Origin of the sequence: Lactobacillus gigeriorum DSM 23908 = CRBIP 24.85 (genome assembly GCF_000296855.1) — a bacterium.
Taxonomy (GTDB): Bacteria; Bacillota; Bacilli; order Lactobacillales; family Lactobacillaceae; genus Lactobacillus; species Lactobacillus gigeriorum.
The window spans coordinates 1-57,671 of sequence record NZ_CAKC01000001.1 but is presented as its reverse complement, the minus strand read 5'-3'; the positions used below and the strand labels follow the sequence as shown (position 1 = coordinate 57,671).

Annotated in this window: 61 protein-coding genes, 1 tRNA gene, 1 pseudogene and 3 other annotated features (1 of these 66 running past the window's edge); of the genes and pseudogenes, 7 read left to right on the top strand and 56 right to left on the bottom strand. The window is 36.6% G+C overall.

Translation table 11 applies throughout. The annotated features are described in order from the left end of the window. The 22 genes from pknB to BN52_RS00210 all read right to left on the bottom strand — a co-directional run. Positions 1 to 513: the 5' portion of a Stk1 family PASTA domain-containing Ser/Thr kinase gene (pknB, locus tag BN52_RS00315; RefSeq protein WP_008472015.1), read on the bottom strand. The gene continues 1,467 nt to the left of window position 1, outside the view; 513 of the gene's 1,980 nt are visible here — the first part of the coding sequence; the start codon lies at positions 511 to 513; the stop codon falls past the left edge of the window. Then, entirely contained in the window at positions 514 to 1,257 is a 744-nt protein-coding gene (locus BN52_RS00310; RefSeq protein ID WP_040473261.1) for a Stp1/IreP family PP2C-type Ser/Thr phosphatase, read from the bottom strand. Positions 1,258 to 1,260: 3 nt separating this feature from the next. Then, a complete protein-coding gene (gene rsmB, locus BN52_RS00305) occupies positions 1,261 to 2,592 on the bottom strand; it encodes a 16S rRNA (cytosine(967)-C(5))-methyltransferase RsmB (RefSeq protein WP_008472013.1) in 1,332 nt (443 codons plus the stop codon). Further along, positions 2,582 to 3,523 (bottom strand): methionyl-tRNA formyltransferase, encoded by a 942-nt coding sequence (fmt, locus tag BN52_RS00300; RefSeq protein ID WP_040473258.1) that lies wholly within the window; start codon positions 3,521 to 3,523, stop codon positions 2,582 to 2,584. Before fmt ends, rsmB begins: the two co-directional genes overlap by 11 nt. Positions 3,524 to 3,533: 10 nt before the next feature. Further along, positions 3,534 to 5,924 (bottom strand): primosomal protein N', encoded by a 2,391-nt coding sequence (gene priA / locus BN52_RS00295; RefSeq protein WP_008472009.1) that lies wholly within the window; start codon positions 5,922 to 5,924, stop codon positions 3,534 to 3,536. Positions 5,925 to 6,007: 83 nt separating this feature from the next. Then, entirely contained in the window at positions 6,008 to 6,208 is a 201-nt protein-coding gene (rpoZ, locus tag BN52_RS00290; protein ID WP_008472008.1) for a DNA-directed RNA polymerase subunit omega, read from the bottom strand. 3 nt (positions 6,209 to 6,211) lie between these two features. Beyond that, a complete protein-coding gene (gene gmk / locus BN52_RS00285; protein WP_008472007.1) occupies positions 6,212 to 6,826 on the bottom strand; it encodes a guanylate kinase in 615 nt (204 codons plus the stop codon). A 90-nt stretch (positions 6,827 to 6,916) separates the two neighbouring features. Continuing rightward, positions 6,917 to 8,593 (bottom strand): DNA repair protein RecN, encoded by a 1,677-nt coding sequence (recN, locus tag BN52_RS00280; protein ID WP_008472006.1) that lies wholly within the window; start codon positions 8,591 to 8,593, stop codon positions 6,917 to 6,919. Between the two features lie 8 nt (positions 8,594 to 8,601). Continuing rightward, entirely contained in the window at positions 8,602 to 9,414 is an 813-nt protein-coding gene (locus BN52_RS00275; RefSeq protein WP_008472005.1) for a TlyA family RNA methyltransferase, read from the bottom strand. Continuing rightward, positions 9,414 to 10,283, bottom strand: a complete 870-nt coding sequence (locus tag BN52_RS00270; protein ID WP_008472004.1) for a polyprenyl synthetase family protein — start codon at positions 10,281 to 10,283, stop codon at positions 9,414 to 9,416. The genes BN52_RS00275 and BN52_RS00270 overlap by 1 nt, the downstream gene beginning before the upstream one ends. A gap of 1 nt (position 10,284) precedes the next feature. Continuing rightward, complete coding sequence (locus tag BN52_RS00265; RefSeq protein WP_008472003.1) at positions 10,285 to 10,527, bottom strand: exodeoxyribonuclease VII small subunit; 243 nt, start codon at positions 10,525 to 10,527, stop codon at positions 10,285 to 10,287. A gap of 1 nt (position 10,528) precedes the next feature. Beyond that, positions 10,529 to 11,875 (bottom strand): exodeoxyribonuclease VII large subunit, encoded by a 1,347-nt coding sequence (gene xseA, locus BN52_RS00260; RefSeq protein ID WP_008472001.1) that lies wholly within the window; start codon positions 11,873 to 11,875, stop codon positions 10,529 to 10,531. Next, positions 11,862 to 12,716: a bifunctional 5,10-methylenetetrahydrofolate dehydrogenase/5,10-methenyltetrahydrofolate cyclohydrolase gene (locus BN52_RS00255; RefSeq protein ID WP_040473257.1), complete on the bottom strand. Its 855-nt coding sequence runs from the start codon at positions 12,714 to 12,716 to the stop codon at positions 11,862 to 11,864. Before BN52_RS00255 ends, xseA begins: the two co-directional genes overlap by 14 nt. Positions 12,717 to 12,771: 55 nt before the next feature. Then, a complete protein-coding gene (gene nusB / locus BN52_RS00250) occupies positions 12,772 to 13,170 on the bottom strand; it encodes a transcription antitermination factor NusB (RefSeq protein WP_040473260.1) in 399 nt (132 codons plus the stop codon). A gap of 2 nt (positions 13,171 to 13,172) precedes the next feature. Continuing rightward, positions 13,173 to 13,604 (bottom strand): Asp23/Gls24 family envelope stress response protein, encoded by a 432-nt coding sequence (locus BN52_RS00245; RefSeq protein WP_008471998.1) that lies wholly within the window; start codon positions 13,602 to 13,604, stop codon positions 13,173 to 13,175. A 20-nt stretch (positions 13,605 to 13,624) separates the two neighbouring features. Then, the gene (efp, locus tag BN52_RS00240) at positions 13,625 to 14,194 is read right to left on the bottom strand and encodes an elongation factor P (RefSeq protein WP_008471997.1); all 570 of its coding nucleotides are present in this window, start codon (positions 14,192 to 14,194) and stop codon (positions 13,625 to 13,627) included. A gap of 53 nt (positions 14,195 to 14,247) precedes the next feature. After that, positions 14,248 to 15,357: a M24 family metallopeptidase gene (locus tag BN52_RS00235; protein WP_008471996.1), complete on the bottom strand. Its 1,110-nt coding sequence runs from the start codon at positions 15,355 to 15,357 to the stop codon at positions 14,248 to 14,250. A gap of 116 nt (positions 15,358 to 15,473) precedes the next feature. Continuing rightward, positions 15,474 to 15,764 (bottom strand): 50S ribosomal protein L27, encoded by a 291-nt coding sequence (gene rpmA / locus BN52_RS00230; RefSeq protein ID WP_008471994.1) that lies wholly within the window; start codon positions 15,762 to 15,764, stop codon positions 15,474 to 15,476. An 18-nt stretch (positions 15,765 to 15,782) separates the two neighbouring features. Continuing rightward, a complete protein-coding gene (gene rplU / locus BN52_RS00225; RefSeq protein WP_008471992.1) occupies positions 15,783 to 16,094 on the bottom strand; it encodes a 50S ribosomal protein L21 in 312 nt (103 codons plus the stop codon). A 15-nt stretch (positions 16,095 to 16,109) separates the two neighbouring features. Further along, positions 16,110 to 16,189, bottom strand: a sequence feature (ribosomal protein L21 leader region). Positions 16,190 to 16,263: 74 nt separating this feature from the next. Then, positions 16,264 to 17,583 (bottom strand): DUF2325 domain-containing protein, encoded by a 1,320-nt coding sequence (locus BN52_RS00220; RefSeq protein ID WP_008471991.1) that lies wholly within the window; start codon positions 17,581 to 17,583, stop codon positions 16,264 to 16,266. Positions 17,584 to 17,610: 27 nt separating this feature from the next. Next, the gene (locus BN52_RS00215; RefSeq protein ID WP_008471990.1) at positions 17,611 to 18,201 is read right to left on the bottom strand and encodes an ECF transporter S component; all 591 of its coding nucleotides are present in this window, start codon (positions 18,199 to 18,201) and stop codon (positions 17,611 to 17,613) included. A gap of 127 nt (positions 18,202 to 18,328) precedes the next feature. Further along, a tRNA-Arg gene (locus BN52_RS00210) sits at positions 18,329 to 18,402 on the bottom strand. A 199-nt stretch (positions 18,403 to 18,601) separates the two neighbouring features. Between BN52_RS00210 and BN52_RS00205 the strand changes: the two genes are divergently transcribed. Further along, positions 18,602 to 18,958, top strand: a complete 357-nt coding sequence (locus BN52_RS00205; RefSeq protein ID WP_008471989.1) for an arsenate reductase family protein — start codon at positions 18,602 to 18,604, stop codon at positions 18,956 to 18,958. Positions 18,959 to 18,970: 12 nt separating this feature from the next. After that, entirely contained in the window at positions 18,971 to 21,352 is a 2,382-nt protein-coding gene (locus BN52_RS00200; RefSeq protein WP_008471988.1) for a Xaa-Pro dipeptidyl-peptidase, read from the top strand. Between the two features lie 45 nt (positions 21,353 to 21,397). Here BN52_RS00200 and BN52_RS00195 read toward each other — a convergent pair whose 3' ends face one another. The 15 genes from BN52_RS00195 to BN52_RS00125 all read right to left on the bottom strand — a co-directional run bounded on the left by BN52_RS00195 (position 21,398) and on the right by BN52_RS00125 (position 34,335). Beyond that, complete coding sequence (locus BN52_RS00195; protein ID WP_008471987.1) at positions 21,398 to 21,796, bottom strand: OsmC family protein; 399 nt, start codon at positions 21,794 to 21,796, stop codon at positions 21,398 to 21,400. Positions 21,797 to 21,805: 9 nt separating this feature from the next. Then, a complete protein-coding gene (locus BN52_RS00190) occupies positions 21,806 to 23,074 on the bottom strand; it encodes a sensor histidine kinase (RefSeq protein ID WP_008471986.1) in 1,269 nt (422 codons plus the stop codon). Between the two features lie 14 nt (positions 23,075 to 23,088). Then, positions 23,089 to 23,754 carry a response regulator transcription factor gene (locus BN52_RS00185; protein ID WP_008471984.1) on the bottom strand — a complete coding sequence of 222 codons (666 nt, stop codon included), beginning with the start codon at positions 23,752 to 23,754 and terminating at the stop codon, positions 23,089 to 23,091. Between the two features lies 1 nt (position 23,755). After that, positions 23,756 to 24,367 carry a GTP pyrophosphokinase gene (locus BN52_RS00180; protein ID WP_008471983.1) on the bottom strand — a complete coding sequence of 204 codons (612 nt, stop codon included), beginning with the start codon at positions 24,365 to 24,367 and terminating at the stop codon, positions 23,756 to 23,758. An 89-nt stretch (positions 24,368 to 24,456) separates the two neighbouring features. Then, complete coding sequence (locus BN52_RS00175) at positions 24,457 to 25,632, bottom strand: MFS transporter (protein WP_040473256.1); 1,176 nt, start codon at positions 25,630 to 25,632, stop codon at positions 24,457 to 24,459. Positions 25,633 to 25,740: 108 nt separating this feature from the next. Beyond that, the gene (locus BN52_RS00170) at positions 25,741 to 26,202 is read right to left on the bottom strand and encodes a hypothetical protein (protein ID WP_008471981.1); all 462 of its coding nucleotides are present in this window, start codon (positions 26,200 to 26,202) and stop codon (positions 25,741 to 25,743) included. Positions 26,203 to 26,323: 121 nt separating this feature from the next. After that, positions 26,324 to 27,661: a type I glutamate--ammonia ligase gene (gene glnA, locus BN52_RS00165; RefSeq protein ID WP_008471980.1), complete on the bottom strand. Its 1,338-nt coding sequence runs from the start codon at positions 27,659 to 27,661 to the stop codon at positions 26,324 to 26,326. A gap of 156 nt (positions 27,662 to 27,817) precedes the next feature. Then, on the bottom strand, positions 27,818 to 29,065 hold the full coding sequence (locus BN52_RS00160) for a methionine gamma-lyase family protein (RefSeq protein ID WP_008471979.1): 1,248 nt from the start codon (positions 29,063 to 29,065) through the stop codon (positions 27,818 to 27,820). Then, positions 29,058 to 29,978, bottom strand: a complete 921-nt coding sequence (gene miaA, locus BN52_RS00155; RefSeq protein ID WP_008471978.1) for a tRNA (adenosine(37)-N6)-dimethylallyltransferase MiaA — start codon at positions 29,976 to 29,978, stop codon at positions 29,058 to 29,060. The genes BN52_RS00160 and miaA overlap by 8 nt, the downstream gene beginning before the upstream one ends. A 69-nt stretch (positions 29,979 to 30,047) precedes the next feature. Then, positions 30,048 to 30,449: a rhodanese-like domain-containing protein gene (locus BN52_RS00150; RefSeq protein WP_008471977.1), complete on the bottom strand. Its 402-nt coding sequence runs from the start codon at positions 30,447 to 30,449 to the stop codon at positions 30,048 to 30,050. Positions 30,450 to 30,505: 56 nt separating this feature from the next. Next, positions 30,506 to 30,721, bottom strand: a complete 216-nt coding sequence (locus tag BN52_RS00145; protein WP_008471976.1) for a YqgQ family protein — start codon at positions 30,719 to 30,721, stop codon at positions 30,506 to 30,508. Further along, complete coding sequence (locus BN52_RS00140; protein ID WP_008471975.1) at positions 30,721 to 31,413, bottom strand: rhomboid family intramembrane serine protease; 693 nt, start codon at positions 31,411 to 31,413, stop codon at positions 30,721 to 30,723. The genes BN52_RS00145 and BN52_RS00140 overlap by 1 nt, the downstream gene beginning before the upstream one ends. Positions 31,414 to 31,427: 14 nt before the next feature. Next, positions 31,428 to 31,991 (bottom strand): 5-formyltetrahydrofolate cyclo-ligase, encoded by a 564-nt coding sequence (locus BN52_RS00135; RefSeq protein WP_008471974.1) that lies wholly within the window; start codon positions 31,989 to 31,991, stop codon positions 31,428 to 31,430. Positions 31,992 to 32,044: 53 nt separating this feature from the next. Then, positions 32,045 to 32,194 (bottom strand): 50S ribosomal protein L33, encoded by a 150-nt coding sequence (gene rpmG, locus BN52_RS00130; protein WP_008471973.1) that lies wholly within the window; start codon positions 32,192 to 32,194, stop codon positions 32,045 to 32,047. Positions 32,195 to 32,265: 71 nt separating this feature from the next. Beyond that, entirely contained in the window at positions 32,266 to 34,335 is a 2,070-nt protein-coding gene (locus BN52_RS00125; RefSeq protein WP_008471971.1) for a peptidoglycan D,D-transpeptidase FtsI family protein, read from the bottom strand. Positions 34,336 to 34,404: 69 nt separating this feature from the next. On the opposite strand from BN52_RS00125, the gene BN52_RS00120 reads away from it, so the two are divergent. Beyond that, the gene (locus BN52_RS00120) at positions 34,405 to 36,999 is read left to right on the top strand and encodes a YfhO family protein (RefSeq protein WP_338385745.1); all 2,595 of its coding nucleotides are present in this window, start codon (positions 34,405 to 34,407) and stop codon (positions 36,997 to 36,999) included. 64 nt (positions 37,000 to 37,063) lie between these two features. After that, positions 37,064 to 37,987: an N-acetylglucosamine kinase gene (locus BN52_RS00115; RefSeq protein WP_008471968.1), complete on the top strand. Its 924-nt coding sequence runs from the start codon at positions 37,064 to 37,066 to the stop codon at positions 37,985 to 37,987. A 73-nt stretch (positions 37,988 to 38,060) separates the two neighbouring features. Here the strand turns inward: BN52_RS00115 and greA are convergent, their stop codons facing one another. From greA to BN52_RS00090, 5 genes are all read right to left on the bottom strand, one after another. Further along, the gene (greA, locus tag BN52_RS00110; protein WP_008471966.1) at positions 38,061 to 38,537 is read right to left on the bottom strand and encodes a transcription elongation factor GreA; all 477 of its coding nucleotides are present in this window, start codon (positions 38,535 to 38,537) and stop codon (positions 38,061 to 38,063) included. A 75-nt stretch (positions 38,538 to 38,612) separates the two neighbouring features. Then, a complete protein-coding gene (gene pheT / locus BN52_RS00105) occupies positions 38,613 to 41,027 on the bottom strand; it encodes a phenylalanine--tRNA ligase subunit beta (protein ID WP_008471965.1) in 2,415 nt (804 codons plus the stop codon). Beyond that, positions 41,027 to 42,076 carry a phenylalanine--tRNA ligase subunit alpha gene (gene pheS / locus BN52_RS00100; RefSeq protein WP_008471964.1) on the bottom strand — a complete coding sequence of 350 codons (1,050 nt, stop codon included), beginning with the start codon at positions 42,074 to 42,076 and terminating at the stop codon, positions 41,027 to 41,029. The genes pheT and pheS overlap by 1 nt, the downstream gene beginning before the upstream one ends. A 36-nt stretch (positions 42,077 to 42,112) precedes the next feature. Then, positions 42,113 to 42,318, bottom strand: a binding site (T-box leader). Positions 42,319 to 42,360: 42 nt separating this feature from the next. Continuing rightward, entirely contained in the window at positions 42,361 to 42,711 is a 351-nt protein-coding gene (locus BN52_RS00095) for a winged helix-turn-helix transcriptional regulator (protein ID WP_008471963.1), read from the bottom strand. Between the two features lie 76 nt (positions 42,712 to 42,787). Next, a complete protein-coding gene (locus BN52_RS00090) occupies positions 42,788 to 43,555 on the bottom strand; it encodes a TrmH family RNA methyltransferase (protein ID WP_008471962.1) in 768 nt (255 codons plus the stop codon). A gap of 92 nt (positions 43,556 to 43,647) precedes the next feature. Between BN52_RS00090 and BN52_RS00085 the strand changes: the two genes are divergently transcribed. Further along, a complete protein-coding gene (locus tag BN52_RS00085) occupies positions 43,648 to 43,974 on the top strand; it encodes an acylphosphatase (protein WP_008471960.1) in 327 nt (108 codons plus the stop codon). Positions 43,975 to 44,004: 30 nt separating this feature from the next. Next, positions 44,005 to 44,970 (top strand): membrane protein insertase YidC, encoded by a 966-nt coding sequence (yidC, locus tag BN52_RS00080; RefSeq protein ID WP_008471959.1) that lies wholly within the window; start codon positions 44,005 to 44,007, stop codon positions 44,968 to 44,970. Between the two features lie 47 nt (positions 44,971 to 45,017). Here yidC and BN52_RS00075 read toward each other — a convergent pair whose 3' ends face one another. From BN52_RS00075 to BN52_RS00035, 9 genes are all read right to left on the bottom strand, one after another. Further along, positions 45,018 to 46,592, bottom strand: a complete 1,575-nt coding sequence (locus BN52_RS00075) for a HAMP domain-containing sensor histidine kinase (protein ID WP_008471958.1) — start codon at positions 46,590 to 46,592, stop codon at positions 45,018 to 45,020. Continuing rightward, the gene (locus BN52_RS00070) at positions 46,570 to 47,286 is read right to left on the bottom strand and encodes a response regulator transcription factor (protein WP_008471957.1); all 717 of its coding nucleotides are present in this window, start codon (positions 47,284 to 47,286) and stop codon (positions 46,570 to 46,572) included. The genes BN52_RS00075 and BN52_RS00070 overlap by 23 nt, the downstream gene beginning before the upstream one ends. Before the next feature lie 128 nt (positions 47,287 to 47,414). Next, a complete protein-coding gene (locus BN52_RS00065; protein ID WP_008471956.1) occupies positions 47,415 to 47,978 on the bottom strand; it encodes a YceD family protein in 564 nt (187 codons plus the stop codon). 2 nt (positions 47,979 to 47,980) lie between these two features. After that, a complete protein-coding gene (locus BN52_RS00060) occupies positions 47,981 to 49,132 on the bottom strand; it encodes a nucleotidyltransferase (RefSeq protein WP_008471955.1) in 1,152 nt (383 codons plus the stop codon). Positions 49,133 to 49,137: 5 nt separating this feature from the next. Beyond that, positions 49,138 to 49,485 carry a ribosome silencing factor gene (rsfS, locus tag BN52_RS00055; RefSeq protein WP_008471954.1) on the bottom strand — a complete coding sequence of 116 codons (348 nt, stop codon included), beginning with the start codon at positions 49,483 to 49,485 and terminating at the stop codon, positions 49,138 to 49,140. Between the two features lie 12 nt (positions 49,486 to 49,497). Beyond that, positions 49,498 to 50,091, bottom strand: coding sequence for a bis(5'-nucleosyl)-tetraphosphatase (symmetrical) YqeK (gene yqeK / locus BN52_RS00050; protein WP_008471953.1), 594 nt, complete (start codon positions 50,089 to 50,091; stop codon positions 49,498 to 49,500). Further along, the gene (locus BN52_RS00045) at positions 50,084 to 50,722 is read right to left on the bottom strand and encodes a nicotinate-nucleotide adenylyltransferase (protein ID WP_008471952.1); all 639 of its coding nucleotides are present in this window, start codon (positions 50,720 to 50,722) and stop codon (positions 50,084 to 50,086) included. Before BN52_RS00045 ends, yqeK begins: the two co-directional genes overlap by 8 nt. A 13-nt stretch (positions 50,723 to 50,735) precedes the next feature. Next, positions 50,736 to 51,845, bottom strand: coding sequence for a ribosome biogenesis GTPase YqeH (yqeH, locus tag BN52_RS00040; protein WP_008471951.1), 1,110 nt, complete (start codon positions 51,843 to 51,845; stop codon positions 50,736 to 50,738). Then, complete coding sequence (locus BN52_RS00035) at positions 51,838 to 52,362, bottom strand: YqeG family HAD IIIA-type phosphatase (protein WP_008471950.1); 525 nt, start codon at positions 52,360 to 52,362, stop codon at positions 51,838 to 51,840. Before BN52_RS00035 ends, yqeH begins: the two co-directional genes overlap by 8 nt. Positions 52,363 to 52,670: 308 nt before the next feature. Between BN52_RS00035 and add the strand changes: the two are divergent. Beyond that, positions 52,671 to 53,512, top strand: a pseudogene (add, locus tag BN52_RS00030) (adenosine deaminase). Between the two features lie 48 nt (positions 53,513 to 53,560). Here the strand turns inward: add and rplT are convergent. From rplT to thrS, 5 genes are all read right to left on the bottom strand, one after another. Further along, the gene (gene rplT / locus BN52_RS00025) at positions 53,561 to 53,917 is read right to left on the bottom strand and encodes a 50S ribosomal protein L20 (RefSeq protein ID WP_008471946.1); all 357 of its coding nucleotides are present in this window, start codon (positions 53,915 to 53,917) and stop codon (positions 53,561 to 53,563) included. Positions 53,918 to 53,952: 35 nt separating this feature from the next. Continuing rightward, positions 53,953 to 54,153 carry a 50S ribosomal protein L35 gene (gene rpmI / locus BN52_RS00020; protein WP_008471945.1) on the bottom strand — a complete coding sequence of 67 codons (201 nt, stop codon included), beginning with the start codon at positions 54,151 to 54,153 and terminating at the stop codon, positions 53,953 to 53,955. A gap of 19 nt (positions 54,154 to 54,172) precedes the next feature. Continuing rightward, positions 54,173 to 54,694, bottom strand: coding sequence for a translation initiation factor IF-3 (gene infC / locus BN52_RS00015; RefSeq protein WP_008471944.1), 522 nt, complete (start codon positions 54,692 to 54,694; stop codon positions 54,173 to 54,175). A 37-nt stretch (positions 54,695 to 54,731) separates the two neighbouring features. Then, positions 54,732 to 54,845: a sequence feature (ribosomal protein L20 leader region), on the bottom strand. Between the two features lie 58 nt (positions 54,846 to 54,903). Beyond that, complete coding sequence (locus BN52_RS00010; RefSeq protein WP_008471943.1) at positions 54,904 to 55,215, bottom strand: heavy metal-binding domain-containing protein; 312 nt, start codon at positions 55,213 to 55,215, stop codon at positions 54,904 to 54,906. Positions 55,216 to 55,368: 153 nt separating this feature from the next. Further along, the gene (gene thrS / locus BN52_RS00005) at positions 55,369 to 57,300 is read right to left on the bottom strand and encodes a threonine--tRNA ligase (RefSeq protein ID WP_008471942.1); all 1,932 of its coding nucleotides are present in this window, start codon (positions 57,298 to 57,300) and stop codon (positions 55,369 to 55,371) included. Positions 57,301 to 57,671 lie beyond the last annotated feature (371 nt).

The following is a 57,671-nucleotide window of genomic DNA, read 5'->3' as shown; positions in this document are numbered from 1 at the left end:
AATGGAATTGGTTTGCGTAATTGAACTTTGATTGAGCGCAACAGCAATTCCAAAATCAGCTATCTTAACATTGCCACGCTTATCCATCAAAATATTTTGTGGCTTCAAGTCACGGTGAATCACATTATGTTTGTGTGCTAAAGCAATCGCACTTAAAATCTGATCCATAATTCGTACCACTTCATCTAAGCTGAGTGGCGAATTATCTTTGATGTAATCTTTTAAATCAGGTCCATCAACATATTCCATCACCATGTACGGTAACCCCTGATCAGTGCCAACGTCTAAAACAGAAACGATATTAGGATGACTTAACTCACTGGTTGCTAGGGCTTCGCGTTGAAATCTTGATTCCGTTTGAGGTTCTTTTCTTAAGTCAAGACGTAAAACTTTAACGGCAACTTTGCGTTGCAAAATAATATCTTCAGCTAAATAGACATTAGCCATTCCGCCTTCGCCTAAGACATCAATGATTCGATAACGCTCTCCAAGCAAATAACCTTTATCGATCATTTACTTTTCCTCCCTAATCCAGATTAGACAGACAGTAATATTATCGCCGCCACCTAGTCTATTAGCTTCATTAATTAGCTTATTGCAACGATCCTTAAGAGAAAGGTCCTTAGTTGCCAAAATCTGTTGAATCTGAGGATCACTCAATGAATTAGTTAAGCCATCAGTACATAAGAGAATGATCGTCTCTTCCGATAGAGATAAGTCAGCAAATTCTGGATCAATCGTACTTGAGACCCCTAAAGCCTGAGTAATTATGTTCTTTTGTGGATGATGCTTAGCTTGTTCTTTAGTAATCTGACCCATTTTTACTAGCTCGTTAACTAAGGAATGATCTTGCGTTAATTGCAAGAATTTTCCATCAGCATAGCTATAAGCTCTTGAATCACCCAAGTGTGCAATCAAAGCTTCATTTTCAAAAGCAAAGGCTAAAACAACAGTCGTTCCCATGCCATTTAGATCGGGAAAACGATCTGCAGTTTTTAAGATCGTTTCGTTTTCCGCATTTAATTGGACTTCCAGCCACTTACGGGCAATTTTTGCTTCTGTAAAATCTGTTGAAATAAAATTATGCCCTAAATGGCTTACTGCCATTGTTGAAGCGACATCGCCACCTTGATGACCTCCCATGCCATCACAGACGATTGCTAAAGTAACATCACTTTTATTTTTAAATACTCGTACAAAATCTTGATTGCTCTTCCGTATTCTACCAATACTGGAAGCATATGCAGTTTCTATCAACATTTAACCTCGTAATTTTAACTTTGCAATAAAGAAGCCATCACTACCAAAACTATCAGGTAAAATTTTTAACATTCCTGTTTCCGTAGAAATATTCGGTAGTTCAAAAGGAAGCAATTCAAATTGAGGATGATCAGCCAAAAATTGTTCAATCACGTCTTCATCTTCCTCATGTGTTATCGTGCAAGTTGAATATACTAGCTCCCCTTTTTTAGCAAGAACTTTACTTACACTATCAAGGATGGCTAATTGTATCTGCTGTAAATTTTCTAAATCTTTCTGGCTCTTACCATACCTTATTTCAGGTTTTCGACGCAAAAGTCCCAAGCCGGAACATGGTGCATCTACTAGTATTCTATCAAATTGTTGATCAGAAAAGAATGTATTCGTTTTCTTAGCATCTAAAGCTATCGTCTTAATGCGACTAGCGACACCCATACGTTCAGCATTCTGTTTAACCAAATTTAACTTCTTAGGATGAATATCTAATGCTGTTACTGATCCAGTGGATAACCGTTCCGCTATTTGGATAGTTTTACCACCTGGTGCGCTACAGGCATCCAAAACCTGCTCATCACCTGAGAGATCAAAAACATCAGCGACTAGACTAGCTGCTTCATCCTGAATCGTAACTTTTCCATCAGCAAACAATGAATTTTCAGCAATTCCACCGTGTGCCACAATAACACTATTTGTGGCCAAATTGGAGTCTACAGGCTCGTAGCCTTGCTCATTTAGTTCGGCAAGGACCTTGTCACGATCTGCTAAATTTGAGATTCGCAAACTATTTTTAGCATTTTCGTTAAAGCTCGCTAAAATTGTCTCAGCACGCTGTTCTCCCCAATTCTCAATAAAATATTGTACTAGCCATTCAGGCATACTATCTTTAATACTCAAATAGCTTACTAGACCCACTTGCTTTACCTCTGGGAGAACAAGGCCTTTTCTAGTAAAATTACGCAATATTCCATTGACTAATTTATAACCATTCGAATGCGACTTACCATAAGCCTTAGCAAGTTTATTAGCTTCATCAAGTACGGCATTGGCTGGAATTTTATCTAAAAATATCAACTGATATAAAGACATCAATAACAGCGGTTCAAGATATTTTTCTGTCAATTTGCTTTTTAATAGCTGCTTAAGTTGATATTCCAATAATATTTTATATTGAATTGTCCCATAAACAATCTTGGTGGCTAAATTCGTATCCGTCTGATTTAACTTTACCCTATTCAATCGACTGTTTAGAGTAATATTAGAGTAAGAGTTATTCTTAAAAACACTAATTAATGTTTCTAGAGCAACAGCTCTCGCACTTTCCTTAATCGACAATTTTTTCACCTGGCACTAGTTTGCCACCCTGACCATTCAAAAAGTTTTTAATATCCATCCGTTTTTTGCCTGCAGGTTGAACTTCAAGTAAATTCAAAACCGTATTTTGTGCAAAACTAATTGCTAAACGATGATCATTAGCTACTAATGAACCTGGTTCTAAACTGGTTGAATCTTCTGCTACTTCCGCTTTCCAAACTTTAAATCGTTTCCCTGCTAACTCAAGGTAGGCACCAGGATCTGGATTTAGCGCGCGAATAAGATTGTTAGCTTCATTAGCAGTCATATCAATTGTAATTCGTTCTTGTTCTTTACTAATATTTGGTGAGAAAACGACTTTGCTCTCATCCTGTGCTTGCTTTTTAATTGTTTTATTAATGATTCCAGGCAAGGTTTCAAGCAACAAATCACGGCCCAATAAAGACAGTTTTTCAAATAAAGTGCCACTTGTATCTTCTGGAAGAATATCAATTGCTTTTTGAGCATAAATATCTCCCGCATCCATTTCTTTAACCATTTCCATAATGGTAATGCCTGTTCGTGCATCCCCGTTAAGCAAAGAATATTGAATTGGAGCACCACCACGATATTTGGGTAGTAATGAGCCATGAACATTTACTGCAGCAATTTTTACAGAATTCAAGAACTTAGTTGGTAAAAATTGACCATAAGCTGCCGTTACAATTAAGTCCGCATGTAAATTAATCAGCTCATCTAGCTCTTCTGAACGAGATAATCTAACTGGTTGATAAACTGGCAATTTGTGGGCTAAAGCCACTTTCTTTACTGGCGTTTCTTGTAAAACTTGCTTTCGGCCAACCTTTTTATCTGGTTGCGTTACAACTGCTTTAATCTTATAATTTTGCTTAATCAATTCTTCTAAAATTGGAACTGCAAAATTAGGAGTTCCCATAAAAATTATTGATGTCATTTTATACCTCTCACATTATTCTTTCTGGTTCATTATCAATATAGACATTTAAGCCATATTTTTTGATTTCCTGAGCAGCGTCTTGAATTTCATGCAACAATGCAATTAACCCAGTTTCTTTTTTATATTTTACCAGGATTTGATAATAATATTGATTTTTTAGCCGAGAAATCGCGCTTGGCGTCGGACCTAAAATAATTGTAGTTGAACTCAAACTAGACTGCAATTTTCTTCTAATTCGAAAAGCTTCTTTAGCTGCATTTTGTTCTTTAGCTGAAGCCACCGAAATTAGAATGGTGTAATAATAAGGTGGATAATTACCAGCATGGCGAACATTCATTTCGTAACGATAGAATTGCTCATAATCCTGTTTTTCAGCAAGGCGAATTGCATAATGCTCAGGATTATAGGTTTGAATGTATACTTCGCCCAATTTTTCTGCTCGACCTGCTCGACCTGCTACTTGAGTTAATAGTTCAAAAGTTCTTTCAGAAGCATTATAATCTGGTACCCACAGTCCGGTATCTGCATTAATGACTCCTACTAGCGTAACATTAGGAAAATCTAACCCTTTGGCAATCATTTGCGTACCTAGCAAGATATCTGCATCATGTGCTGCAAACTTGTCCAAAATTCGCTTATAGCTTCCTTTTTTACGAGTCGTATCAACGTCCATACGTAAGATTTTAGCATCAGGTATCAATTCTGTAAGTTCTTCTTGAACTTTCTGAGTACCACTTCCTAAAAAACGGATCTGGCGACTTTGACAATTTGGACAAGCTTGTGGAATTTTGGTAGTAAAGCCACAATAATGACATTGCATTGATGCTGTATCTTTGTGCATTGTCAGTGAAAGATCGCAATTAGGACACTTCATAACATAGCCGCACTCGCGACATAGCATAAAATTAGCAAAGCCACGCCGATTAAGCATCAAAATTACTTGTTCCCTTTTTTGTATGCGTTCCTTAATTGCTTCAATCAATTCTACGGAAAAATCAAACTGGGAACCTGCAAACTGTATTTGTTTCAGATCAATCAGCTTAACCGCAGGCAATTGCTTTTTGTTTGCTCTTTTGGTCAAACGCAATAATTTATAAACGTTTTTTTGGGCTCGAGCTCGACTCGATAAAGATGGAGTTGCACTCCCTAAAACAAGGGGGCAATCGTTGTACTGGCACCGCCAAAGCGCTACATCCCTAGCATGATATCTAGGATCGCTTTCTTGCTTATACGAACTTTCATGTTCTTCATCAATTACAACAAGGCCAAGATTTTTTAGAGGCGCAAAAACCGCACTTCTTGCACCAACAACTACTTTCACTTCACCTCTACGAATCTTACGCCATTCATCATATTTTTCGCCTTTTGAAAGTGCACTATGCAAGACCGCAACATTTTGCCCGAAACGTGCTTTAACCTGATTAACCATTTGAGGCGTTAAAGAAATCTCAGGTACTAACATCAGTGCAGTTCTTCCTTGGTTTAGCGTTTGTTCAATGGCATGCAAGTAGACTTCTGTTTTTCCACTTCCAGTAACTCCTTCAAGCAAAAACGTCCTTGCCAAATGCTCATTAATAGCTTGTGATATCTCATTAAGCGCCCCAGTTTGCTCATCATTTAACTGAACTCTTTTAGCTTTTGGGATAATATCAGCTTCAGGATCTCGATAGACTTCTACGCTATTCTTCTTTAACCAGCCTTTTTTTACTGCATTCGATAAAACACTTGTAGTGATTTGTAAGGCAGATTCAATTGCTTCCTGCGTTTTAGGATAATTTGAAGCATCTTCAATCATATCCATTAATAATTGCTTTTGCTTCACAGCATTCTGCCTTAATGAATTATATATTTTTTCGTATTCGTCAGTTTTTTCGGTAAGACTATAGGTATTGATTGTTTTAGCTTTAGCCTGATTGCCCACGACATATTCAACTTTAGCCTGACCATTCTTTAGTAACTTACGGTAATATGCATTCATTTTTTCATCGGTTACTTTATTTAAATCAATGGCTTCTCCCTGAAAAATCGGAAGCTTAGCTGTTATTTCATCAGTTGGAGTGAGTAATTTTCGATAGTTAGCCCGCATTACTGCAGGCAACATAGTTTTTAGAATAGAAATCCGATAAGTGAAAATTTTATTGGCCAAAGCTTTTGATAATTCAACTAACTCTTGAGTCAAAGGTGGCTGTTCATCGACTACTAATAGCAAATCTTTCAATTTACCCTGATATTCGCTATGATCTACGATTCCAACGACAAAGCCCTGTAATTTTCGAGGACCAAAGGGTACAAATACTCGTGATCCAAGTTCGACTCCTTCTAATTCATCGGGAATATGATATTCAAATATTCGATCGGTCTGTTTAGCTGCAATATCGACTATTACTTGAGCAATCATTGAATCTTCCTTCCTTAGCAAAAACAGGCTGGGACTGACCCAGCCTGTTTTAAACTATAAATAGCTAATATAAATTACGCTAATTATTCACCTTCAACTGTAACCGTGCCAGCTTCAATTTCTTCTAAAGCACGACCTACCGCTTTATCACAAACAAATTTACTTAAAGTTGGTGGGTCTCCGGCTTCAAGTTGATGAGCACGCTTAGCAGCCAAAACTGATAATGAATAACGTGAATCAACTTCAGCAAGTAATTTATCAATTGATGGATATGTAACTCTCATAAACTAATCCTCCATTACCATTTTACGATAGTCGTCAATAACTCTTTTTACACTGACATGTTCAGCATCAACAATTGCTTTAATATGATCAACTGCATTAGCAACAGTATCATTCACTACTGCATAATCATAATCTTGCATTACCAAAATTTCTTTTCGAGCTTGTTCTATTCTACCAAGGATAACCTCCTCAGATTCAGTACCTCGATGTTCTAAACGTAAATGAAGCGTATGCAAATCTGGTGGCGTAAGAAAAATGAAAACTCCATCTGGCATTTTTTCTCTTACTTTTTGAGCACCATTAACATCGATTTCCAATAATACGTCCTTGCCTTCTTCCAGCATCTTCTTGACTGGTGCTAATGGCGTACCATAATAATTGCCAACATAATTATTATATTCTAAAAGTTCACCGTCGTTAATTGCTTGTTTAAATCGTTCTTCAGTCACAAAATAATAATCTTTTCCATCTACTTCACCTGGACGAGGCTTTCTTGTCGTCATTGAGACAGAATATTCAAATGGAAAAACTTTCTTTTCAACGATTGCGCTTTTAACTGTTCCTTTTCCAACACCAGAAGGACCAGATAGGACTAGTAATAAACCTTTATCTGCCATGCCAAACTCCCCTACAAAATGCTAATATGTCTATTTTGCACTAAGCTAACACTATTTTCAAGTTTTGAAACGCTATAATCTGAAATTAAACTATTTTTTAAAGCTCTTCATTAAGTCAACTGCATTTTGCTTAGCAGCATCAGTGACATCACTTCCGGCCATCATTTGGGCAATTGCAGTTATTGTTTCTTCTTTTGATAACGGACCTACCTGGGTAAAGGTTGCACCATCTTTAACTTCTTTGGCAACTAAGTATCTCTGATCTCCAGCTGCCGCTACTTGAGGTGAGTGGGTAATAGCAATAACCTGCTTTATTTCCCCAATTGAGTGCATCTTGCGACCGATCGCGGCAGATACTCGACCGGAAACCCCAGTATCAATTTCATCAAAAATCATTGTCCCCACGGGCTCAACCTTACTAAAGATTGACTTCAAAGCAAGAATCAATCTAGACTGTTCACCACCTGATACAATCTTTACAAGTGACATCAATTCTTCACCAGGGTTAGGAGCAATCAAGAAAGTAATATTATCGGTCCCTTTAGGGGTAAAAGTTTTAGTTTCTTCAAAGTTGATTGAAAAACGGGCTTTTTCCATGTAAAGATCAGCTAATTCATTCTTGATTTGTTTTTCCAAAGATCGTGCTAAAAGTTCTCTCATACTATGTAACTTGTTAGCTTTTTCGGTTAAGCGATTCTCAATTTCAGCAACTTGAGACCGTAATTTTCCTTCATCTAATCCTCCGGTCTCAAACTGACTTAATTCAGCTTGCACTTTTTGATAAAAATCAAAAACATCTTCTAAACTCGGACCATATTTTTTCTTCAAAGAATTCAAAGTATCTATCCGATTAGTAACATATTGAAAATGTTCTTCATCAAAATCCATCTGATCCATCAAGTCAGATAATTCACTACGCGCATCTCCCAAAGCGTAAACTGCTTCATCTACAGTTTTGCTAAAATCCTTAAATTTGCTACCATAATTTCCTAAATTGTTTGCTGCTTCTTGGGCATCGTTCAGAAGCGTATCTAGACCATGCTCATCATCGTCATACAATTGCATAAAATAATTGGCAGTATCAGCAATCTTTTGGTAATTATTTAGCTCATTGAATTCTTCTTCTAGCAATTCATCTTCGTGAGGATCTTTTAAATTAGCCGCTTCTAATTCATCGTGTTGGAATTGTAAGATATCCTGTTTTTGTGCTAATTCTTGAGAATTTTTACGCAATTGCGTTAACTGTGCCGTTAGTTTTCGCCACTGTTCATAATCAGTTTGATAATCAGCTAACAAGTTTTTGAATTCAGCATCAGCATAATTATCAACTAAATCAATTTGTCGTTCTTGATCCATTAAAACCTGCTGATCATTTTGCCCATGAATATCAACTAAGTAATTACCAATCTCGCGTAAAACATTAATTGTAGTTAATTGACCATTGATACGAACCACGTTTCGACCTTTAGCCGCTAATTCACGACTGATCACCAATTGATCATCATAAGGTAAGCCATATTCTTCACATAATTCAGCAATTTTAGCTTTTTGGTCTTCTGGTTCAAACAAGCCTGTAATAACTGCCTTGCTTTCCCCTGATCTAATCATCTCTTTTTGACCACGACCACCTAATAACAGTGAGACGGCATCAATCAAAATCGACTTACCAGCACCGGTTTCTCCGATCAAAACAGTCATATGTTCTTGAAATCGCACTTTTAGGGTCTTTATGATTGCGAAATTTTTTATATCTAGTTCAACTAGCATCTTATCACCTATAATCCAGCAACTGCTCTAGCTACTACCTCTGATGCTGATTCACTTAGCAATAACTGTCCTCCGTTAGTTTCGTCTTTTTGTAAATGAACCAAAAATTCAATATTCCCCTTACCACCTTTTATTGGTGAATAATCAAGCCCTATAACATTGAAGCCGATCTTTCTAGCTTCTGCAATTGTATGCTCAATCACCGCAACATGAACTTGATGATCATGAACGATTCCATTTTTTCCTAAGTTTTCTGGTCCTGCTTCAAATTGTGGCTTGATTAAACAAACAGCATCACAACCATTTTTCAGAATTTGGAGCATTGGTGGCATAATCAAATCTAAAGAAATAAAAGAAACATCAGTCATCGCAAAATCTGGCATCCCCTGATCAAAGTCCTCAGGTTTGCTATAACGAAAATTCTGCTTTTCCATTACTACAACTCTTGGATCATCTCGAAGCTGCCAAGCTAGTTGGTTATACCCTACATCTAAGGCATAAACCATCTTTGCACCATTTTGTAGAGCTACATCAGTAAATCCACCTGTAGATGCCCCAATGTCTAAACAGATTTTATCTGTTAAATCAATGTCAAAAACTTTAAGTGCTTTTTCTAACTTAAATCCTCCGCGAGAGACATATTTTTTTCCATCATCTTTAACATAAAATTTCTCATCTACTGGGAATTTTGTTCCACTCTTATCGATACGCTGATGATTATGGTCAGAAACCAATCCTGCCATAATTGCTCTTTGAGCTTGCGTTCTTGAATTGAATAGCCCTTGCTGAGCTAATAAAACATCTGCTCTTTCTTTTGCCATTACATTACCTTTTGATATAAAGCTAAAAATCCATTTAGAAGATCACCATTGACATTAGTTAGATCTCTTTGTGCACGATCGATTAAAGCTTGCAATTCAGCTCTACTCTTATCAATTCCAAGTTGGGTAAGTGTATTATTCTTGCCAACAGCTTCATCTTTATGAGTTGCTTTTCCGGCTTCTTCACTTGTCTGAACTACATCTACTAAGTCATCATAAATTTGATATGCCCGGCCAAATGCTCTTGCAAAGTCAATCAAGTCAGTTTGAATAGTATCACTGGCATCGGCATATGTCGTAGCTAATTTAACACAAGCTTCAATCAGACATCCAGTTTTCAACCATTCCATCTGGTCGATCAATTTAACATCATCTGCAACTTGATCATTGTTTGTAGAATCAATATCGAGATATTGCCCACCAACCATACCATTAGCTCCTACAGCAGCGGTAATTATTGTAGCTAAGCGGTAATCTTGACTTCCTTCTGCAATCCATTGTACCCCTAATGGTAAAAGTGCATCTCCTGCTAAAATAGCTTCAGCCTCACCCCATTTTTTGTGGCTAGTAAGACGTCCTCGACGATAATCATCATTATCCATTGCTGGAAGATCATCGTGAATCAATGAATAAGTGTGAATCAATTCTATTCCACAAGCAATTCTTAATTCTCGTGAGTCGATAGGCCGATCAAGTGTGGCTAAGGTAGCCAAAAACAGTAATGGACGCAATCTTTTTCCCCCTGCCACCACAGAGTACAACATAATTTCTCTAAATTTTGGATTTTCAACTTCATCAGTTAGATGTTGAGTCAAGTAATCATTAATTATTGGTGTCCATTTTTTCTGAAAACTAGTAAAATCTAACATTTTATTCCTCCGGTGCTGAAGCATCATTTGGATCTAATGGATGTTCAGTTCCATCACTGTCAATTAACTTAGCAACTGTTTCCTCAGCTTGAGTAAGCTTTTGATCCAATTGTCGACTTAACTTAACGCCATCTTGAAATTGTTTTAAAGCATCATCTAATGGGACATTTCCGTTTTCAAGATTAGTAACAATTTTTTGTAATTCAACTAATTGTTCTTCAAAATTATTCTTTTTTGCTGACATGTTACTTCTTCCTTACTTCTTTAACTTCAACTTGAACTTGGCCATCACTTAGGTGGACAGTTAATTTATCTCGAGGATAAATTTTTTCAACTGAACTAATCGTACTACCCGCTTGATCGGTAACAAAACTATATCCACGGTCTAAGGTTTTTAATGGACTATAATCATCTAACTGCTGAACTAATTTTCCAAAATCAGCACGCTTATTTTTGACTACATTTCTAATGTTAGCTTTTAATTGCGCATCATAAAAAGTCCGTTCTTTTTGTAAATCAGCTATTTTTTTAGCTGGTGTATTAGAATTCAGTTTTTGAGCTAACAGTCTGTACTCTTGTCTAGCTGCAAACAACCGTCCTTTAGTTGCAGTATATAACCGTTGTTTCAGCAAATCTACAGTTTGAATATGTTGATCATAAAGTCTGGTAGGTTCACGCAAAACAATCGAATTATTTATTCTCGTCAACGCTTCTCGTCTTGTCCTAATAATTCCCTGCATGCTTGCCAATAAACGACTTTGTAATTGATGAATATTACTTAATTCATCTGCCAAATTTGGTGTGGCATACTCCGCCGCAGCCGTCGGAGTCGCCGCTCTTGCATCTGCAACTAAATCACACAAGGTAGTATCAGTTTCATGACCTACGGATGAAATAACTGGTATCTTCATATCATAAACCTGACGTACAACTTTTTCTTCGTTAAATGGCCACAGGTCTTCCAACGATCCACCACCACGTCCGATAATCATCACATCATAGTCGTCTTCATGGCTGGCAATTTGTTGCATTGCTTTGACCAAACTATCAGCAGCATTTTCACCCTGAACTTGTGCTGGAAACAGATCTATTTCGGCATGAGGGAATCGTCGATTGGCTGTTACCATAATATCATGAATCACAGCTCCAGAGGCACTGGTTACAACTGCAATCCGATCTGGAAAATGAGGTAATGGCTTCTTATGCTCTGGTGCAAAGAGTCCTTCTTTACTTAACTTTTCTTGTAATTGTCTTAGTTGTTCATACAAAGCTCCCAGCCCAGCTGGCTCCATTGACTCTGCATAAAATTGATAACTCCCCTGCGGACCATAAACACTGACGTATCCCGTCAGATAAACCTTCATTCCTTCTTCTGGCTTAAACTTAACTTTGTCAAAGTAAGTACGGAACATTACAACATTAATTTTTGATTTTTCATCTTTGAGTGAAAAATATTGATGCGAATTACGTCGAAACCTAAAGTTAGATAATTCACCTTGTAAAAAGACTTTGTGCAGATATGGATCATTTTTAAACTTTTGCGTGATATAAAAATTTAAGTCCGTTACAGATAAGTATTTATCCTCTGTCATTTTTATGCCTCATCGCTAATTTAACCACTTGTTCCATTAGTGACTCAACAGTTAATGGACCAACACCACCTGGAACTGGCGTAATCCAAGCTGCCTTTTTACTTACTTCATCAAAATCTACATCGCCGATCAAATGTTTATCAACTCGATTAATTCCTACATCAATTACGATTGCACCCTCCTTAACCATATCTGCAGTAATCAATTTAGGGTGTCCCACTGCTGCTACCACTATATCTGCATTTTTAGTGTGTTCAGCTAAATTTTTAGTTCTTGAATGTAAAATTGAAACACTGGCATTTCTTTCTAACAATAGAGCAGCTAAAGGCTTTCCTACGATATTGCTACGACCTACGATTACAGCATTCAAGCCTGTTAGGTCGATGTCATAATAATCTAGCAAAGTGATAATTCCTGACGCTGTTGCCGGTTCAACAAAATGATTACCAATCCATAATCTACCTGTATTGGCAGGAGTCAAGCAATCAACATCTTTTTCAGGATCAATCGTTGCCATTAAATGGTCAACATCAATGTGATCTGGAGCTGGTAGTTGCACCATAACTCCAGTTATTTCTGGATCAGCATTTAATTTTTCAATTAAAGCAATTACTTCCGCTTCGGTAGTTTCAGCTGGAAGTTGATATGTTTCTTCTATAATCCCTAATTTCTTAGCTCGACGTGCTTTCGTAGCAACATAGACCTTACTAGCAGGATCAGCACCAATATTAATTACACAAAAATGTGGCGTTTTACCTTCACTAACCAACTTTTCAACTGTATGTTTTAATTCTTCACTTTTAATTTGTGCTACTTTTTTGCCATCAAGTATTTTTCCCATCAATCTCAATCCTCGCTGTAGTAAAAAAGTCGGCAGTTTACCTGCCGACTTTCAATTATTCATTAACAAAGTTCGCCAAAATTCCATTCACAAATGGTTTTGCCTTAGGATCAGCAAACTCATCACATAAATTTAAAGCTTCATTTACAGCTGCTTTCGGCTGAATCTCTTCTCTATATTTAATTTCATATAAAGCAACTTCAAGAATTGCAACAACGATTGCATTGATTCTTGATAAACGCCATCCAGCCTTTAAGTGATCAGTAATATCAGCTTCTAACTCATCCCGATGTTCAATAATTCCTGCAATTAAAGCTTGAGAGTAAGCAGAAAGTTCTTTCAAATTGAGTACGGACATTGTCTTAGCCTCTACTTCACTCGCTGACAATTCTTTGGCTTGATTAGCTGAAAAAATTGCTTGCATGGCTATTCTACGACTATCGTGTTGATTCATTCTCACTCTTGCCCATCCTCCGGAAATAACTCAGTTGTCACTTTCTCAGCTTGTTCTTGTTCATCTTTAAAAATCAAGCCGACAACATGAATATTAATTGCTTTTAACTCTAAATCCGTCATTTGTACAAGTTGAGTCTTAAGAACTTTTTGTAATTTCAAAGCAACGGATGGTACGTTTAAACCAGCTTGAACATAAACATATACATCTGCAATCAATTTTTGCTCTTGATCGATGCTAATGTTGACACCTTTGCCACGATCGCTTAAGCCTAAAATTTGTTTAATACCAGAGGTAAGATTGCCTCTCATACCAACAACGCCATCTACTTTTTCAGCGGCAATGCCCAAAATAACTTCAAGGACACTGGGATCGATTTTTATTTGTTCGCCATTTTCCTCGCCAATTAAGAGAATTTTTGAACTATCTGCCATTTTGTTACCTCAACTCTAGATTACTTGTTAGCACGTGATACGTAAGTACCATCGCTCGTATTAATAGTCAATACGTCGCCTTCATTGATAAAGAATGGTACTGTTACAACCAAACCAGTTTCCATAGTTGCTGGCTTACCACCACCAGAAGAAGTATCACCCTTAATATTTGGTTCAGTCTTAGCAACTGCTAAATCAACAGTATTTGGTAATTGAATACCAAGTGTTTCACCTTCATGGGTAATTACAGAAACATTCATGTTTTCCTTCAAATACTTACTTTCTTCTTCAACTTGTTCAGTTGGAATTGCTAATTGATCGTAAGTATTAGTATCCATGAAGACATAGCTTGAACCATCATTGTAAAGGTATTGCATTGACTTAGTTTGGATATCTGCAGTTTCAACTTTAGCAGTTGAACGGAAAGTATATTCTTGAACTGCACCTGTTCTTAAACTCTTAAGCTTAGAACGTACGAAGGCACTTCCTTTACCTGGCTTTACGTGTTGGAATTCAACAATTCGCCATAAATCATTATTGTATTCAATGGTTAATCCATTCTTGAATTCGTTAACTGAAATCATTGTCATAGTTGTTCCCTCATTTCTACATTACATATGTTACCAATTTGGAGCAATTTTGGCTATAGTGAAAGCAGTTCATCTTTTGGCAAAGTTGATAAAACTTCTGGCTGATCGTTATTTATCAAAACATCATCTTCTATTCTAACTCCGCCCTTTCCTGGTAAATATATTCCTGGTTCAACTGTATGCACCATCTTATTTACTAAGGCTTGTTTTCTAAAAGGCAATGCCGGTTGACATAATTCATGTATTTCTAAACCTATACCATGACCAATTCCATGACCAAAATATTGTCCATATCCCTGTTCATTAATGTAATCTCTAGCAGCTCGATCGACATCAGCTCCAGTATTTCCAACTTTGGCTGCTGCAATTCCTCGTCTCTGAGCCTCATGAACAATGTCATAGATTTTCTTTAATTCTTGATCAACTTCACCAAGTGCGACCGTTCTAGTAATATCAGCGGCATAACCGTTATAGAAACTACCAAAATCGATTACAATTAATTCGCCTAAGCGAAGTTTTTTATCGCTAGCAACACCGTGAGCCCATGCCGATCTTTCACCAGAGGCAATGATCGTTTCAAAAGATGGGCCGTCACCTCCGTTTACCTTAAACAGATAATCTAGCTTAGCTCCAATTGCTCGTTCGCTTTCACCAGGCTTTATCATTGGTAAAATTCCATTAAAGCTTTCCATCGAAATTGCGATAGCTTTTCTTAAGGCGGCAATCTCAAGATCATCTTTAATATTTCTTACTCGTTCGACTAACTCTTCACACATTATTAAATCTGAATTTGGATTTAATTCTTGCAAATGTTGAAAATCAATCGCAGAGACAAATTCACCTTCTACCAAAACACGCTTGGCCGGTATTTGCTGCAATACCTTGCTAATTTCCCGATAATTATGATCATGTTTCATTATGACCGTCATTTCACCAGGTGCTTGAGCTTTGATCTGATCAGCAAAACGGGAATCCGACAACAAATAGCGATCCCCATCTTTGGTCAAAATCAATTCTGCTTCTTCACCTGTAAAATTTGTTAAATATCGATAATTAGCTTGATTATAGATAATCATTGCATCAGCATCTTGTTGTTTGATAAGCGCTGTCACTGCATTAATTCTTCGATTTAAAAGCGTCAAAAGTTCTTGCTGTTGTTCCATATTAATATTCCTCAAAATCAACTTTTTAATCTATTATACAGAACAATCTGTATTAGGTAAAAAATATTCAACCATTAAAAAAGCGAGGCAATTCTGCCTCGCAAATTATCTTTCGATTATTTAGCTTCGTCAGCTGGAATAACTGAAACTTGCTTCTTGAATTTACCAAGACGTTCAAACTTAACAACACCATTTACTAATGCAAATAAAGTATCGTCTCCACCTCTACCAACATTCTTACCTGGGTGGATCTTAGTTCCACGTTGACGGTAGATGATTGAACCTGCATGGATAGTTTGACCATCAGCAGCCTTTGAGCCTAAACGACGACCAGCTGAGTTACGACCGTTGGCAGTAGAACCACCACCCTTGTGGTGGGCAAATAATTTCAAACCAAAAATATTCATACTATTTCACCTCTAAAATTAAGCTTCAATCTTTTCAACAGTAACCTTAGTGTAAGGTTGACGGTGACCATATTTTGAATGTGAGTGCTTCTTAGGCTTGTACTTGAAAGTTACAACTTTCTTTTCCTTACCTTGCTTTTCAACCTTAGCAGTTACCTTAGCACCTTCAACTAATGGGGTACCAACCTTAACATCCTTGCCATCTGCAACAAGAACAACTTCATCAAAAGTTACTTCGTTACCTGCTTCAACATCAAGCTTTTCAACGAAAATAGCATCGCCTTCAGCAACCTTGTATTGCTTACCACCGGTCTTAATAATTGCGTACATTTGTACACCTCCGAAAAAAATACTTAGACTCGCCAAACGAGGTGTCTTCTACCTCAAAGAACTTGTTACCTCGTACTGTGCGGTTGCAGATGTGGAGGTCTCCACAAATACAACTACTATATTCTACAACCTTGAACAATTTTTCGCAATGAAAAAACCTAAAGTTTTTTTATGACTGATCTTGAACTTCATACTTGATGGTTTGAGTTCCTTCATATGCCGGCAAGCCATTAGCTGCTCGATATAGCGCACGTTCAAATGATTGATAACCCTTGCTTGAACTGACAGCAAACTTTACACCATATTTGCTAGCAAATTCGCGAATATTCCAAGTGGCGTCATGAGCTGCAAAGGCAGTTACAAGAATTACTAGATCCAGTTCTTTTATTTGCCGTTCCATAGCCTTTTTCTTGCCATCAAAAGCATTAATTGGAATGGGAATACCATTATAGCGTTGAACAATGCCTTCGAGCATCTGTTCATTCTGATTATCTCCAACCGCTATTCCTACACGTTGATAGTGTAAATCTAAATCAAGCTTTGTGAGGTTTTGTTCACTTTCAGTTTTTTCTTTAGTCTTTTTCTTAACACCAGCTCTCTTTTCGGCTTCAGTTTGATATATCCACCGAATTTGCACAGCATCAGCTGGATTTTTCTTGAGCCTAACGTCACCTGTATACCAAGCGAGATCGACTATTGAACCATCTTCTAGATGAATATTTTCGCCTTGATAATAGCTGCTATCAACTGGAATGACTACATTCTTACCTCTGATCTTAAGTTTCTGGCCATTAATATTACGCGTGATTGCTAATTGACCTGCTTTTCCCTGCACAACAGCATATTTAAAATCTTCGATTTGATCATAGTCTCGCGTACGCAGTTTACGATAACCTACAACACGAAGAATCTCCGCTTCATAATTTGGATTTTGCTTATCCTCAAGTGCTTCAACAATGTCCCCACTCTTTAAATTTAATGGATGCACTTGTGATTCTTTTACTGTATAGACAACTTCGCCATTATCATTGATTAATTCTGCACCTGAGACTAACCGGATGACAGTATATCTTCTCCCTTTGCGATAGTCCTTGATCGCTTGCTTCTTTGGCGTAACTGCATCCCTAAAAATTTTAGAATTAATAGCTTCTTTTGTCGTAATCGACTTATTAATAGCAAGTTCTAGCTTGCTGAGCTGTTTCCCATAATTTTTAGCAACACCCTTAACAAAAGTCAATTTGTGAATATTACTAATTGCTTTGTCTTTTGCTACCTCATCTCCAGGTACTTGCAATAATCGAGTTAACTCGTCTAAAAGATTTCTAACCAACTCCACTTCTTCATCATCAGTTGAAACTGGCGTTTGACCGTCTTCATTGCCCTTCATTTGTAACACTGTTTTGATAGCTGCTAAGCCGTTTTTTAAGCTTTTCTCATCGCCAGCTGTGTTCTGTAAAATTCGTTTTAAGTTATTACGATAATCGAACACTCTTTACACCCCCCTTTTTTTATAAGATCACATTTTTTGCATTAATTTAGTTAGCGGTTTTAAAACTATTGGAGTTAAGACCCCTGTAAAAATCATTTCAATAATGCCATTGGTTCCTAAAGCAATTAACAACATTATAATCAATGGCTGGTTGTTGGTCATTCCAAGAGTACTAATCAATTTTGTTGAATTCTGTAAATAAAACAGATCTGTTAACAAAATCACTAACAGCGTGTTAGCTAGAGATGCACTAAGTCCAGCAATAAAAAAAGATATCATCCCTGACTTTTTCTTACTAATAATTCCTGGCAAAAAACCTGCTGCCATCCTTGGGATCAGTGCAATAAAAGGATTTTGAAACAACATGATTGTGATTAAGTCGCTTGGAGCCGCATAAGCCATAATCAATCTAGTTATTCCCCAAAATAGTCCAAAAAAAGCCCCTGCTTTTGGACCCATTAACGACGCGTAAACAGCTATGGTCAATGGAACCGTAGTGATTGCCGGTAACCCAGGCAAAATATGAATGTAGCCAATCAAAGGGACAAATGTTTGAAGAAGTAAGATCGCTGTAAAAATAGCTGTCACTGCCAACTCTTGGGTTTCTTCTTTTCGCATAAATTCAACCTTTTTTCTAAAATACCAGTAAATACTAGCAAATATTGCACTAAGCTTCAATAATTGTGCATCACTGTAAAACAAAAAGGTTTTACGCTCCATAAAACGTAAAACCTTTCGTCTATTATGATCCGGGTGAGATTCGAACTCACGACCCACAGTTTAGAAGACTGTTGCTCTATCCAGCTGAGCTACCAGACCAACCTGTTTGTCCTTAACAGAACATAGACTATTATACGGAATTAAATTTCAAAATTCAAGGGTAAATTTTATAATTTTTTGCTTTCTAGATAATTAACTCAAGTTTTGGTTTTTCCTTATATTATTAGTATATTTTATATAAAAAATATCACTTTGCGATATACTTAGATTAATAACTTTGCGAAAGGAGCTATTTATTATGATTAAATTTTACGGATATAAGCGCTGTTCAACTTCTCGTAAAGCTGAGAAATGGCTTCAAGATCATAACGTAAAGTATGATTTTCAAGATTTAGTTGAACAACCTCCAAAAAAAGAAGATCTAGTTGATTGGATGACTGCACACCAAGATCGAGGTCTGCGTTATTTCTTTAATACTAGTGGTCAAAACTATCGTAAAGCCCATCTAAAAGACAAGGTAGCTGATATGACAATTGATGAGGCTGCAGAATTAATGTCACATGATGGTAAGCTAATTAAGCGACCTTTGATAGTTGATGGCGACAAGCTTACATGTGGTTTTAAAGAAGACGTTTATCAAGAAAACTGGTTATAATGGAGATTTTGTATGAAATATAATCAATATGCATACGTAACTACCCCGCTCGAAAAAGAAATTAATGAATTGCAAGCAATTGACTTTTTGCCAAGCAATTATTCCAACTACTCATTAACTGAATTATTTGGTTTATTAGTTAAGCAAACTATCGCCGAAGCAAAAACTGCTGAAAGCAAAACTGCCAAGATGATAGAATTTGCAGTTTCTGAAACTACTGTTTTGGCTGATTATCTAAAAGAAAGTCACGACAGTATTAATCCTAAAGCTTTCTATAATGTAGCCCTTCAGTTGCTCGGATACCATGTTGAATATGATTATCAACTTAGTGATCCCCTTGCTTTTATGAAAAAGCAGGCGCTTCCTTATAAAGAAGAAATTGGCTCTATTAATGAACTAATTGATGCTTTTTATCGACTTTTGAATACCCGTAGCAAAAATGGGCAATTATTGATTGACGTTATGGCTGGAAAGGGCTATTTCGTGCCCTTCTGGGGTAAAAAGCAATTCCTATTTTTCAACGGAAAGGCTCTTCCTGTTTTCGATACCAGCAAAGTCATCAGAGAAGTTGTCTACGTTGAAAGTGATCTTGACACCGATGAAGATGGAAAAAGCGATCTGATTCAAGTAACTATTTTTCGACCAGCAGGATCGTCTAAAGAATTACCAGTACCTGCACTATATACAGCAAGCCCATACTTTGGCGGAATTATTGATAATGTTAAACGCAATCACAGCGTTGACGAGAACTTATCTGATGCTACTCTTTGGTCAAATCCTCAATATCAAGCAGCACCTATCGTTTCCGCTAACCAGCCTAGAGATTCAGATGCTCCTGCCAGTGAAGAGGCCGTTCATAAAGGATCATATCCATTAAACGAATATCTTTTAGCTCGTGGATTTGCTAGTGTCTTTGCTGGAGGCATTGGTACTCGCGGTAGTGATGGCTTAAGAATCACTGGTGCTCCTGAAGAAACTGAATCTGCAAAGGAAGTTATCGAATGGCTACATGGTGATCGGATCGCCTATACTGATCGTTCTCGCACCCAAGAAACTAAAGCTTCTTGGTGCAACGGTAACATTGGGATGACCGGACGTTCATACTTAGGGACGCTTCAAATTGCCGTTGCAACTACTGGAGTTGCTGGTCTTAAGACTGTAGTTTCCGAAGCAGCAATCTCTTCATGGTACGACTATTATCGTGAACATGGTCTAGTTATTGCACCTGAAGCCTGTCAAGGTGAAGACCTTGATCTACTAGCTGAAACCTGTCAATCAAATCTCTGGGATGCAGGCTCTGCTATCAAAGTCAAGCCAAAATATGAAGCAATGCAAAAACGCTTGCTTGAAAAATCGGATCGTATAACCGGACAATATTCAGACTTTTGGGAAGCAAGAAACTATCGTCATCATACAGATGGAATTAAATGCTCTTGGATCAGCGTTCATGGACTAAACGATTGGAACGTTAAACCAAAAAACGTTTATAAGGTATGGCAAAAAGTAAAGCAATTACCAATCAAACATCATTTATTCCTACATCAAGGTCCACATTATAACATGAACAACCTAGTTTCAATCGACTTCACTGATTTAATGAATTTGTGGTTTGTACATGAACTGCTTGAAGTTGATAACCATGCTGAAAAGCAGTGGCCAACAGTAATGATTCAAGACAATCTTCAGGCAGATAAATGGCATGAGGAAAACGATTGGGCTGATGAAATCGGGCAAAAAGTGACCTACTATCCAACTGATGAACTTGATCTCCAAAAAGATGGTAACGGAAAAGCTAAACTTTCCTTCGTTGATCATGGTGGACAAGATTTCAAAGCTGCCAAGATTTCTGAAAGCGATTGGCAATATAAGTTTATCTGTGGCGATGAAAAATGGGCTAAGCCTAGTCTTCGATTTACAACGGAAGAATATATTCATCCTGTAACCATTGTCGGTCGACCAGAAATCAAGCTTCGCGTTGCTGGTTCATTACCGAAGGGTCAAATATCCGTTGCATTGGTAGAAATTGCCGATCGAAAACGACTTACTGCCACTCCAAAATTCTTAATGCGCGGTGGTCAAGAACTCGGATATCGCTTTGGAACTGATACTTTACAAGAGTTTGTCCCAGACAAGCTAACCCATGCTAAATTGATTACTAAAGGGCATATGAATTTACAAAACTATCAAGATATGAAAAAGCCAAGTAAGATCAAGGCTGATCAATTCGTTGATCTTGATTTCAAGCTCCAACCAACATATTATCAAATGCCTGTTGGTAGCAAGTTAGCGTTAATCGTCTACTCAACTGATCAAGGTATGACTAAACGTCCTTTGGAAGACGAAACTTATACTATTGATTTAGCTAACACAGAATTACATTTTTATCAAAAATAAGCATAAAAAAGCCATGGCCTCCATAAAAGAAAAGTCATGGCTTTTTTAATATTCAATTTTAATTGGGAAAGCTTCTTTTAAGCTTTGGTAAACGGTTGAGACCCATAATACATGTTCAATGAACTTTTTCTTGCGCATTTGATCAAGATCAGAGTCAAAACTTATTTTTAGGGTCATTTCTTTGATCTTAGACTGACTATGTGGTAATTTTTCCGTTTCAGCAGCCGTTTCAATCTTAAAATTAGTTACATTTAAACGATGTCCCTTAATAATCATCGCTGCAGATATACCAATACATGAATTTACTGATCCACATAAATATTCTACCGGACTAGGACCAGCATCTTGTGTTGCGTTATCACTTATAAATTCGTGCGCTCTAACTTGCGTGATTTGTTGCCATTCTTCTTTGCCAATTAGTGTTTTTATCTGATAAGTCGCCATCTTTTGCCCCTATTTACTTAATTGAAAAACTACATTAAAACTAATTCGATCTTGATTATACGTCACATTGATTTTCCCTTTAAACGCATTAACCACTTGCTTGGCCATCGATAAACCAATGCCAAATCCTTCGGTAGCATTATTGTGAGACTCATCCTCACGATAAAATCGCTCAAAGAAGTTACGATAATCTTGATTTTTACCTTCACGATAAGTATTGCTTACTCTTAAAACAGCTGTTCGATTCAATTTACCTGCACTAAGTTTAACGGCAATTAACCCCTCAGGATCACAATATTTTTGGGCATTATCCAACAAGATATTGACAATTTCCGCTAAGCTCTTGGCTTCAGCTTTAATAAATAATCCTTCCTGAATATTAATTTGATAATTAAAGCCTTTACTTTTTATTACTGGTGCGAAGCTTTTACTACTATCTTGAACAATTTTTGAAAAATCAACCTTGCTTAAAGCTAAATCACCAGTTTCTTCCATTCTAGCTAAAGAGATGAGTCGATTAACTAGCTCAGTTAGACGAGCAACTTGTTCTTTAGTACTTTCAGTCCATTCAGACTCATTGCCCATCATCTCTTGCATTTCAGTATTTGCAGAAATAATCGCTAATGGGGTCTTCAATTCATGACCAGCATTCGTTATGAACTGTTTTTGTTTATTATATACTTTGACAATTGGCCGTATTGCATGCTTAGATACAATTATCAAAATGATGGCAAAAAATATCAAAGCCATCAAGCCAAGTATCATGGCTAATTTTAATAAAGAACGCGCTTGTTGAAATATCAGAGTGACATTCAAAAATGCTACAATTTCCTGGCCTTGATCATTAATGCCTTTTCTAAAAAGATAATCATTATTAGAAATTACCACTTCACCATCATTTTCTTTTTGAGCCAATACTTTTTTTGCAACCTGATTTATTTCTTTAGAACTAACTTTATATGGTTTCTGGTTATTGACTAACGTGAGCCGACTTTGATCGCTTACAACTGAAAAATAGCGATACTGATAAATCTGTTCCGGATTAAAATGATGGGCACCGATACTTTGATCCAAAAAATTCTGTTGCTTGAATTCGCCTCTTGCATTATTAGGAGTCATCACACCGTTGTTGGTAATTAATACTGTTAATACTCGATTAGCTTCATCACCAGCTCTTTTAAAATTTACAGCAATCAGGCTACCGATCGAAATAGTTAGTACTAAAAAAAGTGAAAAGATTGAAATTGCAATAAATCGCCAGCGAAATTTTTGAATCATTATGTCGCCTCGCTTTACTTAGTCAAAACAAACTCTCCGTTTTTTTCACCTATTATTTTTACCTTGCTACCAATTGATGTCATTTTTTGACGCAAATAAGAAATGTAGATCCATACTAATTCACTATCTGCTAATGGATCATCTTTCCATACATGATCAAGAATTTCTTGATTAGAAATGGCTTTTTCACTATTCAAAATCAAATAAGATAATAGATCGACTTCTTTGCTAGCCAATCGAATCGAATTATGTGCAACTAATTCTTGTTGGTCTGTATTAAGGTGTAGATCACTATAATCCATCTCTGTGACTTGGTATTCAGCATCGCGGCGTTCTCGTGAGCGTAAACGGGCAATTAATTCCTTTAAAGAAAACGGCTTAGTCAAATAGTCATCCGCACCAGATTCCAAACCTATAACTCGATCATCGATTTCTGCTTTTGCCGTTAACATCATTACGTAGGTCTTATCGCCATTGGCTCTAATTTGTTTTAAAACCTCAATACCGTCTAATACCGGCATCATGATATCTAAAATAATAACATCATAAGGATTACTTTTAGCAGCGGAAATTGCTTGTTCGCCGTCAAAAACTGTATCTACCTGATATCCAACACTTTCAAGGGCAACCTTGACCACCCGATTAAGTTGAGGCTCATCCTCAGCAAGTAAGATCCTCATTTTAATTTTCCTCTCTAATTAATTGTCGAATAGTCTGTAAGCTTATATCACAAGAAGCTAACTCATCTGCTACTCGCTTCAATTCTTGGCTAATTAATTCTGGATTTTTGATATCATGTTTATATTTCATTTCGTGTTCCAGACTTGCCCAAGTATCCATTGCAATCGTTCGCAATTGGATTTCTACAAAATAGTGTCCTGGTTGATTACCGTCTACATCAACTTCTGGAACTGTCATATCTAAGATCATGTGATAAGATCGATAGCCATTTTTCTTGGCATTAGTTATGTAGTCTTTCTTGGTCACTACAGTAATATCTGGCATTGTTTCCAGCAAATCAATGCAAGTATAAATATCATCAATGAAATTACATACAATCCGAATACCAATACTATCACGATTAATTCTCAAAGCCGAATTAACGTTGACTGGTAGATTTTTTCTTTGACATTTTTCAACCATACTAGCATTGGTCTTTATTCTACCATTCAAATGTTCAAACAGATTTTGTCCATTTCTAGCTTGATAATCAGAATTTAAATTTTCCAATCTTGTCAATAATTCATTTAAAATTCGTTCTAATGTCGGTTCATATTTTCCATATATACTCAAAAAATCACTCCCATATCTACTTAAAAACTATGCCATGATAATTTGAATAAAGTGTGAACTTAGTACAAAAAAAGTTTAATGAATAGCTATCAGTGATGATCAATTGCATGATTTAAGCGCTTGCAATAAAGCGAATAGACTAGAAAAGCAAGCGGTAACAAAAGTAATTCTACGGGATAGAAGTATTTTATTGGTAATAAGCTGTCAATAAACCCACTAATAATTGGGCCAAAAGACATGGCGATATCAAGTCCTAAGTAAAAAGTTGCACTGGCAAGTCCTTGTTGATCAGCAGGAGCTAATAACAGTGCAGTTGATTGTAAAACCGAATATATTACACCATAACCGATAGCCATACCTGCTGCCGCTAAACCCATTTCTAGGTTATTATCCATCACAGCTAATAAAATGATATAAATACCAGTTGCCATCCAACTAATCCAGAACCAACGTCCAAATGCCACTGTGTCAAAGAGATTCTTAAGCAAGATTCGAATTACTAATAAAACAACTGCATAGATTAAAAAGTATGCTCCTGTAGCGACACTAACATGTTTTTGTTCAACATAAGTGACAATATCTGCTTGCGTAACGAAATATGGTAAAGCAAAAAGCGTAGTAAGAAGAGCCACTGGCAGTACTTTAACTTGAATAATTTGAAAATGTTCAGATGTTTTTGCTTTGCTCTTCTGGATAACCTTTCCACGATTACCAACAAATTGAATAACCGAAATCATTAATAAAGCAGCTACAGCCGAAAATATTAAGGCTGGTCGGTAACCAATTTTTTGATATAAATTAATCGAGATGGCAGGAGCAAGCGCCATAGCTAAGGCATTCATCAATCCATAAAAACCCATTGCCTTTCCTACGTGAGCCCTAGGCACAAGCAAAGCTAACCACGTAGTCATGCATACCGTACATAAAACATAACCAATCCCATTAATTAAACGAAACAGTAACAGCCACCCACTTGATGGAGCTAATACATAACCAACTACACCAACAAAAATTAATATTCCCCCAATAAACGATAGCTGATATTTGGAAAATCGATCTGTTAAATTTCCTGCGACTGGTCTTAATATCATAGAAGCCACACTCATGATTCCTACAATTAAACCGGCAAAACTGCTGTTGGCACCCAGATTTTTCGCATAGCCATTGATCAACGGATTGATAAACATGGTACTAAACATAAAAAAGAAGGAGGCTGCCATTACCAAGATAACATCTTTACTATAGGTTGATTTGTTCTTCAAAATATTACTTCCTTTACTTTCATCATTAATTTTACACCTTTGAAAACTAGAGAAGCCTCATATTTTTCAAAAAATAAAAAGATGCATGGAATTTTGCATCTTTTAAATTCATTATTTACCTTGTTCGATCAATTGATTAAATGCTTCATTAGTCTCAACAATCAAACCCATCATTGTATTGATCCAATCATTCAGCTTATCTTCATCATAAGAAGCCAAACCATCATCTTCCTTTGCAATATCAGCAACACCATCATTATACGTTTTAAGCTCAATGAGCAACTTTTCAGCAAAGGTTCTAGTTAAGCCACCAAAATTAGCAGCAAATTTTTGGGTATCGCCATAATCTTTAACAATATCGCTAAATACATCAATGCTGCTCATAAAAGTAGCCCTTAAATTATCTAAATCTTCTTGAGTTGGGATCGTCAGCTCAGCTTCGTCATCACTTAACTGTTGATCTAAGCGAACCCCTAAATCATTAAGAACTAGGTGTTGGTCATATAACCGATTTAACAATTTGATTCCACTTGGATTAACAGCTTCAAAAGTTACATTTACATCTTCTGTCATTTTTAGTCCTCACGTTTTTTCTTCTATTTTAACAAGATTATTCTATAAAGAAAACAAAAGACTGCTAAAACAGCCAATCACCGTTTAGCAGTCTTTGATTAATTTCGTTTAGCTTAATAGCTTAATAACCCATGTAACGATCTCTTTCCCAGTCAGAAACCGATTGAGTATATTGAGACCATTCTAAGTTCTTTGAATCAATAAAGCTTTGGGTCAAGTGTTCACCTAATGCGTGTTGCAATAATTCATCTTGCTTAAAGGCCTTAATAGCATTGTGCAAAGTTGATGGTAAAGGCTTGATGCCACGTTCAGCTCTTTCTTCTTCAGTCATTTCAAATACGTTAGAAGTGATTGGAGCCATTGGCTTCTTGCCTTCCTTAATACCTTGAAGACCAGCAGTCAAACATGCAGCCAATAACAAGTATGGGTTAGCAGTTGGATCTGCTGAACGCATTTCCAAACGAGTATTAATTTCTTCAGCAGATGGAATTCTTACCATTGGTGAACGGTTCTTCGAAGCCCATGAAATATAAACCGGAGCTTCAAAACCTGGGATTAATCTCTTATATGAGTTAACAGTTGGATTACCAATTGCAGTAATAGCACGTGCATGTTCCAAAATACCATTTAAGAAGAACAATGCAGTATCTGATAAGTGATATTCGTTGTTAGCATCATAGAAAGCATTCTTGCCATCTTTAAATAATGACATATTAGTATGCATCCCATTACCGGCTTGTCCTTCAACTGGTTTTGCCATAAAAGTAGCAAATAAGCCATGCTTTCTAGCGATTTCACGAACAACCATCTTGAAAGTTTGAACACGATCGGCAGTAGTCAAAGCATCATCAAAACGGAAGTCGATTTCTTGTTGACCATCACCTACTTCATGGTGAGCAGCTTCGACTTCAAAACCAATGCTTTCCAAGGTTTCAACAATATCACGACGGCATCTTGCACCTTCATCATCTGACGTCATATCAAAGTATGATGCATGATCTGGAACATTAGTAGTCCAGTTACCTTCACTACTCAACTTAAATAAATGGAATTCTGCTTCAAAGCCGATTTCAAAGTCTGAATATCCCATTTCTTTCATTTCACGTAAAACGCGCTTTAAATTGTTACGAGGATCGCCCTCAAATGGTGTGCCATCAGTATTATGAACTGAGCAAACTAACCGTCCAATTTTTCCACCACGTTCATCAGACCAAGGCAAAACTGCCCAAGTTGAAAAGTCTGGATACAATACCATGTCGCTTTCTTCCAAGCGAACAAAGCCATCGATTGAGGAGCCATCAAATCTGATATCATTGGTCAATACTTTATCTAATTGACTCTTAGGTACTTCAACAGCCTTTGAAGTTCCGTTAATATCAGTAAATGATAATCTCAAAAAGCGAACGTCGTTTTCTTCAACGCTCTTTCTAATTTCATCTGCAGTAACTGTTTTACTCATAATTCTCCACCCGAATTAAAACATTAATATAACAATTGGTATAGTCCTTTAAACAATAGATATTCTTTAAAGAACTGTAAATACAATAGCAGATAAGCCTTAAAATGTCAAAGCGGTATAGTAATGTTTTGACAACTTTAGTAATTCTTAATAATTTTAATTTTTGAAGAAAGTATCTTCAACTGCATTAATTACTGCCAACTTATCATGAGCATACGTTAATCCACCTTGCATGTAGACTGCGTATGGCGGTCTAATTGGTCCATCAGCTGAAAATTCGATTGTCGAACCTGATACAAATGTACCTGCAGCCATGATAACCTTATCTTCGTATCCTGGCATGTGGTAAGCTTCAGGTTTTACAAAAGAATCAATTGGCGAATTCTTTTGTACTTCACGGATGAATTTTTGCATCTTGGCTGGATCATTAAAGATAATCGTTTCAATGACATCACTACGAGCCTCATTCCACTTAGGAGAAACGTTTAGTCCCATCTTTTCAAATAAAGCTGCAGCAAAAACCATCCCTTTTTCTGCCATTCCAGTTACATTAGGCGACAAGAAGAAACCTTGATAGAAATCACGAAGATTCCCCAGAGTCGCCCCCTCTTCAGTACATCCAGGAGCAGTCAAAGCAATCTTGGCATTTTCAATCAGTTCATGTTTACCAACGATATATCCACCTGTTTTAGCAATACCGCCTCCAGCATTCTTGATTAAGGAACCAGCCATAAAATCAGCCCCAAATTCGGTTGGCTCATGCTTTTCTGAGAATTCGCCATAACAATTATCGATAAAGATCAAACTATCAGGACTAACCTTCTTCACAAAAGCAATCATTTCTCTTATTTGTTCAACCGTAAAAGTCTTTCTTGTTGAATATCCTCTAGAACGTTGAATTGCTACTATCTTGGGCTGATCACGTTTTAAAATCAATTCAGCTTGGTCATAATCGATTAATCCAGTGTCTGTTAAAGGAACATACGAAAATTTAACTCCACGTTCTAACAGAGTGCCTCGCTTATTTGGCGCCAGTCCGATCACTTGCTGAAGAGTGTCATAAGGCATCCCTGTTAAGTAAGTCAAAGTATCGCCTGCATTTAAATTTCCATTTAAGCCAGTATATAAGGTATGGGTTCCTGAAACAAATTGCGGTCTCACCACAGCAGCTTCAGTTTTAAAAACTCGAGCATAGATCCGATCCAATTTATCTCTTCCCATATCATCATCGCCATAGCCTGTAGCGCCCGTTAAATCAGCTTCAGCTACTTGTTCATCTTGAAAAGCTTTGAGCACTTTACCTTGGTTATATAAAATTTGTTCATCGATTTCACTTATTTTAGGAGCAATCAGCTTATCAACCTCAGCAACTAATTTTTGCAATTCATCAGATATTTCAAACATTTAACCATTCCTCCACAGTTTTTTGAATTTTTTCGGCACAATTAGGATCATCAAGTGGATCAAACCATTTTACTGGTAACTTATTACGGAAATAAGTTAATTGGCGCTTAGCATATCTTCTTGAAGCCGTCTTTAATGCTTTTACGCACTCATCTAAAGAATTTTTACCTTCGAAATATGGAAAAAATTCTTTATAACCGATTGCCTGCAAAACTTGATATTCCCGATCGCGATTTTCATAGACATATTTTGCTTCTTCAAGCAGACCTAATTGCATCATCTTATCAACTCGCAAATTGATCCGTTCGTAAATTTTTTGGCGATCAGAATTCAACCCAATCAATAGATAATCATATCTTGGCTGAATCGTTTCTTGTTGTTCAGAAAATTTTTGTCCGGTTCGATCAATCACTGTTAGTGCGCGCATTGCTCTTCTGGAGTCTGAACGCGCAATTTTATGTGCTGCCTCGCTGTCTCTTTTTTCAAGCTCTAACCACAATGCTTCAGTTCCATGTTCTTCCAAAAATTTTTCCCAAACCGGCTCAACGCTAGTCTCTTGTTTATCCTTTTCACCAAGTTGCATATCGTTCAATAAGGCATTTACGTAAAAACCGGTACCACCTACTAAAAATGGTAGCTTACGATCACTACTTACCGAATCAATTGCTTCCATCGCCTGATCAACAAAATTTTTTACAGAAAATTCTTCGAAAATCGATTGATTATCAACTAGATAGTGTTTTACTTGTGCTTGTTCTTCAGGCGTAGCTTTAGCAGTGCCAATTGCCACTTCACGATATATTTGCATTGAGTCGCCTGAAATAATCTCAGCATTTAATTTTTGGGCTAGTTTTATTGCTAAGTCGGTTTTCCCAATAGCAGTAGGCCCAATTAAGGCTAAAACTTTCTGCATGTAATTCTTCTTCCTCACTTATCAATTCCAACAATACAAAAAAGCAGACACTGCTGCCTGCTTCTAAAATTAATATTTTGAGGCCTTTGTTCGACCATCCCACCGGTCAAATCCATCTTTAAGCCACTTAATATTCGCAAATCCTTTTTTCTTCAAAACTCTTGCTGCTCTCAAGGTAATAGTTTGCGAATCTGAGTACAAATATACTGGCAAATCCGAACGCAATTCACCAAATTGATACTTAAGCATTGAGTATGGCAAGTTGCGAGCACCATCAATATGCTTGCGTTTAAAAGCTTCTTTTTCACGCAAGTCAATAATCTGAGCTTTACGCATGCCAGTCTTAAAATCATCATTTGACAATTCGCCACCAATTGACTTGGCTTGAATCTTATTCCAACCCCAAACTGCTGCAAAAGCTAAAATAATTGCTAATAAGATTGCATCAACAATAATAAGGAAAGTGTTCATATTCCAACTAATACCCTTCTAAAAACCTATAGTATTTATAATAACCCTAAATTTGATTAGATACTATGCTTTTTTTCGTCTTTTTCTTCGATTTCATGTTCTCGTTGCAAAATCAATTTGGCAACTAAATAATCTTTTTGTTCAATTAAACCTGCTTTATAAATATTGTCCAATTCAATTGCCATAAGTTCAATATCCCAAATTCTTTTACCAACGTGAACCAAAATTCCATATTTTTTCAGCAATTGCTGTACATCATACAGTGTTTTCATTAGAAACTGATAACCATTCCTTGTCTAATTGTTGCTACTGCGTAGATTATCAAAATTACTCCAGAAATTATGCGAACCTTGGCACTAAATTTATTAGTAGCACGATTGCCCAAAATAATGGTCAACATGGCACCAGTGAACAAGCCACCAAGATGTCCTTGCAAATCAATATTTGGAATAAATAAATCTAAGCCAATATTGATTAAGGCCAATACAAAAGCTTGTCGACTAATATAGCTAATAAGACTATTGCTGCCCTCTACGCTGGTGGCATTTCTGACTCCAACAGCAATAAGAGCGCCAAATAATCCAAATAGTGCCGTTGAAGCTCCTGCGCTAATACTTCTATCATCTCCTAGAGCAAAACTCAACAAATTCCCGCCAATACCTGAAATCAAGTAAACTGCCAAAAATCGTATATGTCCCAGCAATGGTTCTAAAAACATTCCTAGATAATAAATCATTACTGCATTAGAAACCAGGTGCATAATTCCAATATGCAAAAATTGAGCAGTAAATAATCGCCACCATTGACCTGCAGCCGCAACCGTATAATTATTCATGGCCCCTAATCGAATTAAAGTAGCAGTATTTTCTGAACCTCCAAGAAAGATTTCAACTATAAATACTGCCAACAATAAAAGCAAAAGGCTCATTGTTACGATAATATCCTTGCGATATAGTTTATTCATTTATTCTACTTTCTTTATAAGTAATAAAAATCTTCCGGAGTAATTATCGTTTGTACCGGAATATCTGTCCTTTCAACTGCCCATTCTGTATTTTGATAAAACATTTGGCTATTCGCTAACGTAACCGTTTTGATACCTAAATGTCGGGCTAAAAAGCGATCATAGAAGCCTCCACCAAATCCTAAGCGATCATTTTTACTAGAATAAGCTAACCCAGGAACGATAATTAAATCAAGTTGATTATTAATCCTTGTTTTAGCAGACATTACTTCGCCAACGCCAAACCTCGAAAAGCCAAGGTCAGATCTATCAGAAAACAATTTAAAATCCATTGATTTATCCTGATTAGCAGTAGGCAAATAGACCTCTTTTTCCATGAGCCAAAGCTGTTGAATCAAGGGCCATGTATTCACTTCGAATTCCAAAGACCAAGTCAAACCTACAGTTTCTGCATTGATTAACTCTTCCCAACCCAATATCCGTTCCAAAAGTTGCTCATCTTCATGTTCTTTTTGGGCAGTAGTTGCAAATACTTTTAAATTAGCTAATTGTCGTTGTCTAAATATTTTTTTATCCATAAAAACCGACCATAACAAAAAATAGCAGGAACGAACCTGCTATTTTAGTTTGATTACTTAGTTTCACGATGAAGTGTTACGTGTCTTTCAACTGGGCAATACTTCTTCAAAGTTAAACGTTCCGGATGCTTACGCTTGTTCTTCTTAGATAAGTAACTTCTGTCTCCACATTCGGTGCATTCCAAAATGATGTTATCTGCCATTTTCTTCACCACCTACAAATTTATTCTGACTGTATTAGAATAGCATTTTTATTTCAATTTGACCAGTACTTTTACTTATATAATTTCGAATAATCTTGAACCATCTCTCTAGCGACCTGTAAAGTATAGCTTCCTTCTAAGTCTGGATCCAATCCAGGGAAAACAACTGCAATCGCTAATTTAGGATTTTGTGAAGGAGCATAACCAACAAAAGTTGCATTGATCAATTCCCTTGGATGTTTGTTATACGGATGATCAGGATCATAGTAGAATGTCTGAGCAGTACCCGTTTTACCAGAAATAGATGGTTTAACATCTTTTAATTTATGAGCCGTTCCCCAACCATTAGTACCATGAACAACGCGATAAAATCCTTGACGAATTACATTTAATTCATCACTAGTCCAAGGAATTTGCTGTTGAACGTTTGGCTTTTTATTGTAATCAATATAAATTTTCTTGCCATCCTGACTTGTTTTACCTACCGATTGAACAATATAAGGTTGTAGACGATACCCGCCATTAGCAATGGTTGATACGTATTGAACTAATTGAATTGGAGTATAGGCATCAAAGTTTCCATAGGCCAAGTCCAATAATGAACCTGATCTAATTCTTCCCTGCGCGTCAAAGGCACTACCAGCAATTCCTGATACCTCTCCTGGTAGATCAACTCCTGTACGTTGCCCTAATCCAAACATGCTAAAATTGCGACGGATTGTTTCGAAAGCATTATTTGGCATCCAAATATATTCCTTAGGCACATATTTAGCATGTACCCAACGTAAGGCCAATTGCATCATATAAATGTTACTTGAAACTTCAAGGGCAGTTGGAGCATCTAGCGAGCTAAAAGTACCAATCGGATAGACTGATTTTTTAACTGCTGATCCAGGTAAATAAATTGCAGTATCAGGTAAAGTATTATTGGTTAGACTAATGACATGATTCATCAATCCTCCAGCTACCGTTGCACCTTTAACAGCTGACCCCATAACAAAGGACTGATTGATTACTCCCAAAGCATTATCAACGGTCTTATTGGTCTTAGGATTATGACTAACCCCAGCTACGGCCAGCAAAGCTCCCGTTTGCGGATTCATAGCAATCGCATAAGCACCGTTGGAATAACTTGCAGCTCCACTTGATAATGCAGAATTAAAGACGCTCTTTAAAGTCGATTGAACTTTCTTTTGATATTTAGCATCAATTGTTAACATCAAACTAGCTCCGGCCTGTCCCTTATAAACTGTTTTGGTTTGTTGGATATCACCGTTTGACTTGGTTATGACTTCGCTGGTTGACTTACTTCCCTTAAGCAAAGCCTCATACTCTTTTTCAAGGTAGGAAGTTCCAACACGATCATTTCTAGAATATCCTTGCACCAAGTAGTATTCAAGATCGTCACTCGGCAATCCAGATTTTTCAGTTGAAACTGATCCGATAATACTTTGAATTGAAGAGCCATTAGGATATGAACGTTCCCAATCAGTACCAATACCAACACCAGGAAGTTCCGATAAATGCTCCCCTACTTGAGCTAATTCTTTATCAGTCAAATTTTTATTCTTTACATAAATCGTTGATAAAGTGTAGGCTCCTGAAATCTTATTAAAAATAATCGCTGCAGTTTTTTCCTTAGCGGTATATTTAATATGTTCCCGCTTAACTTCTGCAATCAACTTTTGCTGATCTTGTCGATCGTTTTTTGGTAATTTAGCTTGAATTTTAGTAGTATTATCTTGATTAGCTAAATAATATTCCGCTAGCATTTCATCGGTTGGCTTTTCATCGGTAATACTGATGTAATTGCTCAATGCTGTCGAAATATTATAAATTTGCAGACTTGAAGTTGAAGCACCTTTAGTGTAAGTAATAGCATTATTAGCTTTATTACCAACCAAAACTCGTCCCCGAGAGTCGTACATCACGCCTCGAGGAACCTGACTTGAAACAACTGTTGAATCAGTTTTTTCAACTTCAGCTTTGAATTTTGAACCATAGCTCAACTGTAGATATGCTAGTTGTCCTATTAAAAGTGAAAATAGTACCAGAATAACACCAAGAATAATCTTCATTCTAATCGGCGTCGAACTCTTCTTGTTAGATCCTGTACCATTGTTTTTTCTAAAATAATCCACGTATATCGCCCTTCATTAAAACTGCAATCATTTTAACAAAAACACCGTTACAATTCTATATCTTCAATCATGACTTTGAAAAATTTTAAGATGAACCTTACTAAGATACGAAAAATTTATAACCATAAATTCTTGTGGGCTAGTTTCCTAATCCCCACACTTTGCTTTTTGATATATTTTGCTAGCCATAGTTTTAATTTTATGACAGTTGATCTCGGTCAGCAATACATTGACTTTCTTGCATATTTTCAACAAAATGCCTTAAGTCATCCCTTACGTCTAATCTATTCATTTAGCAATGGTTTAGGGGGTTCAATGATCGGTACTAATGCATATTATCTGGCTAGTCCCTTCAACTTACTCTTGTTACTATTTCCTCAAAAGTATCTTGTGCTTGGAGTTTTAGTAATTATTGCCCTCAAGATTGGCACGGCTGGAGCTAGCAGCTTTTATTATTGGCAAAAAAAATTTAAGCTTTCAGGAGCCTATCTTTTAGCTGCTGCCTGTGCATACGCCTTGTGCGGATTCGTTGTAGCTAATTATTTAAACTTAATGTGGTTAGACTCTGTAATTTTATTGCCACTTTTACTAGATCAAATTGACCATTTATTTCAGGATAAGAAATCACATTTAATACTGATAACTTTTCTTTGTTGGCTTAGTAATTTTTATACCGGATATATGGTTTTATTATTTGGCTTTTGCTACTTCATCAAAGAACTTTTTCTTAAAGACTTGGGGAAAAAACGAACAGCCCTAGCAATTCGCTATTTTAAACTAAGCATTTTTGGTTCATTGCTCTGCTCATTTGTATTATTGCCGACATTTTTTGAATTAATTGGTGGAAAAGCAAGCAGTCAATCTATTTGGAATTTTAAATGGCAATTCCCACTTTATCAAGCAGCATTAAAATTAATGGTTGGTTCTTACAATTACCACGAAATGGAAGCAGGCATGCCAAATATTTTTATTCCAATGAGTCTGCTTTTAGGCGGTATTGCTTTTTTCCTGAGCAATTTTTCTAAAAAACAAAAAGTAGCCAATGGTATCTTACTGGTTTTTTTGATACTATCTTTATCCTTTAACCCTCTAGTACTAATCTGGCACATGGGTCAATTTCCAATTTGGTATCCGGGGCGTTTTTCCTTTATACTGTCATTTTTCCTACTTGAATTATCGCTTTTTTTCTTAGAAAAAGGCGTTCTCTCAAATTTTGGGAAAATATTCCTAATGTTGATTGCTATTCTTCTTGGAATTTTTTGGTTTCTGAATCAGCACCATGTAGCTTTTATTAACCCCACTTCGCTAATTATCTCTTTATTATTTTTGCTTTCAGCACTTCTATTTACTCTATTAGTTCATAACAACCACGGCTTAGCAGAACATTATTTATTGTTAACGGTTATCGTTGAAATAACTTGTAACCTGTTCTTAAGTCTAAATAATATCACTTTTCAAAATAATACAGATTATTTAAATTTTAGCAACAATCTACATGACGTGACTACAAGTCTTACCAATGATTTTTCACGAATTGAAAAGACGTTTTCTCGCTCAGACGATGATCCCTTTACTGCAAACTACCATGGTATTTCCGTTTTTAACTCTATCAGTAATCAAAAAGTGACAACATTGCTCAGTAATCTCGGCTATCTTCATAATAGTAATTCTGTTACTAACAACGGTGGAACTCCAATTACTGATGCAATATTAGGAATCAAGTACTATCTTGAGCCCAATTACGCTCATGACCGGATTAAGCCAGAATTGAAAATGCAGTTTAACAATTTAAATAATCGCATCGATTTGGAAAATTATTTAATCCACAAAGAATATTCTCAATTGTTATTGTTAAAAAATCCGAGTGCAACCCCACTGATTTATTTGACCCAGGGAAGCCTGCAGGTACCTGATTTTGATCCTGCTAATCCGCTTACCAATCAACAGCTCTTATTAAACCAGATCACTGATACTAATCTACCAGTTATCGCTAGCACTTTTTTACCTAATCCAGAAGGAACCGGTGTTGACCATCAAAGCAAGTCTATCATGGCTTTTCACAAACAACAAAACGCGACAATAAGTAGAATTCGTTTTACCATCAATATCCCTAATGATAATGATTTTTATTTGCAACTACCTGCAGGAATTAACACAGATAGTGCGAGTCTTTTCATTAATAATCGACAAATCAATCTCGATGATCGAGATGTTCAAGCTCATCTAATTAATCTTGCTAGCCATCAACGAGGAACTCAAATGATCATCAGTTTTGTAATGCACCATGAAACTATTGATTTATCGGAACTCAAGCTTTGGCAAATCGATATTAGGGCACTTAATCAAAGATTGGCTGACTTTAATTCACAACAGCCTAAAATTCATCAGCTTGGAGACTTAAGTCTTATTAGCAATCCATTTGTCACCAAGAGTGCAGTTAATTTAGCTAGTTCAATTCCTTATAGTAAAAACTGGCTGATTTATGATCTGAAACAAAATAAATTACTCACAATTTTCCCTGCATACCATGCATTTTTAGGAACTAACTTGCAAGAAGGTAAACATCAATTACTCTTAATATATCTACCCTTTACTTTCCTAATCGGGATTTTGGCAAGCCTATTTACCCTTTTGTTCATAAAATTACATAATCGGGTGGACTAAAGTCAATTTTTTGGATAAAATTAAGCCGTTAACCGACAAATTTTTATAGAAAGAAGAGTAAAGAATGACTCTCAAGTTTCAAATTGGAGTAGACGCTGGTGGGACCCACTCCACAGCTATTGCCTACGATTTAGATGGAAATGAACTTGGTCGTGCTGAAGGCGGTCCTGGTCAAATTAATGCTGATTATGAAGGCGGAATAAATAACATAGCATCAACAGTCAATGAATTATTGAATAAAATTGACGGCGATTGCATGCGTGTTCTTGCAGGAATTGCTGGTTTATCAGTTGTTGGTAATGCGGCTGAAGTTGCAGCTACAATTTCCTCAAGAATCAACAATTTACCAACAAGAGCTATTACTGATTCACTTTTAGCTCTGTATAATGGTCTTGAAGGTGATGATGGTGCCCTTGTAATCGCAGGTACTGGTTCTGTTTATAATGGCCTTCAAAACGGCCACCTTATTGCTGTAGGTGGTTATGGTAATATTCTTGGCGATGAAGGCTCTGGTTACGCTATTGCACGTAGTGCTTTACAATCAGCTTTATTAAGTTGGGATAAGCGTGAAGAAAATAGCTTAATTGGTATGTTTACAAACTTACTTAATGTTGAATCAATGAATGAAGTTACAGCTAAATTCTATCGCATGGCTAACCCTGAAGTTGCTGGTATGGCTGTTCACGTTGCTAAACTTGCTGATTCAGGCGATCAAGATGCTATGACCATCATTAAAGATCAAGCTCACTTGCTTGCTCGTGATATTATTATTGGTTTGGACCGCTACGAGGATCCAAAGCCAATGAAGATTGCTTTGACTGGATCAGTTCTTGCAAATAATGAAATGATGCGTGGTCTTATCGAAGATGAGGTAAAAGAAGCTTATCCTGATGCTGTATTCTCAGTATCAAACGGTGAAAACGCTCGTGGAGTTATCTTTGATAAGAGTAAAGATTACCGTTATTTCACTAATCATGAAGATAGATAATTAATTTTCAAGACACAAAAAACCTCTGAACTTTGTATAGTTTTACAAAGTCAGAGGTTTTTTATTATTTTATTTAGGCTTTAACATCGTTAATTACAACATCAAATTTTCCACCTGGAGTAGAAATTGAAACTGTTTCACCCTTCTTTTTACCAAGCAAAGCTTTAGCAATTGGGGAATCATTAGAAATTTTACCATTAAATGGATCTGATTCATCGCTACCCACGATCGTGTAAGTTTCAGGTTCATCTTCACCGACTTCGGTGTAGGTTACTGTCTTACCAACTGCAACTTCATCTGGATCAACTGAATCAGCATCTACCACTTGAGCGTACTTAAGCATTTCTTCAACTTGAGCAATACGATCTTCAAGATGACTTTGTTCATCCTTAGCTGCATCGTATTCAGAGTTTTCAGAAAGGTCTCCAAATGAACGTGCAACTTTGATTCGTTGAATAACTTCTGGACGCTTTACTAATTTCAAATTTTTCAACTCTGCTTCAAGCTTTTGCTTACCTTCAGCAGTCATTGGAAATGATTTTTCTGCCATGGATTTTTAAACTCCTTTTTCTTTTTCATTTAGTCACTGATCAATAATATTGTTTTATGATCACAAAGTCAATAACTAACGAACTTTGACATTCAAATCTTCTTCCAAAGCAGCCACTATTTGATCAATACTCTTATTTACAACTTCATCGGTTAAAGTATCATTTGGATTCAAAAATGTTAAGTTATAAGCTAAACTCTTATGACCAGCTTCAATATGACTTCCTTCATAAACGTCAATAACCTTTAATTGATTCAAGTATTTACCAGCATTAGCACGAATGACATTTTCTAATTGCTGGTTAGTAACATTTTTAGCAACCATTAGTGACAAGTCACGTTCAATTGCAGGGAATTTAGGAGCTGCTTGTGCAGTCATACCTTCCGTGATAAATGGACTCAAGACATCTAGATCAATTTCATACCCGTATAATTCTGCACCTCTTAAGCTCTTTTCAGCAACGGTAATCATATGAGCTACCATTCCAATTAAGCCAAGATATTGCTTATCAATATAAATTGCAGCAGTTCTTGTAGGATGCATTCCATCAACTTCAACAGCACGATATTCTACTGTGTTTAAATCGATTCCTAAAGCAATAAATAGATTCTCTAATTGACCCTTTACGAAGTAAAAATCAATCTTTTCACCACGATGTTGCCAATTTTCAGCGAAAGTTTCGCCAGCATATAAAGTAGCTAAATGTTCATGCTCATTGTAAGTTCCATTTTCATGATCATAAACTCTACTTTGTTCGAACAAAGCAAGTTGCTTTTGCTTTCTTGCCATATTATAGCTGGCTGCATCTACTAATCCAGTAAATACGTTTTGTCTTAATGTCGATCTACTTGAGTTCAGAGGCCAGTCAACCGCAACCACTGGTTTAGGATTCATGGTATAGCGAACAGCTTTTTCTGGTGAAGTCAAAGAATATGAAATAGTTTCCAATAATCCTTGGCCTTGAACAATTCGTTTAACTCGACGAATTTTTTCTTCTGCCTTAGAATAGCCACCATTGGTTTCTGCTAATAATGGTTGAGTAGATTTAATATTATCATAACCATAAATTCTACCGATTTCTTCAACCAAATCAGCAGGAATTGAAACATCCCAACGACGATTTGGAACATCAACAACCAATTTATCATCAGATATTTCACTATCAAAGTTTAAGCGATCTAAAATAGTCTTCATTTCATCGCCAGACATCTCAGTTCCTAAAACATTATTGATGTAACTTACTGTAGTTTCGATTCTAGTTGCTGGTTTAGCTTGATCAGTAGCCTTAACTATTCCTTGAGCAATCGTAGCTCCTGCATATTGAGCAAGTAAGCTGGCTGCAATATCAATTGCACGTTGAACGTTATCCCAGTTAATTCCCTTTTCAAATCTGCTGGAAGCTTCGGTTCTATTGGCATGACGTAAAGCAGCTTTACGTACCAAAGTTCCGTCAAATACGGCGGACTCCAAAATAACATCAGTAGTATCGTTTTCTACTTCTGAATTCTTAGCACCCATGACACCAGCCATCATAACAGCTTCATTACCGTTAGTAATAACAATGTCATTTGGATCAAGGTCAACTTCTTTTTCATTCAAAAGAACTAATTTTTCGCCTGAATGAGCCTTTCTTACTTCAAACTTGCCTGAAGTAAAACTTCTTGCATCATAAGCGTGCATAGGTTGACCAGTAAGGAGCATTACATAGTTGGTAATATCAACTACATTATTGATTGGTCTAATACCAGCATTCCATAAGCGTCTTTGCATCCATAGTGGACTTGGACCAATCTTAACGTTGGTAGCTTTTCTCAAATAGAATTTAGGAGCCAATTCTGGATCTACAGTCACTGATAATTCACCAGTCCAGTCAGCTCCAGTTTCTTCAACCTTGGCTTCAGACAAAATTGGCTTTTCAGCAACAATTGCACCAACTTCGTATGCTGCCCCTTCCATTGAAAGCGTATCTGCACGATTAGGGGTGATATCAAAGTCCAAAATGTAATCATCCATACCCAAAGCTTCATAAATGTCATCGCCTGGTTTAACATTTGCATCTTCAGGAAAAACGTAAATACCGTCAACTACATCTTGAGGAACAACACTATCTGAGAAACCAATTTCTTGCATTCCGCAGATCATACCAAATGATTCAATACCACGAATTTTCCCTTTTTTAATTTTTTCATTGCCAGCAATTCTTGCGCCATGTAATGCAACGATTACATCTTGACCAGCAGCTACATTAGGTGCACCACAAACGATTTGTAATGGTTCATCTTCACCCACATTGACATGGGTCAAATGAAGGTGAGTTCCCTCAATATCTTCACAATCAAGAATATGACCAACAACTAATTTCTTTAAACCAGCTTGAGGATGCTCAACGCCTGCAATTTCAACACCTGTTCTAGTAATCTTTTCTGCTAAAGCATTTGGTTCTTGATCCAATTTAAGAAAATCTTTTAACCAATTGTATGAAACGAGCATTACTTTTCCTCCTTACGGAATTGTTCTAAGAAACGAACATCATTTGTATAAAAATCACGAATATCATCAATACCATACTTAAGAATTGCAAAACGATCCAATCCTAAGCCGAAGGCAAAACCACCATAAACAGTTGAGTCTACTCCAGCGTTTTCTAGTACATTTGGATGAACCATTCCAGCTCCTAGAACTTCAATCCAGCCAGTATACTTACAAATTGCACAACCCTTACCATCACAGTTAAAACAAGAGACATCCATTTCAACAGATGGCTCAGTGAATGGGAAGTAACTTGGGCGCAGTCTAGTCTTGCGATCTTGACCAAAAATATGTTTTGCGGTCAATTCAAGTGTACCTTTCAAATCTCCCATAGTTACATGTTTATCAATGACTAAACCTTCCATTTGCATAAATTGGTGAGAGTGCGTCGCATCATCATCATCACGACGGTAAACTTTACCAGGACCAACCATTTTCAAAGGTCCTTTACTAAAATCATGTTTCTCTAAAACTCGCGCTTGATCTCCAGATGTTTGACTACGCAATAAGTTTTCTGGATCAATGTAGAATGTAGCTTGCATATCACGAGCAGGGTGATCTTTAGGCAAATTCATCATTTCGAAAACATAGTGATCAGTTTCAATTTCTGGACCTTGTACAACTTGATAGCCCATACCAATAAAGTAAGCTTCTAAGTCATCCAAAATCTCATAAATTGGGTGCTTGCCACCAACTGCACTTCTTCTACCAGGAAGCGTAACATCAACTCGTTCTTCTTCCATTTTCTTGGCAATCAATGCCTTGACAATGGCACTCTTAGTCTCATCAAGTTGGCTGTTAAATAAATCTCGCAATTCATTTACCTTTTGACCAACCTCACGACGATTTTCAGGTGAAATTTCTTTCATTGAGTGCAAAATTTTAGTCAATTCTCCCTTTTTACCGACTAACTGCACGCGAACTTCATTTAATTTTTGCTCATCTGAAGCTTTTTTTATTTCTGCAAGTCCTTCTTCGCGAAGTTGCTTTAATCTATCAAACAAGTCCATGTAATTTTTCCTTTCCCAAACAAAAAAGCTTCGCCCTCCAGGGACGAAGCTTCGCGGTACCACCCTCGTTTAGGTACAATGTACCTACACTTAAGTTTTCGATAACGGTGAAATACCGGAATTGATTAGATCCTACTTAAACAAGGTGAAATTCACAGTTTTGCTTTTGATTTCTCTTTCAGCCTAGAAGAAATCTCTCTGATAAAGTATTAACTGCTACTAGTCTTGCATATTGTAATTATGTATTAGGATAATTCATTTTAATTTTTCATGCAAGTTTTTTCTTAAACCCACTTGTCAGCCCAATTATGAACCTGGTCAAAGACTGGCTTTAATTCTGCCCCTTTTTTAGTAAGGCCATATGAAATAATTCCAGTTTCACTATCAACAGATCTTCTTACGATCTTAGCATCTTCTAATTCCTTCAACCGTTCAACTAAGACACGATCTGAGCATGCTTCAATACAACGTGCAAGGTCCTTAAAACGCATATCTTCAGTATCACATAAAGAACTGATAATTAAGCCATTCCATTTTTTACCAATAATTTGAAAAGCGTTAATGAAATGATTACATAATTCGTAATCCTCTGGTTTACAACCACCTTTGTTCTTTGTTTCTGCTCCTTGTACCATATATTAATCCCCCTAATTATTAACCTTTTAAAATATATTATATGGAACTTACTTACTAAATACAAGTATAAATACTCTAAGCAAAATGATACATCATAATCCCAGCAGCTACTGCTGCATTCAGAGACTCGGCTCTACCCAAAATTGGAATATATAGTTTTTCATCTGCTAATTCTGCTAATTTTGCTTCAACACCGTGAGCTTCATTTCCAATAATAATTGCGACTTGAGGGGCAGGCACAAATGCTGCTAGTTCCTTGGCTCTAGGATCTAACATACTGGCATATACTGGAATCCCTGAAGCTTTAAAATCAGCTACCGCATCATATAAATCACCAACTACCAGGTCCAGGTGAAATTGACTTCCTTGCATGGCACGTTGAACTTTAGAGTTATATAGATCAACGCTTCTTGGAGATAGAATTATACCAGTAAAACCTGCTGCATCAGCAGTTCTAATAATGGTACCTACATTTCCGGGGTCAGCTAAATGATCAAGCATAACCCATTTACCATAATTGAATGAAAAATTTTTAGGTTGACTAATTTTCAACACCATAAAAATGCCCTGAGGGGATTTCGTGGCACTTAGGTGTTCCGCTATCTTTTGGCTAATCAGCACAATCCGGTTATCGTTTGGGTCGAGACCCAAACTTGCTACTGCTTGCATTAATGCATTTTCTGTAGCCAAGATGAAAGTATATTTTCTTTTAGCCTTCAACGCCTCTTCAACTAGGTGGAAACCCTCAATTAGATATGTACCAGTTTTCTCACGATACTTCTTTTGTTCAAGCTTACTAATGTTTTTGATAAATTTATTATTGATCGAATCGATTCTTTCCATAACTCTTCCTACATTTTAGTTTAGATATTTAATCTGTTATAATCGCATTATGACACGAACGAGTAGATTAAGCAAAAGAAGATAGGTTAAAAATGAAATTTTTTAAGAATAAGAAAGATAAAATTGATGGACCACAAGAATTAGCTGATACTTGGGAATTTATCGCTTCAGGCGTAGTTCAGGGAGTAGGCTTTCGTTGGAGCGTCCAAACAGCTGCTCAAGAATTAGACTTAAAAGGGACTGTGCAAAATAATCCAGATCTTACGGTAACGATTCGCTTGCAGGGAAAACAATCTGAGATGGATAATTTTCTCGCACTCCTGCCTCAAAAAATTTCCCCTTTTGCCAAAATTAGTAAAATTGATACTAATTATTTGGGAAAAGTGGAAAAAATGCATGGATTTCATGTATTATATTAGAGTCGATTATTTTTTTACAGGTGATTATTGATGAAAAAATTTAAAAAATATCTTGCATTGATGAGCATGCTCACCATTTTAGCATTAGTCTTGACTGGATGTTCCAGTGGCAATCCAAATACCCCACCTACTAGTGGACCTTATGCATGGATCTATCAATGGCTAGGAATTCCATTCCAACACATAATGATCAAAGTAGGTCAAATGATTGGTGGCGTGAATGGTACGGGTTGGTCAATCGTAATCATTACTTTGGTAATCAGATTGATTCTTTTGCCTCTAATGTTGAACCAGCAGAAGAAGAGCGTCGTTCAACAAGAGAAGATGGCGCGTTTGCAACCACAAATGCAACTTATTCAGGCTGCTATGCGACGCAAGCCGATTACTCAAGACCAACAAATGCAATTATCTACTTGGCAGAGAGAATTATACGCTAAAAATAACGTTTCTCTAACTGGTGGTATTGGTTGTTTGCCATTATTGATCCAATTCCCAATTATGATTGGAATTTATCAAGCTGTTTTGTACTCTACAACACTTAAACAAGCTAGCTTCTTTGGTATTTCATTGGGTAGTAAGTCAGTAGTTTTAGCAATTGTCGCTACTGTTTTTGCGGTAATTCAATCTTATATGTCATTGATCGGTGTTCCAGCAGAACAAAAGAAAGCTATGCAATCAATGATGTTTATGAATCCGATTATGACCTTGTTCTTCAGTTTATCTTTCTCTGGAGCTCTTGCTCTATACTGGGCAGCAGGTAACTTCATGATGATTATCCAGCAGGCAATTGTCACCTTCATCATCACTCCAAGCGAAAAGACCCGTATCAATAAGGAATTATCTGATACGCCAACCGAAGTCGTGGTTACTAAAGAAGCCATTGATAATCTCTTCAATGGCAAAGCTGAAAAGGTAAACAATGTTGAAAAAGAAAGCTTACACCAAGATTTACGCAAACGTAACCAAGGTAAGCAAAATAAGAATCATAAAAACTAGTGTAAATTAAATACCCAATCCTGATGGATTTTCAGGATTGGGTATTTTTATGCCTGGTGTATTTTCTTTTTTTCGTCCTGAGCCTTTAGCTTTTCAGCCTCTTCATGGCTTAAAACAGGAAAATCAATAATAAACTGACTACCTTGTCCTAAAACAGAATCAACTGAAATTTTACCATGGTAGCTTGTAACTAACTTTTGAGCAATGGACAAACCTAACCCATTACCACCACGCTCACGAGTTCTTGCCTTATCAACGCGATAAAAACGGTTGAAAATTTTGGCTTGGTCTTCCTCAGAGATCCCTTCACCAAAGTCTTGCACTATGATTCTAAGGCTATTCTTAGTTACTCCGGCTGAAACATTAATTTGTTTAATATCAGTAGAGTATTTGATTCCATTATCAATCAAAATTACTAATAGCTGTTCTAAATGTCCTTGATAAATTTGAATTTCTGTATCTTCAGGTAAATCATCAATATCCAACTGAACCTTAAAATCTTGATGTACCAAAGCCATATCATTAGTAACTCTTGCTAAAACATCAACCACCTTAGTTACAGCATTAGGATATTGAACATTAATTTGTTCAGCTCTTGTTAAATCTAGCATTTCCTGAATTAAGTGTTTCATGCGATCTGCTTCTTGTAATGATGCATGAATTGATTCATCTAATATTTCAGGATCGTCTTTACCCCAGCGCTCAAGTAAATTCAAGTGCCCTTCAATAACTGCAACGGGAGTTCGCAATTCATGAGAAACATCGCTAACAAATTCTTTCTGTTGTTCGATATATCGTTGCATGCGATCCAGCATACTATTAAAACTAGAAGCCAATTCTTCCAATTCATCATGACGATTTAACGATTGGATCCTAACCTCGCTATTAGGATCAGCATTTACCTCACGCGCAACCTCTGAAATCTGATTAATCGGATTTACCACATCTTTAACAACTAAGAAAGATACGACTGTAAAGATGATAATTGCTGCAATGGAGATGACAATCATCCAATTTAACAAGTTTCGCATTAAACGATTGTAATAGGACATTCGGTTAATAACTACAATATAACCTGTCAATTTACCATTGCTTGATGATCTGACTTTTTTGTAGGTAGCAAGAAATGCCCCATCAGGGCCACTTAGCTTTTTAGTCTTTTCTTCCCCAGAGATTTTAACTAATTTTGGTGTTCTAGGGCCATTTGAAAAGACCACTTCATTATGCAGGTTATACACTACCGCTTCAATATCAGGATTAGTAACCGATGCCAATAAATCATCATTAAAAGCAGACGAATTTTGTCTTTTAATAATGCTACTGCCTGATCCATTCATAAGGATCCGCTTAGTACTTGGCGATAAGGACGGTATCACATTTGAAATTTGTAATTCTTGATTAATTGATGTTAAGCGATCATCCAGAGTAGAAACAACTTTTTCAGAAGTTTCTCGTTGTTGACTCATAGACTGCTGACTAACGGTTGAATAAATTACAATCGAAAATATAGTAAAAGAGACCACGATCGTCAAAGCGACGATTATAACCCATCTTACAATTAGGGATGAATGTTTGGTCTCTTTCTCAGCAGTCTTTATTTTAGCGACGGACATCTTCCTCATCTCTTACCATGTAACCAGTGCCGCGAACGGTCTTAATGTACGATGGTCTACCAGGAATATCAATCTTGTTACGTAAGTAACGAACGTAAACTTCAACAACATTGGTTTCAATATTGGATTCAGGTCCCCAAATCTTACTCAACAATTGATCACGACTAACAACGTTGTTTTTATTTTCAATCAAAGTCATCAATAAATTGTATTCCCGCTTTGTTAAATCGATAACTTTACCATCTCCACGGTGGACAATACGATTAGCAGTTTCAATAGTTAAATCCTTAAAGCGGACAATTTGTTGCTTAGAAACACTAACTGATTGTGATTCCTTTTCGATCTTTACACGGCGTAATACTGCACGTAAACGCGCAAGCAATTCTTCAATTGCAAATGGCTTAATAATGTAATCGTCAGCACCATGATCAAGTCCTGAAACACGGTCAATAACAGAATCACGCGCAGTCATCATAATGATTGGAGTAGTCTTAGCTTGGCGCACTCTACGAGCAATTTCCAATCCGTTTAGATCAGGTAACATTAAATCTAATAAGATCGCATCAAAGTCTTGACTTAAAGCATCTTCTAGACCTTTACGACCATTATTTTCAACTACAGTTTCGTAATTTTCATGCTTTAATTCAAGCTGTACGAAACGAGCCAAATTTTTTTCATCTTCAATAATTAGAATCTTTGCCATCTTTATCAAGTTCCTCGCTCATATAATTTGTTTTTTAATTGAGAACAACTATTAAAAAATTTCTACATTTAAATAATATGTTAAAAATGCCATAAAAACAAGGCAAAACTAACGTATTCGTAAATATATTACTCTTTATTATCTCCATTGTCATCTTGATCTGCAAACAAGTCCTTTAGCTTTGCAAATGCAGGATTTATTTGATTCTTTTTACCTTCTTCGAAGCTCTGCTCTGAAACAACTTCCCAATTGCTTCCCTTAGGATAAAGATCTTCTTTTTCTTCTTCATCAGTAAGAATAGTTTCCGGAATATTTAATAAAATATTATCTTCAATTGCAGTTTGCAAATCGATTTGATTATCTTCAACTTTAACGATTGGATCCATTTCTTCAGCTGCTTCAGCTTTAGTAGGTTGATCCAATGAGTAGTTTTCGGTGAAAGTAAAATCTTGATGATATTCAACCGGTTTTAGGCTTCTACTTGAAGGGACTACTAAGTCTGCAGTTACATGAAAATTTCCCGTAACATATGGTTCTTGATAAAACAAATCGCCACTCACGTGAACATTTTTAGCTTTAAAAAGCAATTGACTAGCACGCTCTAAGAATTCTTCTCTCATTGTCACATCTTCTTCAATGTGAGTTAATGGCGAAGCATCATTTTTAATTGATAAAAAATTTATTGTTAACATTTCTACACCTCAATTGGTCGCTGACCAAAATTCTGATCTGTCGACATTAATTGCTCAAATAAACGATCTACTCGTACTTGCAAATGTAACGATCCACTTTTAGCGTCTCGCTTATCGACTTTGGAAATTATTTTAGCTGATGATTCTTTCCGAATCCGCTTAAGATATTGTCGACCCGTTTTGCTAAAGCCCAATAAAAGCAAAGATTCGTCGTTAAAACTTGAAATCATATCATCGTAAGTTACATTCAATAACGTATATAGACTTAATCTCCTGAGTCGTGAATAAGTATAGCGCTTAGATTTAACATGGCGCAAAAATTCTGTAAAATCATTAGCTAGATGAATTTCCTGTTTAAATTTATATTCTAACCCTTCGCTCATTTGATAAATTTGTCGTAATTCGGCTAAACTAGCAGACTCAACCCGATATTTTAAAAATGGATATAAAATATTCCAGTTTGGATAAAGCGCCTGAGCGATCAGTTGCTCAGCTTCTTCCTTAGGTAGCCATTGATGTAAATCTTCTTTATTTTCATCATGTAACAACAGATTTCTTATTGCGCTTGCACTTTGAACTAAACCATTGCGTTGCAACAGATCATCATGATTAACTCCGATTCGATTAACGGGATACAATTGCATCGGTTCGCCAAGATTATAATTTGCTACAGCATAAGCTAACCCTAAGATTGAATTAGGTTCATTAACCTCAAATCCAACTTCTCGTGCTACCATTTGATTATATTGGGTAGAGTATGTCTGACTATAATCATTGAAATCCATATGATTTTGTGGAATTTCAGCAATTTTTCCGCCTAAATAGTTAAAATTCAAATTAGCATCTTCTACACCGAAAACCAAACTTTCAACGCCTAACTTACTAAGTTGGTCAATACTGCCAAGCGCAAATAAGTCTGCAGGTTCAACTGCTGTTGAAAAAGGCAATTCAAAAACTAAATCAGCCCCAGATTTGAGTGCAGCTTTGGCTCTAGCATGTTTATTCATAATTGCCATTTCGCCGCGTTGAACATAATTTCCTGACATCAAAACAATAATCGGATCATTGCCAGCTACTAATCTTGCCTGATTTAACAAAAATTCATGCCCACTATGAAAAGGATTATATTCAGCAATAATACCAACAACACTCATGCCGGTTAATCTTCCTTCAATTCTACCTTCTTACCATCAAGCCACAACTTTTCAAGGTTATAGAATTCACGCGCATCTTTAGTAAAGATATTCACTACCACATCTCCCAGGTCAATTAACAACCAGTTAGAATCTCTAGTCCCTTCAATTCGGTAATTATAATAGTTAAGTTGATGTGCTTCATCGATAATAGAATTTGCAATAGCGTGCAATTGTCTATTCGATCCTGCACTAGTTACCACGTAATAATCAGCTAAAACACTAATACCACGCATATCATATGCTTCGGTATCCTCACCATGACGATCACTGATTGCTTTTGCAACAAAATCTAAAATTTCTGTACTTGTCAAATTTGTTTCTCCTTATTTTACACTCCACACATTATATGCTTCTAATGTCCGTGGATAAATCTTGCTTCTATGTTCTATTAAGTATTCTAATGTATGTGCCAATTGATAGCCCACACCAGCATCTAAATTTTTATAGGTTATTTTTCTAGCTTCTTCAACACCAGGAAAATCTCTTCCTGGTTCAATATAATCAGCCATATATACAATTTTATCGAGCGTAGTCATTTCAACATCAGCAGTTGTATGACGATTAACAGCCTGAATAATTTCTGGATCATCTATCCTTAAATCGTGTTGAATAAAGTATGTTCCTATTATTCCATGCCAAATAGCTCGACTCCAGTTCAATAAATCTTGATCAAAATTCTTAGTTTTGATTACCTTAATGTATTCCTCAACAGGGACTTGTTTGGCATAATCATGAACAAAGCCTGCAAGTGCAGCCTTATCAGGATCATAATTATTAAGCTCAGCTAATTTTCGAGCCGTCTCACTAACTCTTACACAATGTTGAAACCGCGCATCATCCATATTTGACTGCTCTTTAGCAACAATTTCACTGCTAGTTAAAGATGAATAAGTATCTTTAAAATTAAGCTTAGTCAAGATAGAGCCCCTTTTCTTTGATATATTCTCTTACTTTTTCAGGAACCAAATATCTAATTGAGGTCCCCGTCTTAACTGATAACCGAATCGCCGTTGAACTCAAACGAATATCTGGCGCATCTACCCAAATTAGTGGATATTGGGGATCTTGAGGATAGCCTGGACGTCTGATTCCTACCAGAGTAGCCATTTTAGCAATCTCATCGGGTTCTTTCCAGGTATGGAAACTGTTAACCTGATCACTTCCCATAATCAAATAGTACTCATTTTCAGGAGCATTTTCCTTCAAGTACCGCAAAGTGTCTACAGTGTAAGAAACGCCTCCACGAAATAGCTCCAGCAATTTCACTCTAAATCTTGGATTGTCCCGAGTCGCTAAGTCTAGCATTGCAGCACGATCCCTTGCGGATGTTAATGGGGCATCCTTATGAGGAGGGATATTATCTGGAATAAACCAAACTTCATCTAATCTAAGCTTGGTCATTGCCTGTTCAGCTGCAACCAAATGAGCTATGTGAACCGGATTAAAGGTTCCTCCCATGATTCCTATTTGACGACCCTTATTAGTCCTTGCTTCTTCTGGTTGTACCTTAGTAATTGGTATCTGTTTTAAAACCTGTTGTTCAACCATTTTTTGCCTCAACTTAAATCAATGCACGTCTAATTCCTAAGCCAATTTGTCCAGGAGTATAGGCTTTTACTACACAACCTTCTGGAACTGTAATAAATCCAATTCCACCAAAAAGCAAGTCACTCTTATAAGTGGTATGAAATTCCTGCCCTTTTAATTCGGGTAAATCCTTACTTGCGACTGGTGGAGTCAGCATCTCACCATTATGTTTACGATAAAATTCATCTGCGTTACTTACTTTAGTACGATGTACATAGACTTCTCTTGGTGCATAAACTGTAAAACTAGTTGACTCACCCTTAAGATAATCTATTCGACCTAATCCACCTAAAAACAAGGTATTACCAGGAAGCAATTGATAAGTAGCTGGTTTTAAAGGCTTCTTCGGCGATACTAGGGCTAAATCTTTAGGATCGAGATGAGCAACTAATTGATTCTCAGTCATAATTCCTGGAGTATCAACTAAATAATGACCATTATCTAAAGGGATTTCAATTCGATCTAGAGTTGTTCCAGGAAATCTTGATGTAGTAATCAAATCCTTGATATCACCCATTTTGTCAATAATAGCATTGATTAAAGTTGACTTACCTACATTAGTCATGCCGACAAAATAGATGTCCTGATCTTGTGAATTTGCGTTTAGATATTCAATTAATTCATCCAAAAACTTTTGTCGAGCGGCACTGATCAAAAAGATTTTCTCTGGATATAAACCCATGCGATTTGCTTCTTGTCTCATCCAATCCTTAATTTTGCTTTGACGAGAGTTTTTAGGAAATAGGTCAAATTTATTACCAACTAAGATAAATTTATTATTCCCCACAAATCTTTTTAGCGAGCTAAGGAGTGAATTTGAAAAGTCAAACAAATCAACTACATTTACAATCAAAGCCTTCTTTTCAGCAAGCGAATTTAACAATGCTAAAAAATCATCGTTGTTTAAATCGACCGGCATAATTTCATTGTAATGTCGTAACCTGAAGCATCTCTGACAGTATACTTCCTGGTCTTCTGCTTCAATTGCTTTATTCAACGCACTGGTAGGCAAAAAACCGGCTTTATTTGGATCCTCTGCCTGCAACTTTGCACCACAACCAATGCAAATAATTTCATTATCCATTTCTCAAATTCTCCTCAAACTTAATTCGACGTTTTAGATTTAAAAAGAGAAAAATTATCTTTTCAAAGAAACGATTTATTCTTGTATTCCACTTATCTGTTTCCACTAATGGTTTAACAAGAACTGTTTTAACACCAGCTAAATTACCAGCCTGCATATCAGTAATTAATTGATCTCCGACCATCATTACTTCATCCTTTTTCAAGCCAAGCTCTTCAACTTCACGGATAATTGCAAATGGCAACGGCTTTTTGGATTTAGCAACAAACTCTATTCCATAAGGATCGAGTACCTTTCCCACTCGTTCAGCATTATTGTTGGAAATAACTACTAATTTAATTCCCGCCTTAGCTAACTTTTGATTGAATCGATCCATTTCTTTAGCGGTCTCAAATTTATTCCAAGCAAGCAAAGTGTTATCCAAATCTGAAAAAACTGCTTTGATTCCCATCTGAACTAATTTTTCTGTTTTTAAATTATAAATTGTATCTATTGTATATTTGGGTCTAAATAGCATATAAACTCTCCATTTTTTGTCACTCTCTATAATATCAAAAATGCGTTTATATTAGAAATTTTTGTTTCGTTACGCTAAAAAAGTGTTACAATACAAAACAATTTAACTTATTATTCTTTTTATCGACTAATCACTAGAAGGGAACGATCATAAAAAAATATATCAATTTGCATTTACATCTAGATGGCTCAGTACCTTTCGCTACTGTCAAAAAATTAATGAGAGAACACCGACTTTCACCACTAACAGATGATCTGCTACGATAAAATTTATCAGTTGACTCTGGCTGTAAAAGTCTAGATCAATTTTTGGAAAAGTTTGCTTTGCCTAATAAGCTAATGCAAACCAGTCATGATTTACAAACGATTGTTTACGATCTATTAACTGAACTTAAAAGTCAAGGATTAGTATATGCAGAAATTCGTTTTTCACCTCAGCTACATACTAAAAAAGAATTAACGTAAGAAACAGCAATTGAAGCAGCCATTGCTGGACTAGATCGTTTTTTAACTGATCAACTAAAAGAACCTAATCAACCTGAACTGCATGCCGGATTAATTCTATGCTTAATGCGATTCAAGGATAATCAGACAGAAAATATGGAAACAGTGAAACTAGCTAAGAAGTTTTTGCATCGAGGCGTAGCTGGTCTAGATTTAGCTGGTAGCGAAGGTTCCATTCCAAATATTGATTACAAGCCCTTCTTTGATCGTGCAACCCAATTAGGTATTCCTTTCACTATTCATGCTGGAGAAGCAGCTAGTCCGGATTCGATTCATCAAGCTCTAGCTATGGGTGCCAAACGAATTGGACATGGAATCCACTGTACAGATGATCCTCAACTAATGAAAGAACTAATCGATAATCAAATCGTTCTAGAGTGCTACGCAACTTCCAATATGAATACCAAAGCGTTTGATCAAATTGACTCATACCCCAGTAAAAATTTGTTGCATCAAGGAATGAAAATTACACTCAATTCTGATGATATGACAGTATCTAATACTAATTTGCCTCGCGAATATCATCTACTAGAAGAAAAACTAATCTTACCCCTAAAGAAGAGACCACATTGTATTTAAATGCAGTTCATGCCGCCTTTACTTCGCCAGATGAGAAGATTCGTTTGCGAGCCTTAATTCAACAATAAAAATAAAGGTCAGAGAAAATTTCTCTGACCTTTTTCATTAACGAACTATTAGTTCAATGCCTTCTTTGCAGTTTCAGCTAACTTTGCAAAAGTTTCTGCATCATTATATGCTACGTCAGCTAACATCTTACGGTTGATGTCAACGCCTGCTAACTTCAAACCGTGCATTAACTTAGAATATGAAATATCATTTTGTCTAGCTGCAGCATTGATACGAGCAATCCATAATTTTCTGAAATCGCTCTTGCGTCTTCTACGGTCGCGGAATGCGTACTTGTAGGAAACAAACAATTGAGTGCTTGCAGCCTTAAATTGCATATGCTTTGCGCCACGGTAACCCTTGGCAAGCTTCATAACCTTCTTACGACGTTTACGTGTTACAGTTCCACCTTTAACTCTTGGCATCAGTAAATCCTCCTACTATCGTTCTTAATTATTAATTAACGCATTTGGGAAAGCATCTGTTTGATGCGCTTAATGTCACTGCGTGAAACCATAGCAGCTTTTCTCAAATGACGACGTTGCTTCTTAGTCTTACCGTGGAAACGGTGACCAGTAAATGCGTGGTGACGCTTCAAACCACCATTAGCAGTTCTCTTAAAACGCTTAGCAGAAGCGCGGTGTGTTTTCATCTTTGGCATGTCTATTTCCTCCAATTAACTACTTATTCTTTTTGTCCTTATCACTCTTAGGAGCAAGCATCAAGAACATTGAACGGCCTTCCATCTTTGGCTTGCTTACAACAGTAGCAATGTCAGATGTAGCTTCTGCCATTTTCTCCAATACTTGCTGACCTAATTCCTTGTGAGTGATTGCTCGACCTCTAAAACGAATTGATACACGTACGTTAGCTCCTTCTTTAACAAGGAATTTCTGTACGTGCTTTAACTTAGTGTCAAAGTCATTGCCTTCAATGGTTGGACTTAGTCGAATTTCCTTGACACTGATCGTCTTAGACTTCTTACGGGATTCTTTCAATTTCTTCTGTTGTTCGAAACGATATTTACCGTAATCCATAATTCGAGCAACTGGTGGCTTAGCATTTGGTGAAATAAGAACTAAATCAAGACCTTCATCAGCAGCCTGACGTAAAGCTTCATTCTTACTTACAACACCAACTTGCTCACCATCTGAACCAATTAAACGAACTTCGTGGGAACGAATTCTATCGTTTAAGATCAAATTCTTTGGTATGACTCTTCACCTCCGTGTTAATTTGAGGACAAGAAAAGAGCGGATATCTTTTGTACCCGCTCTTAATCAACAGAAATTATCGATCAGCCTAGAGGTTATCTTTAACTTAGGCGAGAAGCGGGTGCTTCTTCTTGTTCTCAACTAATAAGATTGTACGCGTAATAGCACAATGAGTCAAGGAAAAATTGTTTTTTTGACTATTTAAATTTAACAGCAGTTCCATATGCCACTACAGATTGCATATCATTCGCTATAGAGCCAGAATCAAATCGCATCATTACAACAGCATCTGCACCAAGCTCTTCAGCATTTCTTTTTAAGCGAGCAATCGCTTCTTCTCTTGAAGTCATCAGCATTTTAGTATAGCCTTTTACTTCTCCACCAACCATCGACTTAATTCCAGCACCAAAATCACTAAACATGTTTCGAGATTGAGTAGTTACGCCAAAAACCTCGCCAAGAATATCATACTCTTTACCTGGAATACGTTCTGTCGTTGTTACTAACATGGTCTATTGCCTCCTTATGTGGTTTTTATCTTTTTAACTTTATTTTATCCAAAAATGCTTATATTGCTATGTTAACTAGTCCAATTTTACTAATATTTAAACACAAAAGGCCCTGTCAAAAAACAAGGTCTTCGTGTAAATTATTAAGCTATACTAGTTTTCACGTGAGTATTCATTAACATCAGCAGTGATTTCATTAATGAATTCATCTAAGCTCATCGTCTTTTGTTCTTCAGTTCCGTAACGACGTACATTTACACAATTTGCATTCATTTCGTCATCACCAAGTACTAAAGTGTAAGGAACCTTTTGGGTTTGAGATTCACGAATCTTGTAACCCATCTTTTCATTTCTTGAATCTACTTGAACTCTAAAGCCACGCTTAGCAAGTTCCATTCTTACTTTTTCAGCATATTCTCCGTGAACGTCTAAGTTAACTGGAATAATTTCTGCTTGAACTGGTGCAAGCCAAGTTGGGAAGGCACCCTTGTAGATTTCAATCAAGTATGCAATGAATCTTTCCATAGTACCAACAATACCACGGTGAATCATAACTGGACGGTGTTCTTCACCATCTTGACCAACGTAAGTTAAGCCAAATCTTTCTGGCAACATGAAATCAAGCTGAATAGTTGACATGGTTTCGTCATTACCCAAAGCAGTCTTAGTTTGAATATCAAGCTTTGGACCGTAGAATGCTGCTTCACCTTCTGCTTCAACATAATCAAGACCAAGGTCATCCATAGCACCCTTAAGCATCTTTTGACTTCTTTCCCACATTTCATCGTTAGCAAAGTACTTATCAGTGTTCTTTGGATCACGGTATGAAAGTCTGAAGTAGTAATCAGTAATGTCGAAGTCTTTGTATACGTCCATGATTAACTTCAAAATCTTAGCAAATTCAGATTGAACTTGATCTAATGCTACGAAAGTATGACCATCGTTCAAAGTCATCTCACGAACACGTTGAAGACCTGACAAAGCACCAGATTTTTCATATCTGTGCATCATACCTAATTCAGCAACACGGAATGGCAAATCACGGTATGAACGAATATGATGCTTGTAAATTTGAATATGTGATGGACAGTTCATAGGACGCAATTCAAGCATTTCACCATCACCCATGTCCATTGGTGGGAACATATCATCACGGTAGTGTGCCCAGTGACCTGAAGTCTTATAAGCATCCAAGTTCATCAATACGGGAGTATATACATGTTGGTAACCGTCAGCTACTTCACGATCAATAATGTAGCGTTCAACAACGCGACGAATAGTAGCACCTTTTGGTAACCAGTATGGCAAACCTGCTCCAACTTTAGGATCAACAAAGAAAAGATCTAAGTTTCTACCTAAAGTTCTGTGATCACGTTCCTTGATTTCTTGCCGACGTTTCAAATCAGCCTCTAAGTCAGTAGCCTTAAAGAAAGCAGTACCGAAAATTCTTTGAAGCATCGGGTTAGATGACTTACCCAGCCAGTATGCACCAGCAACTGACAATAATTTGAATTGCTTGATCTTGCCAGTGTTAGGCAACAAAGCTTGGAAGCCAAAGTCAACAAAATCGCCAAGTTTATATGCGTCGACCATATCAGCTTCATCTTCTAAGAGTGCACTCTTATATGGATCATCCTTGAACATTTCAGCTAATTCTGATTTTGCAATTTGAACGTGTTCAATCTTTTCACCATTTTTGATCACTTTTTGTAAAGCTTTTTCAAATTCAGGTAATTCACTAACTTTGATTTGATCAGCTTTATCCGTATCTACGAAAAAGCCTTCTTTATCTGCTTCGTGACTGCCCAACTTAAGTTCAGGATATTTCTTCTTAGCAACTGCTTCAAAGACAAAAGCTACAGTATCACGCAAAACAGTTAAGGCAGCTTCATCTTTATCGGTTACAATGGCAAGTTCACTATCAGCATCCAAAACAAAGTCTAAAGGCTTAAGAACACCATTTACCTTTCCAGCTACAGCAGCTTTACCAAGAGAAGTTGCGATCTTACTTGCAACTTCTCCAACAGTTAAACTTTCTGCAAATTCTTTTTTTGAGCCATCAGGCAAAGAAATTGAAAAACTCATAATTACCTCCAGAAACAAAAAATCCCAGTGCTAGTCTTTAGCACTGGGACGTTAATTAGCGTGGTTCCACCCAAAATTCAGACTGCTATGCAGTCTCTCTATAGACAAATAACGGTGTCTAACCTAATATATTCTTACTCTTTTGGGCAAAAGAGGTGGGGTCTTGATCAATTGAAAAGCTTCCAGAACAAGGCTTCTCTCTCTGAGCTGTCAAGATCATGTCTCTTTTGATAATGCTATTATACCCGTTATCTAAATTCTTGCAAGGCTAATTAGCAAAATTTCTTTTATTTTGTGATTAACAAGTGATAATGTCTTATCTGTTAACTTAGTAAAATGTCCTATTTGGAATTGGTTATGGCATAATCTCT

Excerpts from the sequence above, each read along its gene's own strand:
- BN52_RS00085 (WP_008471960.1), top strand. The coding sequence starts at position 43,648 with ATGAAATTTTTTAAGAATAAGAAAGATAAAATTGATGGACCACAAGAA.
- BN52_RS00060 (WP_008471955.1), bottom strand. The coding sequence starts at position 49,132 with ATGAGTGTTGTTGGTATTATTGCTGAATATAATCCTTTTCATAGTGGG.
- BN52_RS00045 (WP_008471952.1), bottom strand. The coding sequence starts at position 50,722 with ATGGTTGAACAACAGGTTTTAAAACAGATACCAATTACTAAGGTACAA.
- pheS (WP_008471964.1), bottom strand. The coding sequence starts at position 42,076 with ATGGACTTGTTTGATAGATTAAAGCAACTTCGCGAAGAAGGACTTGCA.
- BN52_RS00235 (WP_008471996.1), bottom strand. The coding sequence starts at position 15,357 with ATGGAACAACAGCAAGAACTTTTGACGCTTTTAAATCGAAGAATTAAT.
- BN52_RS00095 (WP_008471963.1), bottom strand. The coding sequence starts at position 42,711 with ATGGTACAAGGAGCAGAAACAAAGAACAAAGGTGGTTGTAAACCAGAG.
- rpmG (WP_008471973.1), bottom strand. The coding sequence starts at position 32,194 with ATGGCAGATAACATCATTTTGGAATGCACCGAATGTGGAGACAGAAGT.
- gmk (WP_008472007.1), bottom strand. The coding sequence starts at position 6,826 with ATGGCAGATAAAGGTTTATTACTAGTCCTATCTGGTCCTTCTGGTGTT.
- BN52_RS00150 (WP_008471977.1), bottom strand. The coding sequence starts at position 30,449 with ATGAACACTTTCCTTATTATTGTTGATGCAATCTTATTAGCAATTATT.
- BN52_RS00205 (WP_008471989.1), top strand. The coding sequence starts at position 18,602 with ATGATTAAATTTTACGGATATAAGCGCTGTTCAACTTCTCGTAAAGCT.
- rplT (WP_008471946.1), bottom strand. The coding sequence starts at position 53,917 with ATGCCAAGAGTTAAAGGTGGAACTGTAACACGTAAACGTCGTAAGAAG.
- rpoZ (WP_008472008.1), bottom strand. The coding sequence starts at position 6,208 with ATGAGAGTTACATATCCATCAATTGATAAATTACTTGCTGAAGTTGAT.
- BN52_RS00245 (WP_008471998.1), bottom strand. The coding sequence starts at position 13,604 with ATGGCAGATAGTTCAAAAATTCTCTTAATTGGCGAGGAAAATGGCGAA.
- BN52_RS00090 (WP_008471962.1), bottom strand. The coding sequence starts at position 43,555 with ATGGAAAGAATCGATTCGATCAATAATAAATTTATCAAAAACATTAGT.
- priA (WP_008472009.1), bottom strand. The coding sequence starts at position 5,924 with ATGATTGCTCAAGTAATAGTCGATATTGCAGCTAAACAGACCGATCGA.
- BN52_RS00170 (WP_008471981.1), bottom strand. The coding sequence starts at position 26,202 with ATGACAGAAGATGTAAATGTAACTTTTGAAGCTGTTAATCCAAGTGGA.
- glnA (WP_008471980.1), bottom strand. The coding sequence starts at position 27,661 with ATGAGTAAAACAGTTACTGCAGATGAAATTAGAAAGAGCGTTGAAGAA.
- nusB (WP_040473260.1), bottom strand. The coding sequence starts at position 13,170 with ATGAATCAACACGATAGTCGTAGAATAGCCATGCAAGCAATTTTTTCA.
- miaA (WP_008471978.1), bottom strand. The coding sequence starts at position 29,978 with ATGCAGAAAGTTTTAGCCTTAATTGGGCCTACTGCTATTGGGAAAACC.
- efp (WP_008471997.1), bottom strand. The coding sequence starts at position 14,194 with ATGACAATGATTTCAGTTAACGAATTCAAGAATGGATTAACCATTGAA.
- BN52_RS00275 (WP_008472005.1), bottom strand. The coding sequence starts at position 9,414 with ATGGCAAAAGAAAGAGCAGATGTTTTATTAGCTCAGCAAGGGCTATTC.
- BN52_RS00190 (WP_008471986.1), bottom strand. The coding sequence starts at position 23,074 with ATGATTCAAAAATTTCGCTGGCGATTTATTGCAATTTCAATCTTTTCA.
- pheT (WP_008471965.1), bottom strand. The coding sequence starts at position 41,027 with ATGCTCGTTTCATACAATTGGTTAAAAGATTTTCTTAAATTGGATCAA.
- BN52_RS00035 (WP_008471950.1), bottom strand. The coding sequence starts at position 52,362 with ATGCTATTTAGACCCAAATATACAATAGATACAATTTATAATTTAAAA.
- BN52_RS00265 (WP_008472003.1), bottom strand. The coding sequence starts at position 10,527 with ATGTCAGCAAAAAAGAATAATTTTGAAGAACAATTAGTTGAATTACAA.
- BN52_RS00270 (WP_008472004.1), bottom strand. The coding sequence starts at position 10,283 with ATGTTAGATTTTACTAGTTTTCAGAAAAAATGGACACCAATAATTAAT.
- BN52_RS00200 (WP_008471988.1), top strand. The coding sequence starts at position 18,971 with ATGAAATATAATCAATATGCATACGTAACTACCCCGCTCGAAAAAGAA.
- rpmA (WP_008471994.1), bottom strand. The coding sequence starts at position 15,764 with ATGAATATTTTTGGTTTGAAATTATTTGCCCACCACAAGGGTGGTGGT.
- rplU (WP_008471992.1), bottom strand. The coding sequence starts at position 16,094 with ATGTACGCAATTATTAAGACCGGTGGTAAGCAATACAAGGTTGCTGAA.
- BN52_RS00075 (WP_008471958.1), bottom strand. The coding sequence starts at position 46,592 with ATGAGGAAGATGTCCGTCGCTAAAATAAAGACTGCTGAGAAAGAGACC.
- BN52_RS00255 (WP_040473257.1), bottom strand. The coding sequence starts at position 12,716 with ATGGGAAAAATACTTGATGGCAAAAAAGTAGCACAAATTAAAAGTGAA.
- yqeH (WP_008471951.1), bottom strand. The coding sequence starts at position 51,845 with ATGGATAATGAAATTATTTGCATTGGTTGTGGTGCAAAGTTGCAGGCA.
- BN52_RS00145 (WP_008471976.1), bottom strand. The coding sequence starts at position 30,721 with ATGAAAACACTGTATGATGTACAGCAATTGCTGAAAAAATATGGAATT.
- BN52_RS00195 (WP_008471987.1), bottom strand. The coding sequence starts at position 21,796 with ATGGCGACTTATCAGATAAAAACACTAATTGGCAAAGAAGAATGGCAA.
- rpmI (WP_008471945.1), bottom strand. The coding sequence starts at position 54,153 with ATGCCAAAGATGAAAACACACCGCGCTTCTGCTAAGCGTTTTAAGAGA.
- BN52_RS00120 (WP_338385745.1), top strand. The coding sequence starts at position 34,405 with ATGACTTTGAAAAATTTTAAGATGAACCTTACTAAGATACGAAAAATT.
- BN52_RS00070 (WP_008471957.1), bottom strand. The coding sequence starts at position 47,286 with ATGGCAAAGATTCTAATTATTGAAGATGAAAAAAATTTGGCTCGTTTC.
- thrS (WP_008471942.1), bottom strand. The coding sequence starts at position 57,300 with ATGAGTTTTTCAATTTCTTTGCCTGATGGCTCAAAAAAAGAATTTGCA.
- BN52_RS00115 (WP_008471968.1), top strand. The coding sequence starts at position 37,064 with ATGACTCTCAAGTTTCAAATTGGAGTAGACGCTGGTGGGACCCACTCC.
- BN52_RS00215 (WP_008471990.1), bottom strand. The coding sequence starts at position 18,201 with ATGCGAAAAGAAGAAACCCAAGAGTTGGCAGTGACAGCTATTTTTACA.
- BN52_RS00010 (WP_008471943.1), bottom strand. The coding sequence starts at position 55,215 with ATGTTAGTAACAACGACAGAACGTATTCCAGGTAAAGAGTATGATATT.
- BN52_RS00065 (WP_008471956.1), bottom strand. The coding sequence starts at position 47,978 with ATGTTAACAATAAATTTTTTATCAATTAAAAATGATGCTTCGCCATTA.
- greA (WP_008471966.1), bottom strand. The coding sequence starts at position 38,537 with ATGGCAGAAAAATCATTTCCAATGACTGCTGAAGGTAAGCAAAAGCTT.
- recN (WP_008472006.1), bottom strand. The coding sequence starts at position 8,593 with ATGCTAGTTGAACTAGATATAAAAAATTTCGCAATCATAAAGACCCTA.
- BN52_RS00160 (WP_008471979.1), bottom strand. The coding sequence starts at position 29,065 with ATGTTTGAAATATCTGATGAATTGCAAAAATTAGTTGCTGAGGTTGAT.
- fmt (WP_040473258.1), bottom strand. The coding sequence starts at position 3,523 with ATGACATCAATAATTTTTATGGGAACTCCTAATTTTGCAGTTCCAATT.
- yidC (WP_008471959.1), top strand. The coding sequence starts at position 44,005 with ATGAAAAAATTTAAAAAATATCTTGCATTGATGAGCATGCTCACCATT.
- BN52_RS00140 (WP_008471975.1), bottom strand. The coding sequence starts at position 31,413 with ATGAATAAACTATATCGCAAGGATATTATCGTAACAATGAGCCTTTTG.
- BN52_RS00135 (WP_008471974.1), bottom strand. The coding sequence starts at position 31,991 with ATGGATAAAAAAATATTTAGACAACGACAATTAGCTAATTTAAAAGTA.
- xseA (WP_008472001.1), bottom strand. The coding sequence starts at position 11,875 with ATGACAGAGGATAAATACTTATCTGTAACGGACTTAAATTTTTATATC.
- BN52_RS00185 (WP_008471984.1), bottom strand. The coding sequence starts at position 23,754 with ATGAGGATCTTACTTGCTGAGGATGAGCCTCAACTTAATCGGGTGGTC.